The organism is Ekhidna sp., assembly GCF_965228795.1.
Taxonomy (GTDB): domain Bacteria; phylum Bacteroidota; class Bacteroidia; order Cytophagales; family Cyclobacteriaceae; genus Ekhidna.
This window is the reverse complement of record NZ_OZ245839.1, coordinates 519,043-576,713: the sequence shown is the minus strand read 5'-3', so window position 1 is coordinate 576,713 and position 57,671 is coordinate 519,043. Positions and strand designations below refer to the sequence as shown.

56 protein-coding genes (2 of these 56 only partly in view) are annotated in these 57,671 nt (G+C 40.7%); 37 read left to right on the top strand and 19 right to left on the bottom strand.

Annotation, left to right across the window (positions count from 1 at the left end; all coding sequences use genetic code 11):
• The 3 genes from ACQK2H_RS02580 to ACQK2H_RS02570 all read right to left on the bottom strand — a co-directional run.
• On the bottom strand, positions 1 to 609 hold the 5' end (the start) of the coding sequence (locus tag ACQK2H_RS02580) for an aminopeptidase P family protein (RefSeq protein WP_425389914.1). It extends 837 nt beyond the left edge of the window; 609 of the gene's 1,446 nt are visible here — the first part of the coding sequence; it begins with the start codon at positions 607 to 609; the stop codon falls past the left edge of the window.
• Between the two features lie 145 nt (positions 610 to 754).
• Positions 755 to 994: a 50S ribosomal protein L28 gene (gene rpmB, locus ACQK2H_RS02575; protein WP_350219144.1), complete on the bottom strand. Its 240-nt coding sequence runs from the start codon at positions 992 to 994 to the stop codon at positions 755 to 757.
• A gap of 60 nt (positions 995 to 1,054) precedes the next feature.
• Entirely contained in the window at positions 1,055 to 1,315 is a 261-nt protein-coding gene (locus tag ACQK2H_RS02570; RefSeq protein WP_425389913.1) for a DUF5522 domain-containing protein, read from the bottom strand.
• Between ACQK2H_RS02570 and rocD the strand changes: the two genes are divergently transcribed.
• From rocD to ACQK2H_RS02475, 19 genes are all read left to right on the top strand, one after another.
• On the top strand, positions 1,259 to 2,536 hold the full coding sequence (gene rocD / locus ACQK2H_RS02565) for an ornithine--oxo-acid transaminase (protein ID WP_425389912.1): 1,278 nt from the start codon (positions 1,259 to 1,261) through the stop codon (positions 2,534 to 2,536). The genes ACQK2H_RS02570 and rocD overlap by 57 nt on opposite strands.
• Positions 2,537 to 3,140: 604 nt before the next feature.
• Positions 3,141 to 5,117: a tetratricopeptide repeat-containing sensor histidine kinase gene (locus ACQK2H_RS02560; RefSeq protein ID WP_425389911.1), complete on the top strand. Its 1,977-nt coding sequence runs from the start codon at positions 3,141 to 3,143 to the stop codon at positions 5,115 to 5,117.
• 90 nt (positions 5,118 to 5,207) lie between these two features.
• Entirely contained in the window at positions 5,208 to 6,992 is a 1,785-nt protein-coding gene (locus ACQK2H_RS02555) for a tetratricopeptide repeat-containing sensor histidine kinase (protein ID WP_425389910.1), read from the top strand.
• A 103-nt stretch (positions 6,993 to 7,095) separates the two neighbouring features.
• On the top strand, positions 7,096 to 7,713 hold the full coding sequence (locus ACQK2H_RS02550; RefSeq protein WP_425389909.1) for a response regulator: 618 nt from the start codon (positions 7,096 to 7,098) through the stop codon (positions 7,711 to 7,713).
• A 198-nt stretch (positions 7,714 to 7,911) separates the two neighbouring features.
• Positions 7,912 to 9,825, top strand: coding sequence for a PQQ-binding-like beta-propeller repeat protein (locus ACQK2H_RS02545; protein WP_425389908.1), 1,914 nt, complete (start codon positions 7,912 to 7,914; stop codon positions 9,823 to 9,825).
• 73 nt (positions 9,826 to 9,898) lie between these two features.
• Positions 9,899 to 13,081, top strand: coding sequence for a caspase family protein (locus ACQK2H_RS02540; protein WP_425389907.1), 3,183 nt, complete (start codon positions 9,899 to 9,901; stop codon positions 13,079 to 13,081).
• A gap of 2 nt (positions 13,082 to 13,083) precedes the next feature.
• Positions 13,084 to 13,848, top strand: a complete 765-nt coding sequence (locus ACQK2H_RS02535; RefSeq protein ID WP_425389906.1) for a hypothetical protein — start codon at positions 13,084 to 13,086, stop codon at positions 13,846 to 13,848.
• A 5-nt stretch (positions 13,849 to 13,853) separates the two neighbouring features.
• A complete protein-coding gene (locus tag ACQK2H_RS02530) occupies positions 13,854 to 15,029 on the top strand; it encodes a CHASE2 domain-containing protein (protein ID WP_425389905.1) in 1,176 nt (391 codons plus the stop codon).
• Between the two features lie 144 nt (positions 15,030 to 15,173).
• Positions 15,174 to 15,662 carry a hypothetical protein gene (locus tag ACQK2H_RS02525; protein WP_425389904.1) on the top strand — a complete coding sequence of 163 codons (489 nt, stop codon included), beginning with the start codon at positions 15,174 to 15,176 and terminating at the stop codon, positions 15,660 to 15,662.
• Between the two features lie 110 nt (positions 15,663 to 15,772).
• Positions 15,773 to 16,762 carry a biotin synthase BioB gene (bioB, locus tag ACQK2H_RS02520; RefSeq protein ID WP_425389903.1) on the top strand — a complete coding sequence of 330 codons (990 nt, stop codon included), beginning with the start codon at positions 15,773 to 15,775 and terminating at the stop codon, positions 16,760 to 16,762.
• Positions 16,763 to 16,798: 36 nt separating this feature from the next.
• Positions 16,799 to 17,908, top strand: coding sequence for an aminotransferase class I/II-fold pyridoxal phosphate-dependent enzyme (locus ACQK2H_RS02515; RefSeq protein WP_425389902.1), 1,110 nt, complete (start codon positions 16,799 to 16,801; stop codon positions 17,906 to 17,908).
• Positions 17,909 to 17,990: 82 nt separating this feature from the next.
• Positions 17,991 to 18,365, top strand: coding sequence for a hypothetical protein (locus ACQK2H_RS02510; protein WP_425389432.1), 375 nt, complete (start codon positions 17,991 to 17,993; stop codon positions 18,363 to 18,365).
• Positions 18,362 to 19,297, top strand: coding sequence for an IS3 family transposase (locus ACQK2H_RS02505; RefSeq protein WP_425389433.1), 936 nt, complete (start codon positions 18,362 to 18,364; stop codon positions 19,295 to 19,297). Before ACQK2H_RS02510 ends, ACQK2H_RS02505 begins: the two co-directional genes overlap by 4 nt.
• 84 nt (positions 19,298 to 19,381) lie before the next feature.
• Entirely contained in the window at positions 19,382 to 19,990 is a 609-nt protein-coding gene (gene bioD, locus ACQK2H_RS02500) for a dethiobiotin synthase (protein WP_425389901.1), read from the top strand.
• 35 nt (positions 19,991 to 20,025) lie between these two features.
• Positions 20,026 to 20,292 carry a DUF6364 family protein gene (locus ACQK2H_RS02495; protein ID WP_425389900.1) on the top strand — a complete coding sequence of 89 codons (267 nt, stop codon included), beginning with the start codon at positions 20,026 to 20,028 and terminating at the stop codon, positions 20,290 to 20,292.
• Complete coding sequence (locus tag ACQK2H_RS02490) at positions 20,285 to 20,713, top strand: PIN domain-containing protein (RefSeq protein WP_425389899.1); 429 nt, start codon at positions 20,285 to 20,287, stop codon at positions 20,711 to 20,713. The genes ACQK2H_RS02495 and ACQK2H_RS02490 overlap by 8 nt, the downstream gene beginning before the upstream one ends.
• Positions 20,710 to 21,984 (top strand): adenosylmethionine--8-amino-7-oxononanoate transaminase, encoded by a 1,275-nt coding sequence (bioA, locus tag ACQK2H_RS02485; RefSeq protein WP_425389898.1) that lies wholly within the window; start codon positions 20,710 to 20,712, stop codon positions 21,982 to 21,984. The genes ACQK2H_RS02490 and bioA overlap by 4 nt, the downstream gene beginning before the upstream one ends.
• Positions 21,985 to 22,082: 98 nt before the next feature.
• A complete protein-coding gene (locus tag ACQK2H_RS02480; RefSeq protein ID WP_425389897.1) occupies positions 22,083 to 22,634 on the top strand; it encodes a hypothetical protein in 552 nt (183 codons plus the stop codon).
• A gap of 124 nt (positions 22,635 to 22,758) precedes the next feature.
• Positions 22,759 to 24,237 carry a hypothetical protein gene (locus tag ACQK2H_RS02475; RefSeq protein WP_425389896.1) on the top strand — a complete coding sequence of 493 codons (1,479 nt, stop codon included), beginning with the start codon at positions 22,759 to 22,761 and terminating at the stop codon, positions 24,235 to 24,237.
• Here ACQK2H_RS02475 and ACQK2H_RS02470 read toward each other — a convergent pair.
• Positions 24,205 to 25,302, bottom strand: coding sequence for an aminotransferase class V-fold PLP-dependent enzyme (locus tag ACQK2H_RS02470; protein WP_425389895.1), 1,098 nt, complete (start codon positions 25,300 to 25,302; stop codon positions 24,205 to 24,207). The genes ACQK2H_RS02475 and ACQK2H_RS02470 overlap by 33 nt on opposite strands.
• Positions 25,303 to 25,398: 96 nt before the next feature.
• On the opposite strand from ACQK2H_RS02470, the gene ACQK2H_RS02465 reads away from it, so the two are divergent.
• Together ACQK2H_RS02465 and ACQK2H_RS02460 are read left to right on the top strand one after the other, a co-directional pair.
• The gene (locus tag ACQK2H_RS02465; protein ID WP_425389894.1) at positions 25,399 to 25,755 is read left to right on the top strand and encodes a hypothetical protein; all 357 of its coding nucleotides are present in this window, start codon (positions 25,399 to 25,401) and stop codon (positions 25,753 to 25,755) included.
• 10 nt (positions 25,756 to 25,765) lie between these two features.
• On the top strand, positions 25,766 to 26,554 hold the full coding sequence (locus ACQK2H_RS02460) for a prohibitin family protein (protein WP_425389893.1): 789 nt from the start codon (positions 25,766 to 25,768) through the stop codon (positions 26,552 to 26,554).
• 29 nt (positions 26,555 to 26,583) lie between these two features.
• Here the strand turns inward: ACQK2H_RS02460 and ACQK2H_RS02455 are convergent, their stop codons facing one another.
• On the bottom strand, positions 26,584 to 27,987 hold the full coding sequence (locus ACQK2H_RS02455) for a DUF4403 family protein (RefSeq protein ID WP_425389892.1): 1,404 nt from the start codon (positions 27,985 to 27,987) through the stop codon (positions 26,584 to 26,586).
• Between the two features lie 136 nt (positions 27,988 to 28,123).
• Between ACQK2H_RS02455 and ACQK2H_RS02450 the strand changes: the two genes are divergently transcribed.
• Together ACQK2H_RS02450 and ACQK2H_RS02445 are read left to right on the top strand one after the other, a co-directional pair.
• Positions 28,124 to 31,351 carry a S41 family peptidase gene (locus tag ACQK2H_RS02450; RefSeq protein WP_425389891.1) on the top strand — a complete coding sequence of 1,076 codons (3,228 nt, stop codon included), beginning with the start codon at positions 28,124 to 28,126 and terminating at the stop codon, positions 31,349 to 31,351.
• Between the two features lie 70 nt (positions 31,352 to 31,421).
• Positions 31,422 to 31,751 (top strand): hypothetical protein, encoded by a 330-nt coding sequence (locus ACQK2H_RS02445; RefSeq protein ID WP_425389890.1) that lies wholly within the window; start codon positions 31,422 to 31,424, stop codon positions 31,749 to 31,751.
• Between the two features lie 59 nt (positions 31,752 to 31,810).
• Here ACQK2H_RS02445 and ACQK2H_RS02440 read toward each other — a convergent pair whose 3' ends face one another.
• Positions 31,811 to 32,302, bottom strand: coding sequence for a fasciclin domain-containing protein (locus ACQK2H_RS02440; protein ID WP_425389889.1), 492 nt, complete (start codon positions 32,300 to 32,302; stop codon positions 31,811 to 31,813).
• A gap of 148 nt (positions 32,303 to 32,450) precedes the next feature.
• Positions 32,451 to 33,638 carry a VOC family protein gene (locus ACQK2H_RS02435; RefSeq protein WP_425389888.1) on the bottom strand — a complete coding sequence of 396 codons (1,188 nt, stop codon included), beginning with the start codon at positions 33,636 to 33,638 and terminating at the stop codon, positions 32,451 to 32,453.
• A gap of 102 nt (positions 33,639 to 33,740) precedes the next feature.
• On the opposite strand from ACQK2H_RS02435, the gene ACQK2H_RS02430 reads away from it, so the two are divergent.
• Positions 33,741 to 34,451, top strand: a complete 711-nt coding sequence (locus ACQK2H_RS02430) for a DUF6090 family protein (RefSeq protein WP_425389887.1) — start codon at positions 33,741 to 33,743, stop codon at positions 34,449 to 34,451.
• Between the two features lie 32 nt (positions 34,452 to 34,483).
• Positions 34,484 to 34,903, top strand: coding sequence for a cupin domain-containing protein (locus ACQK2H_RS02425; protein ID WP_425389886.1), 420 nt, complete (start codon positions 34,484 to 34,486; stop codon positions 34,901 to 34,903).
• Positions 34,904 to 34,906: 3 nt separating this feature from the next.
• On the opposite strand, the gene ACQK2H_RS02420 is transcribed toward ACQK2H_RS02425, so the two are convergent.
• Both ACQK2H_RS02420 and ACQK2H_RS02415 read right to left on the bottom strand, forming a co-directional pair.
• The gene (locus ACQK2H_RS02420) at positions 34,907 to 35,296 is read right to left on the bottom strand and encodes a RidA family protein (protein WP_425389885.1); all 390 of its coding nucleotides are present in this window, start codon (positions 35,294 to 35,296) and stop codon (positions 34,907 to 34,909) included.
• A 117-nt stretch (positions 35,297 to 35,413) separates the two neighbouring features.
• Complete coding sequence (locus tag ACQK2H_RS02415) at positions 35,414 to 38,710, bottom strand: VPS10 domain-containing protein (protein ID WP_425389884.1); 3,297 nt, start codon at positions 38,708 to 38,710, stop codon at positions 35,414 to 35,416.
• A gap of 298 nt (positions 38,711 to 39,008) precedes the next feature.
• Here ACQK2H_RS02415 and ACQK2H_RS02410 point away from each other — a divergent pair, with 298 nt between their 5' ends.
• The 6 genes from ACQK2H_RS02410 (at position 39,009) to ACQK2H_RS02385 (ending at position 43,185) form a co-directional block, all read left to right on the top strand.
• A complete protein-coding gene (locus ACQK2H_RS02410) occupies positions 39,009 to 39,485 on the top strand; it encodes a hypothetical protein (protein ID WP_349565809.1) in 477 nt (158 codons plus the stop codon).
• Positions 39,486 to 39,490: 5 nt separating this feature from the next.
• Entirely contained in the window at positions 39,491 to 40,189 is a 699-nt protein-coding gene (locus tag ACQK2H_RS02405) for a DUF6090 family protein (protein WP_425389883.1), read from the top strand.
• The gene (locus ACQK2H_RS02400) at positions 40,186 to 40,887 is read left to right on the top strand and encodes a hypothetical protein (RefSeq protein WP_425389882.1); all 702 of its coding nucleotides are present in this window, start codon (positions 40,186 to 40,188) and stop codon (positions 40,885 to 40,887) included. The genes ACQK2H_RS02405 and ACQK2H_RS02400 overlap by 4 nt, the downstream gene beginning before the upstream one ends.
• Positions 40,884 to 41,618 (top strand): DUF6090 family protein, encoded by a 735-nt coding sequence (locus tag ACQK2H_RS02395; RefSeq protein ID WP_425389881.1) that lies wholly within the window; start codon positions 40,884 to 40,886, stop codon positions 41,616 to 41,618. Before ACQK2H_RS02400 ends, ACQK2H_RS02395 begins: the two co-directional genes overlap by 4 nt.
• 78 nt (positions 41,619 to 41,696) lie before the next feature.
• Positions 41,697 to 42,455: a hypothetical protein gene (locus tag ACQK2H_RS02390; RefSeq protein ID WP_425389880.1), complete on the top strand. Its 759-nt coding sequence runs from the start codon at positions 41,697 to 41,699 to the stop codon at positions 42,453 to 42,455.
• A gap of 1 nt (position 42,456) precedes the next feature.
• Positions 42,457 to 43,185, top strand: a complete 729-nt coding sequence (locus ACQK2H_RS02385; RefSeq protein WP_425389879.1) for a hypothetical protein — start codon at positions 42,457 to 42,459, stop codon at positions 43,183 to 43,185.
• A gap of 46 nt (positions 43,186 to 43,231) precedes the next feature.
• On the opposite strand, the gene ACQK2H_RS02380 is transcribed toward ACQK2H_RS02385, so the two are convergent.
• From ACQK2H_RS02380 to ACQK2H_RS02365, 4 genes are all read right to left on the bottom strand, one after another.
• Positions 43,232 to 43,471, bottom strand: a complete 240-nt coding sequence (locus ACQK2H_RS02380) for a hypothetical protein (RefSeq protein WP_425389878.1) — start codon at positions 43,469 to 43,471, stop codon at positions 43,232 to 43,234.
• 82 nt (positions 43,472 to 43,553) lie between these two features.
• On the bottom strand, positions 43,554 to 44,369 hold the full coding sequence (locus ACQK2H_RS02375; protein ID WP_425389877.1) for an anti-sigma factor: 816 nt from the start codon (positions 44,367 to 44,369) through the stop codon (positions 43,554 to 43,556).
• Positions 44,366 to 44,920 (bottom strand): RNA polymerase sigma factor, encoded by a 555-nt coding sequence (locus ACQK2H_RS02370; RefSeq protein ID WP_425389876.1) that lies wholly within the window; start codon positions 44,918 to 44,920, stop codon positions 44,366 to 44,368. Before ACQK2H_RS02370 ends, ACQK2H_RS02375 begins: the two co-directional genes overlap by 4 nt.
• A 65-nt stretch (positions 44,921 to 44,985) precedes the next feature.
• The gene (locus ACQK2H_RS02365) at positions 44,986 to 46,257 is read right to left on the bottom strand and encodes a hypothetical protein (protein ID WP_425389875.1); all 1,272 of its coding nucleotides are present in this window, start codon (positions 46,255 to 46,257) and stop codon (positions 44,986 to 44,988) included.
• Positions 46,258 to 46,275: 18 nt separating this feature from the next.
• Here ACQK2H_RS02365 and ACQK2H_RS02360 point away from each other — a divergent pair, with 18 nt between their 5' ends.
• From ACQK2H_RS02360 to chrA, 6 genes are read left to right on the top strand one after another with little or no spacing between them, the layout of a single operon-like run.
• Entirely contained in the window at positions 46,276 to 46,596 is a 321-nt protein-coding gene (locus ACQK2H_RS02360; RefSeq protein WP_425389874.1) for a 2Fe-2S iron-sulfur cluster-binding protein, read from the top strand.
• Positions 46,596 to 47,183 carry a thymidine kinase gene (locus ACQK2H_RS02355; RefSeq protein ID WP_425389873.1) on the top strand — a complete coding sequence of 196 codons (588 nt, stop codon included), beginning with the start codon at positions 46,596 to 46,598 and terminating at the stop codon, positions 47,181 to 47,183. The genes ACQK2H_RS02360 and ACQK2H_RS02355 overlap by 1 nt, the downstream gene beginning before the upstream one ends.
• Positions 47,134 to 49,299 carry a hypothetical protein gene (locus tag ACQK2H_RS02350; RefSeq protein ID WP_425389872.1) on the top strand — a complete coding sequence of 722 codons (2,166 nt, stop codon included), beginning with the start codon at positions 47,134 to 47,136 and terminating at the stop codon, positions 49,297 to 49,299. The genes ACQK2H_RS02355 and ACQK2H_RS02350 overlap by 50 nt, the downstream gene beginning before the upstream one ends.
• The gene (gene recO, locus ACQK2H_RS02345; RefSeq protein ID WP_425389871.1) at positions 49,299 to 49,976 is read left to right on the top strand and encodes a DNA repair protein RecO; all 678 of its coding nucleotides are present in this window, start codon (positions 49,299 to 49,301) and stop codon (positions 49,974 to 49,976) included. The genes ACQK2H_RS02350 and recO overlap by 1 nt, the downstream gene beginning before the upstream one ends.
• Before the next feature lie 50 nt (positions 49,977 to 50,026).
• Positions 50,027 to 50,989, top strand: coding sequence for an isopenicillin N synthase family dioxygenase (locus ACQK2H_RS02340; RefSeq protein WP_425389870.1), 963 nt, complete (start codon positions 50,027 to 50,029; stop codon positions 50,987 to 50,989).
• A 3-nt stretch (positions 50,990 to 50,992) separates the two neighbouring features.
• On the top strand, positions 50,993 to 52,174 hold the full coding sequence (gene chrA / locus ACQK2H_RS02335; protein ID WP_425389869.1) for a chromate efflux transporter: 1,182 nt from the start codon (positions 50,993 to 50,995) through the stop codon (positions 52,172 to 52,174).
• Positions 52,175 to 52,224: 50 nt separating this feature from the next.
• On the opposite strand, the gene ACQK2H_RS02330 is transcribed toward chrA, so the two are convergent.
• The 6 genes from ACQK2H_RS02330 to ACQK2H_RS02305 all read right to left on the bottom strand — a co-directional run.
• The gene (locus ACQK2H_RS02330) at positions 52,225 to 52,752 is read right to left on the bottom strand and encodes an OmpH family outer membrane protein (protein ID WP_425389868.1); all 528 of its coding nucleotides are present in this window, start codon (positions 52,750 to 52,752) and stop codon (positions 52,225 to 52,227) included.
• 72 nt (positions 52,753 to 52,824) lie between these two features.
• Complete coding sequence (locus ACQK2H_RS02325; protein WP_425389867.1) at positions 52,825 to 53,358, bottom strand: OmpH family outer membrane protein; 534 nt, start codon at positions 53,356 to 53,358, stop codon at positions 52,825 to 52,827.
• Positions 53,359 to 53,382: 24 nt separating this feature from the next.
• Positions 53,383 to 56,037 carry a BamA/OMP85 family outer membrane protein gene (locus tag ACQK2H_RS02320; protein ID WP_425389866.1) on the bottom strand — a complete coding sequence of 885 codons (2,655 nt, stop codon included), beginning with the start codon at positions 56,035 to 56,037 and terminating at the stop codon, positions 53,383 to 53,385.
• Positions 56,034 to 56,768 (bottom strand): isoprenyl transferase, encoded by a 735-nt coding sequence (locus ACQK2H_RS02315; protein WP_425389865.1) that lies wholly within the window; start codon positions 56,766 to 56,768, stop codon positions 56,034 to 56,036. The genes ACQK2H_RS02320 and ACQK2H_RS02315 overlap by 4 nt, the downstream gene beginning before the upstream one ends.
• 69 nt (positions 56,769 to 56,837) lie before the next feature.
• On the bottom strand, positions 56,838 to 57,527 hold the full coding sequence (locus tag ACQK2H_RS02310) for a DUF6089 family protein (protein WP_425389864.1): 690 nt from the start codon (positions 57,525 to 57,527) through the stop codon (positions 56,838 to 56,840).
• Positions 57,528 to 57,530: 3 nt separating this feature from the next.
• Positions 57,531 to 57,671 carry the final stretch of a hypothetical protein gene (locus tag ACQK2H_RS02305; protein ID WP_425389863.1) on the bottom strand. 948 nt of this gene lie beyond the right edge of the window, so only the last 141 of its 1,089 coding nucleotides appear in the window; its start codon lies beyond the right edge, outside the window; the stop codon is at positions 57,531 to 57,533.

Here is a 57,671-nt window from a genome sequence, read left to right as displayed (position 1 = left end):
TGTTTCCATATCAAGATTATTGGCGGAAGATTCAATCGTCAAATCGCCCTCCGTTGGGTATCCTGCTTTTGTCTTGAATGAAGCAATTAAATCGTAAAGGTCACCTTCCGTTTTTGTATCCCTCACATCATCGAAGAAGTCATAGAATAGTACCTTATCGAACTTTGAAAAATCAATATTGTAGTCTTCAAAATCAGTGTTATTGAACACTTGGTTGAATGCTAGCTTTTCCTTTACGCCACCAATTCCCATTCTTCTACCCGTCCACATCTCAGCCATTGCATTTCTTGGCTGAATAAAGATGATTTCATCGTAGGTTCCGTCGGGACCATCCTGCTCTTCTTTGAAAATCATTAAAACGGCATGTGGCTCTTTATAGCCTGTCAGGTAATAGAAGTTTGGATCCTGGTGGTATACATAGTCAACATCATTCGCTCGATTACGCACCGGATTGGCAAAAAACACTGCCACTGAGTTTTTGGGCATTTTTTCTCTAACCAGACCTCTTCTCTCCTGATGAAATTCACTTGACAAAAAGTCATCCGGCATGTCTTGTGCCATGGATGAAAAGGAAATAGAAATAAATGCGATCGCTAAAAACTTCTTCATCGTTCGTTAAATTTTAGTTAGCGAATATAGACACAGACAGATCTATTGGCGCAATGTCTGTCCAATACTGGTGGTTAGGAAGGATAAAAGGCAATAAAAAAACCCTGACGTTTCCATCAGGGTCTAATATCTTTTTTGGATCAACTTATTTGATCACCATCCCGTTGGCACGTGCTTTTTTAAGCACAGATGTGATGCCATTCTTATTAATGGTTCTTAGCGCTGAAGTAGAAACCTTCAACGTGATCCACTTATCTTCCTCTGGAAGGTAGAAACGCTTCTTTTGAAGATTCGGATTGAATCTTCGCTTCGTTTTATTGTTAGCGTGAGAAACGTTGTTCCCTACTTGTGGTCTTTTACCGGTTATATCGCAAACTTTTGACATCTTTCTCGTCCGTTTTCAAAAATGGAGTGCAAATATCGGGATTTCAACACAATATGCAAACTATTGTCCCACATTTTCATGATTATATGGACAATGTAAGCATGCGTTACCACAGCAGTATCCCCTCTTTCTGTGATATTGCTCAGTGAACACCATCAGGCCATTTTTGTTAATATAGTAGTCCTTTGGGTCTAATTCCACTTTAAATTGTGCCTCAGCGGTTAAATCGTTAATCTTGTAGAACCAATAATAAACGGCAAAACTATGATAGAAAATAAGACAATGAATAGTGAAGAACTTATAAAGTTGGAAGACAAACATGGTGCGCACAATTATCACCCTTTACCGGTGGTCCTTTCGAAAGGAGATGGCGTCTATGTATGGGATGTAGAAGGTGAAAAGTATTATGATTTTCTATCTGCCTATTCTGCAGTTAATCAAGGGCATTGCCACCCGGCAATCGTTGGGGCAATGACCAAACAAGCAGAAACGCTTACGCTTACATCAAGAGCTTTTTATAACGATGTGCTAGGTCCTTATGAAAAATTCATCACAGAGTACTTTGGTTTTGACAAAGTGCTGCCAATGAATACAGGTGCAGAGGCTGTTGAAACGGCTATAAAATTATGCCGAAAATGGGCGTATGAGAAAAAAGGTATTGATGAAAATAAAGCACAAATCATCGTTTGCGATAACAACTTCCATGGGCGAACCACAACCATTGTTTCATTCTCGAACGATCCTGTCGCAAACAAAAACTTTGGTCCGTATACTCCAGGCTTCATTCGAATCCCATATAATGACCTAAACGAATTAGAAAGAGTTATAAAAGGAGAAAACATCGCCGGTTTCCTTGTTGAGCCTATCCAGGGGGAAGCAGGAGTAATGGTGCCAGATGAAGGATATGTGCGTAAGGCAAAAGAAATCTGTGAGGAAAACGGTGTACTATTTATCGCCGATGAAGTTCAAACCGGAATAGGTAGAACAGGAGCATTATTGAGAGTATGTGGCGATTGTTCTTGCGAAGGTCATTGCGAAAAGCAAGAAACGTATACGCAACCGGATATCTTAATCTTAGGAAAGGCACTTTCAGGAGGAGCTTATCCTGTATCAGCTGTGCTAGCTAATGATGAAGTTATGGAGGTTATCAAGCCCGGTCAGCATGGATCTACGTTTGGTGGAAACCCTGTAGCTGGGGCTGTAGGAGTAGCTGCACTGAATGTTATCCGTGATGAAAAGCTAACTCAAAATGCTCGACGATTGGGAGACGTTTTCAGAGATCGAATGAATCAAATGATTGAGAAAACAGATCTTGTAAAACTTGTGAGAGGCAAAGGGCTATTAAATGCAATTGTGATTAATGACGATGAGGATAGCTCAACCGCTTGGGACATTTGCGTGAAGCTAAAAGAGAATGGTCTGCTTGCTAAGCCAACACATGGTAACATCATTCGTTTCGCACCCCCACTAGTGATGACAGAAGATCAATTGCACGAGTGTTGTGATATCATTGAAAAGACAATTATTGAGTTTGAGGTATAAATAGAATTTGCTCAGCGAAAGCCCAGTCAAAACAATTTTTCTGGGCTTTCGTGTAAAACGTAATTAATTACCTAAAAAACATAAGATGACGTTACGATTCTCTGTTAAAAGTTTATGGATTGCTGCAATTCAAATTGCATTTGTTTTATTTCTTACAATTACAATCAAATCACTGTTCACATCACTTCCTGAATTTTATCTCTCTTTAATATGGTTGTCAAGTTGGGCGTTCTCTTTAATTTTTTTAGAAGGTGAGGAGAAAACATCAATTCTTACGGCTGTTTTGATAAATAGCATGGCTATTACCTTCCTGATGTCAGTTAGTCCAGCCCAAGGGCTTGTTTTGTTGATTGCATCCTTTGCAATCCCATTTCTACATCTACTTATTAGAAAAACTAACAACTCTTCAATTGTATATTTGACTGGTCCTGCTATAATTTTTACACTGATTTATCTCTCGGAGAAATTTTTAATCTGATTCTATCCAAATTAGAAAAAATAGGTTTTGAGAAGTAAAAACTTCTCATTTATCGAAAACACCGAAAGCGGATGTCTGAATAAGGCCTCCGCTTTTTTATTTTAGTCGGCTCTAACCAACCTAATCATGAAATTCATTGTTTTCTTATCTTATCTATTAGCTGCTTTTATAAGCCATGCCCAACCTAGCATTATCGATAGTTTAAAGACCGAAATCGGGAATGCAAATGCCGACTCCAGCAAAGTAAAACTCTATTTGAAACTTCATGACGAATTAAGACTTTCCAATTTCAATGAAGCCGCCAAAATTGCCAGACTCTCATATAACCTATCTCAGAAAATAAATTGGGATAAAGGGATTGCATCAACCGGAAGAAATTTTGGAATAGCCTTAAACCTATTAGGGAAGTATGACTCTGCTGAATTGATCCTAAATGAAGCGATTAAAAGCTCAGAAGAAATAAATGATGTTTCCAACATCGGATATTGTTATATGACTTTGGGGAACATTCAGTATGACCAGACCAATTATGACGAAGCACTTAAGTTTTATTTTAAATCACTGGAGACCTATGAGCCAATTGAAAACTATGTAGGAATGTCTTCTGCTTTAATCTGGATAGGCATCATCTATCAGTATGCCAAGTCGGATTATGAATCTGCTATTGCTACCTATATGGATGCACTTAAGTACAGCGATCTTGGCAATTCCTCACTGAACAAGAGCTATATCTACAGTAATCTGGCAACTATCTATTACAATGAGTACGAATACGACTCAGCATTAACCTATTATCAGAGGTCACACGAAATAAAGAAACGATTCAATGACCAAAGAGGTATTGGTAATGACTACAATAATATTGGCAATGTGTGGTATGAGCTTAAAAAGTATGATAGCGCGCTCTTCAATTATGAAAAAAGTCTGAGCATCAGGAGGGAAATGAATGACCAAACAGGGGTTGCCTCTGCATTGATAAACATGGGAAAAGTCTACTCGGATCTGGAATTAAATCAAGAAGCTGGAAAAAAATTGACTGAGGGTTACAACGTCGCAAAAAAGGTTGAGTATAAAGAAGCCTGGCAACAAGCCTCACTATTACTGAGCATGCTCTATGAAAAGCAAGGTCAATTCAAGAATGCTTTGAAATACCATAAGGAATACAAATCAATCAGTGATTCAATATTCAATATAGCAAGCGATCGATCCATTGCGGAACTTCAAACCCAATACGAAACAGAGAAAAAAGAACAGCAAATTGAACTGCAAGAAGCTCAACTGGCTGAACAGGAAGCCACCATTTCCAGAAATAGAATCGCATTAATTGCTGCCATAACTGCTCTTGCGCTTTTAATCATTATCGGAGCACTTTGGAGAAATCGTATCCGCAAAAAGCAGCAGCTAAAATTGCAACAAACAAAACTTCAAGCCAGAGAAGCAGAAATCAAAGCCACCATCTCGTCACAGGAAAAAGAGCGGGCACGGTACGCCAGGGACCTTCATGATGGATTTGGGCAAATGATATCTGTTTTAAACATGAACCTTAAAAATCTGAACGGCAATGCTAAGCCTGATGAGCGACATAAAGTTTTTGAGACTTCATCAAAAGTGATTGATGAAATGTATGTCGAACTTAAAAACATATGCTTTGACCTGATGCCTCAAACACTAATCAAGCATGGCCTGGAAAGCGCACTAAAAGAATTTTCAGATCGAATTAATCAGACAGGTAACATCACCATCGAATTAAATGTCTTTGGATTAAATGAACGACTGGAAGAGGTCCAGGAGATCTCTATCTATCGAATATGTCAGGAATGGATAAATAATATTTTGAAATATGCTGATGCTGATAAAGTCACGCTTCAAATTACTAGAGATGAGGGTGAAATCACATTACTTATTGAGGACAATGGAAGTGGCTTTGATAAAAATCTACTCGTTTCTGGAAAAGGGAACGGCTGGAAGAATCTACTCACAAGAACCAACCTTATCCATGGAAACCTGGAACTTGAAACAGAACCAGGGAAAAAAGGTAATGTGCTGATTGTCAATGCACCGAGTGAAATAAAACAGACAGAGCAGGAAAAGGTGATGGTCTAAAATGACTCAGTAGTCTCTAAATACGCATATTTGGACGAAAAGGCCTGTTTGGAAGTTCATTTCCGCTATTAAATTTCTCAACTTAGGAATATGAAACCATCCGCCTTATTCACCTTTTTGGTTTTATCATCGTCGCTTTTTGCGCAGGAAATAGACCAAAACCTTCTAACCAAAATTGCTGAGGTAAGGAAAGCGGACTGTGACAGTGCTCTTTCTCTACTTCCTCAAAAACAGCTTGAAACACTACCTCCTGATGGGATTAAAGCCCAGGCTTTTCTCGAACTAGGATATACTCATTACTGCCTTGGTAATTTTGATAGTGCATTAAAAAGTTATCAGCAGTCGCTTGACTTGTTTATCAGCCTGGATTCAAAATCCAAGCCTTCTGAGATTCTGAATCTGATCGGTACCCTCCAGAAAAAGCAAGGTGACTTTAATCTGGCTAAACAATATTTCGATGAGGGCCTTGACTATGCGATAAGCAAAAACGATTCGCTAGGCATTGGCAACAGCTTAAATAATATTGGAGTACTCTTATTTCAGCAAGAAAAATTTGAGGAATCACTCTCATACTACCTCAGATCCACTCAGGTAAAATCTTCAATAGGAGACACGATAGGACTTAGCTACAATTATGATAATCTTGGGATGAACTATTCCAAGCTAAAAAAATACGATAGTGCCCAATTCTATTTCGATTTAGCATCAAAATATAAGCTGCTTATCGGTGACAGGGTTGGATATGGGATTGTAAAAAACAACACCGGTGAAATGCTTCTGGAGCTCGGTAAGCTAGATGAAGCGGAGAATTATTTTACAGAGGCGTTGCTCATCGCACGTGAAGTTTCATTTGCAGATTTCGAAAAGCATGTGCTAAGTATGATCTCTCTGGTAAATGAAAAGAGAGGAGATTTTCAAGAGGCTCTGAGCTATTATAAAGATCACATTCAGGTAAAAGATAGTCTGTTCAACGAGCGAAAGAGCCAACAAGTGGCGGAGCTGGAAACTCAATATCAAACAGAGAAAAAAGAGGCTGAAATTCAGGTTCAAAAAGCTGAAATTCAGCAAAAAAACATCTTGCTTTATAGCTCTTCTGGCATTATCCTTCTTCTGATCTTCTTGTTTGTTCAAAACAGGAAAAAATCAAAGTTAAAAGCGGAAAAGCTTCTTGAGGAGCATAAGCGAAAAGAACGAGAAGCTGAGATAAAAGCAGCAATAGCCTCTCAGGAAAAAGAGCGATCGAGATACGCCAGAGACCTTCATGATGGCTTTGGTCAGATGATCTCTATTCTCAATATGAATCTCAAAAACTTAAAGGAAGGAGCAAAACCAAATGTGAGACAACAGGTATTTGAAGAGTCTTCAAAAGTGATCGATGAAATGTATGATGAGCTCAAAAATATTTGTTTTGACCTGATGCCTCAGACACTTATTAAAAACGGGTTAGAAAGTGCACTAAAAGAATTTGCAGATAGAGTTAATCATACTAGAAAAATCAGTGTTGAACTGAATGTGTTTGGGCTGAATCAGCGGCTAACCGATTTACAAGAAATATCACTTTATCGCATTACTCAAGAGTGGATAAATAACATCATGAAATACTCTGACGCTAAGAAAGTAACGATCCAAATAACCAAAGACGAGAATGAAATAACACTACTTATTGAAGACGATGGAGCCGGTTTTGACCAATCACTTTTGGTTAGCGGTACGGGTAACGGATGGAAAAATTTAAACTCCAGGACCAACTTAATCAAGGGCACAATGGAACTGGAGACACATAAAGGAGTACGAGGAAATACACTGATATTAAATGCCCCGGCTAAAATGGAAACGCCTGAAGTCGTAGATCAAAATACCATGAAGCTGGTATAGCATCCTTCCTTTTCCTTCTTCTACTTTGATCACACAAAGAATGGAGTAAGTGGGAAAAAGAATGAATTTGCTATCTTTCCTTGGCAGAGAAAAAACTGCTAAGATGAAAATATTTCTGACCGACGATCACGCAGTTCTATTAGGAGGACTGATAAAAATTCTTTCAGCTGAGGATGACATGGAAGTAGCTGGCTCTGCCGGCACAGTTCAGGAGACTTTGGATCAGCTCACACGCAAAAGCATTGACCTTCTAATAACCGACTATAATCTCCCTGATGATGACGGTCTGGCACTTGTAAGAAGAGTAAAGCAGAAATATGATAACATCAAGATCATCGTACTGAGTATGCATGACGAAGCTCATTTAATCAAGGAAATACTGAAAGAAGGTGTAGATGGCTACATTCTTAAAAAAGATTCTCATGAAGAACTAGTGAGTGCTGTTAGAGCAGTGAAAAACGGGAAAGTTTATTTAAGCTCAGACGTGAATGCCATGCTCATGAAAGGGCTGAATGGAACAGAAGAACAACGTCTGCTCACCGATAGAGAGCGTGAGATTTTGAAATTGATTGCCAAGGAATACACCAACAGGCAAATGGCTGAAGAGCTCTTCATCAGCGAACGAACTGTAGAAACTCATCGCAAAAATATTTTCCGCAAAACCGGCACCAACAACCTGGTTGGCCTGATCAAATTTGCTTACGCAAACAACCTTATTTAGAGTGGTTTAATCTGACCGAATTCCCTTGGGTAGGCTATTTCAGTAGCCCATATCATGGCATACTCTTTTTGATTTAATTATTTATCCATCTACGGGATTCACGGTATATAAATATCCCCTCTGTAGTGGATTTTATGGATCAATTAATTCGCGAAAATTTGAATTACAAAAAATTAACCGCGAATTAAACAATCCGACATGAAAAATTTATTCAAATTAATTCTCAGCCTGTTGCTGATTACAGCATTTAGTCAGGCAAAATCGCAAGATGCCCTATGGCAGCTGGATTTTGATAAAGAAATCGAATGGACCAGTGTGACCGATAATGGAATACTGCTCGTAGGAACAAAAGATTGGAACTTACATGGCATAGATACTCGGGATGGAAATCTCCTTTGGAGTACCGAAGCATTTGAGATGGCTAAGAAAATGAAAGGTCCTGACGGCAAGAAAGTAGAACCTAAATACGCATTTGAAAACTATATCAGAGTACTTTCAGATGAAGATGTGCCTGAGGTTTCAGACTATATAGAAATTAGATTCTCAGACAATGTACAGTTTAAGCAGTATGCAATCATAAACATCCAAACGGGTAAAGAGGTAATCAGCCCAAAAATTGCAGATATGCCGATTCAGAAATTACCTCTCCTAGGAGAATTTGCAACGTTCAACTATAACGGAACAGGATATCTTCCTTCGTTGAGGATGGTAATAATATCTACTTCATACATCGACTACAACACGAAAGGTCAGCCAGTTGTGACCATAACTAAAATGGTTGATTTGTTATCACAAAAAGTTATCTGGACCAATGAAGAAATTGCTTCTGAAAACTTTCCGGCAGTTCTCAGCGATGGTGATATTGTACTTCCGGGCACAACACAGATCGCTAAAATCGATCCCAAAACAGGTAACGTAAAATGGAAATACAATACCGAGCATAGAAAGCAGGTATTCGAAAGCTTCGACTTAAGTCTGGATCTTAAGAATGGATATTTTTTTGAAAGAAAGAAAAACAACGGTGCTTTAGTGGCATTGGATATGAGTTCGGGTAAAAAATTATGGGAGCTTGAGTTAAAACTTAAAAACCCTCCTTCAATGACCGCTATGGGATATGGTGTGGTAGTGGCCGATGATAAAAACTTCAAGCTCTATGACCTAAAGGATGGAAGCGAAAAGTGGACCGCAAAGAAAATTGATGGATATGTTGTGGACCTTGGCGACAAAGGAATCTTAGCTACCTCAAAAGGAAAGTTCTTACAATTGATGAATAAAGAAACGGGTGAGATAATCTGGGATCAAAAGATTAAAGGAATTTCAATTGATCAGATCGCGGCGACAGGAGTAATGTACACGGATGCAAAGGGCAGGCTAGGCTACATCCAATTTGATGGAGAATTGATTTGGAACAAAAAAGGAATGCTGGAAGTACCATCGCTTAGATATAAGCCGGAGCTTACAAAAGAAATTATGCTCATTGATGGTGACCTATATGAAGTAGATCTATTAACAGGAGACTATAGTGTTCTTTACAAAGGGCTGACCAAAGAATTTGAGGGTGACGATGCAGCTCCGAACAGTGTTGAGCTTGTTGATGGAGGGTATCTATTCTCTGATGCTCAAAACATGGTGATGTTGGAGCAAAACGGAGACCTTAGATGGAAGCAGTATTGGTCTGCACCAGGATTAAGTATGGCTGCCAAAATAGCATTGAGAGTTGGTCAAGCTGCTGTAATAGCAATGGCAGCAGCAAACCAGGCACAATCAAGCCAGATAGCCGCTTACTCCAGATACGGCAGCAATGATTATTACAGCAAACTTTATGCTCAGCAGGCTGAAAATCTATTCAGAGCTTCCGGACAGATGGGCGCAGAGGTAAAAAAGCAGTTTAAAGCTTCAGTAACAAAAGGAAACATTCGAATGATTCTGACTAAAGTGGGTGAGGGTGGACAAGACAAAAGCTCCGGCCTGGTCAAAGTGGATCGAAGAACAGGTGAAGAACTGGGAACACTTCAGCTTGGAGATAAAAAACCAATTTATGATTACGATCTAGTCTCAGGTCAGGTCTTCTTCAAAGCTGACAAAAAGCAAATCATAAGCTACAGCTTTTAGTGAAGCATTTACTTGCCTGGCGATCAACCGAAATCGGTTGATCGCCTTTTTATTCAACTCTAATCTCCCCCATATGCGATCAATTTCAATACTATTTCTGACAATACTCTTTTTCAATGCCTTTGCACAAGGTGAGCTCATCATCAGGCAAGGACATACTGCAGCTATTAATATGGTAAAGTATTCACCAAGTGGTAAGTACATCTACTCTGCAAGTGATGATAAGACTATCAAAATGTGGGATGTGTTTTCCGGGATTGATATTAACACGTTTAATGCTCATGAAGCTGAGGTGCTTTCCATCGATCTTTCAGAAAATGGTTCAAAGCTCATTTCGGGAGATGCAGAAGGGTATGTGATCGTTTGGGACGCCTTAACTGGCGAAATGAAACAGAAAATAAAAGCCCATGATGGAGCCGCCAATACAGCAAAATTTTCCTCCGATACTAAAATGTATCTCACAGGTGGCGATGATGCGATATTAAAGCTTTGGGATTCCAACGGAGATACTATCAAAACAATCCAAGGGTTTAAGGCTCCAATCAAAAATTTAGCAATCTCGCCTAGTGGCGACAGGATAGTGACAGGGGGAGGAAAAAACAACGGGGTAGAAGTAAAACTGATAGATCCGGAAAAAGGTAAAATACTAGCAGATGCCCTGGACAATGTAAAAGGATCAGGCGCAGCACTGGCGTACACCAAAGTCTTAATGACAGGGTTTGCTGTTATCGGAAATGCTGCGGCTGGTAGAAAAGGCAAAGATTTAACAACCATATTTGTGATCACCTATCCAAATATTGAATTCACCAATGACGGCAAAAAGGTGCTTTTTTCATCTAATATCTATATACCATTTACTACTGAAAAAGGAGAAGAGGAAGACAATGGAAGCAGTAGTGTGCAGATCATTGACATTGCTGAAGACAGAAACAATTTCGGACAGGTTTCTCGCCCTAATATGTGGACCATTCCTCACTCACGCGGAGTAGGCGTGTTCAATAAAGAACAAACAAAAGTTATCGTAAATGAAAAAACCGCCATTAAGGTATACGATGTAGAAAATGCTGATTTCCCGGAACCAGGCACGAAGGATGCCAGGCAATATGTACCGCCTGTAGTACAAGAGATTAAAAACATTCCTTCTAACACCAATTGGCTGGGTTTATCACCTAATTACAGAACAATAGTCACATCTGATGATAACAGACAATTAAAACTATGGGACTACAAAACAGGGCGTAAGATTAAGAATCTCGAAGGGTATGTTCAACCCGCCACCTCGGTAGACGTTTTGCCTGATGGTAAGCATATCTTAGTAGGCTCCAAGAATAGAAATATGACCCTGTGGGACTACACCAGCGGGCAGCTAGTCAAGGTTTTTGATAGGTCTGAAAACATCACCTCGATTGATGTGTCTAAAGATGGAAGATATTTTGCCACAACTAATGGAAGCACCTATTCAAAAGTCTGGAACTTCAAATCAGGTCGTCAGCTGAGATCATTCAAAGAAAAAAATGACAACACTGTCTGGATCAAATTTGATGAAGATGATAAGGACAAAGTGTATGTTCAGCAGGAAGATGGACAGATCAACGAATGGTCGATTCAGGATATTAAATCCAAAAAATCTAAAATTACCAGAGAGGAAATTGAAACAAAATACGACCAAAACGGATATAGCATTTCTTTTGATGGTCTTGATCTATCAATCAAGAAAGGTGGTCAGGAAGTCATCTCTGATAAACAGCAAGGTCTTATAACAGACGCGGTACTTTCTGTAGACGGAAAATTTGTCATCACTACAAACGAATCTGGTGAAATAGCACTTTATAGCTTGGAAGAACGAAAGAAAAAAGCAAGCATGACACTGGTAGGAGAAAGTGGGTTTATTACCTACACTCCTGATTTCTATTACATGTCTTCAAAGAGTGCTGCCAAAGCAATAGCATTTAAATCAGGCAATAAAGTTCTCCCTGTAGAGCAACTTGAATTAAAATACAACCGACCGGATAAAGTATCTGCTGCTATTGGCTATTCATCACAGCGGTTGATCGATTCCTACAAAGCAGCATTTAAAAAACGCCTGGCAAGGTTGGGATATACTGAGGCAGATCTGGCGGGAAACAATGAGCTCCCGGTTGTGGAAGTAGATTATTTAGAATTGCCTCTGGAAACCAAGCAACGATCGCTCACTATACCAGTTAAAGCTTCGGATAATCAATCGACCATTCATCGATTACAGGTATATATTAATGATGTCCCTGTCTACGGATCTAACGGCAAGAAGATTACACCTTCTCAAAAGGTGGATCAAAGTTTGACATTTGATCTTTCATCAGGCCTGAATGAGATAAAAATCACGGCAATCAATGCAAAAGGTGCTGAGTCAATTCCTTCCACATTTGAAGTAAAATATACCGCTGATTTTGATAGACCGAACCTTTATATCGTTTCCATTGGCGTATCCAAATATCAGCAATCTGATTACAACCTCGCTTTCGCAGCAAAAGATGCAGCTGACCTGGTCGAAACATTAAAAGCATCTTCAGCCTACTCTAATGTGTATGACAAAATCATTACGAACGAGCATGCGACAGATACTAATATTTTGGCAGCTAAAGAATTTATTAAGCAGGCCAAAGTAGATGATATCGTCATTGTATTCATAGCCGGACACGGGGTTTTAGATGACGAATACAACTATTATTTTGGTACGCACAACATGGACTTCACCAATCCTTCAAGCGGTGGTTTGTCTTATGCTTCTCTACAATCGCTAATTGATGAAATACCGTCAAGAAATAAATTGCTAATGATGGACACTTGTCATTCAGGGGAATTAGATGAAGAAGATGTGGAAGAGGCCAATGAAGAAATTTCCAGTGCAGGATCAGTAGCGTTTAGAGCTGCTGGAAAATTGATCAAGATAAAGGAAAATAGTTTCGGCTTAGAAAACACATTGGAACTGTCAAAATCACTATTTGGCGACATGAAAAAAGGAACGGGGGCAACTGTAGTATCAGCCGCCGGTGGTACAGAGTTTGCCGCAGAAGGAGTCAATTCACAGAATGGACTTTTTACGGGTTGCCTGATTCAGGGGTTAACCAATCGAAGAGCTGATTTGAATCGTGACCGATCGTATACCGTGTCTGAAATCCGTGACTATGTAAGTGAGCAGGTGATTAGGCTAAGCCGAGGAAAACAGGTGCCTACCTCCAGAGAAGAAAATATCAAAAACGATTTCAGAATTTATTAGCCATGAGATTCTTATCCATAATACTCCTCATGATTGCCTTTGAAAGTCAATCGCAATCATACACCGTCATACATATCATTGGAAAAATCTATGACACACAATCCGGCAGCTATCTCGCCAAAGGGTCGAAAGTCAGTGAAAGTGCAAATCTGAAGTTTGAGACAGGTGGAGCTCGTGCTGCCGTGCTTGGGGCATCCAGAGGAAGGTTTGTCATTCAGGAAAACAGTTCTTCCACTTCACAAAGTGATGCCATTTATGCACTCAGTTCAGTAATAAGTCCAGTACGGGGTAGACTAAGCACACGGGCAGGAGCAATCAATAATGCACTGGATTTTCAGAAGCATTTCAATGAATCACCGGTTGCGTTGGTTGGGGATCAATATTCAGTGAAGGTATCTTCGGAATCTTACCCGATCACTGATCAACAATTTTTCTTTGCACAGTATCAATTGGGCGAAGAAAACATTAATAAAAAATTAGGAGGTGCAAACGGTAAACTTCAAATTGACATCAATGACTTTTTCTCCGTTGATGGAAAAGCAATAGATCCTTCCAAAGTAAGCAATGTCAAGCTTCACTACTATGATGCAGGTGCAGGAACATCTACCTTCATTACAGACATGAACCTGAGCTATATTTCTGATGAAGAACTTGAAAGTCTGACTCAGCAATTCCCGGATGACAATACCGCACTTTTGGAAGTGATAAATGCCATGTACGGTAAATGTTCTGAAGCACAACTTAATGAAGCATTAGGAGGACTTTAGCAGATTTGAAAAAGCCGGCACTGATAGCGCTAATTGTTTTAAATACCACCTTTATGATGGCGCTTACTTTTTATTTCATGAAGCTGCCCTGGCTTGCAAGTGATGAGAAATTTCTGATATGGGGAACGACTGCATTAAGCTTTGCAAATCGAGAAATTACCGATTCGGAAGATTTCGCACTCATAAATACTTCCTATGATTTACAATTAATTGATCGGTACGATGAGTTTGGCTTTCCGGTTGGAAATCAGGCCATTACAGATCGGCAGAAATTAACTCAACTTTTGCAGGTCATTAATCAAGCTGCGAAAAAGCCGAAGTACGTCATCATTGATATCCACTTTGTTGATTCAACATCTCAGGATGACCAACTCCTGGCCGAATTGCAACAACTGGACAATGTGATTCTATCCGCTCACATCAATGACGCTGGAGAATTAGAGAAGCCCCTATTTGAGGGAATCAACTTTGGAATCTCTGACTATTTGATAGGGAGTGCATTTGACGGTATTTATAAATACCAGCTTATTTATCAAGACACATTGAAACTTTTACCCTTAAAAGTACATGAGGCAATCAATGAGATAGAAAGCCAAAAAATGGGTCCCTTTATCAAAATGGAATCTGGCTGGACGATGAATAATTTCATCATGAACTATCGCGTGTTACAAAAAGACATTTACGATTTAGAAGCTGGCTTTAATCCTGTAAGCCTTGGTGAATTATTGTTTCTCACCAATGAGGATATTCAGGATTTCATCGCTGATAAAATCGTTGTGATCGGGGATTTTTTTGAAAACGACATGCATGAAACCATATTGGAAATCACCGCAGGTCCTTTGATCTTATTGAATGCACTGCTCACCATTCAGCATGGCGACACAGCAGTTAATATCTGGTTTTTCATTTTAATGACAGCAGCGTTTGCTTTACTTAGCTACCTGGTCTTTGTAGAGGGTGATATCATCGAGCGCTACATAAATAAGCTTCCGGTGAAAAAACTTACTAAATACCTGGTTGGGTTTGCCAGCTATTTCATTATGCTGACGGCACTGTCATTAATCACCTATTGGTTATTCAATATTCATTTAAACGTCTTTTTCATTGCACTAGCATTTTATTTTCTGGATCGTTTAGTAGGTTACATTTTTTATGCTAATACAGTGAAGAAAGAATCATGAATTTTGGTGAGACTAATTCATGACTGATGCCCCGGTGATCTTTCATCGGGGTTTTCATTTTATTACCATCAGGCACTGATAACAAATACCATATACATGGGATTGAAATGCCAGTCATATGATTAGATCTTTGAAATAAAAATCATGAACTGGAAAGCTGTTATACTTATTGGGTGTTCTTTATTCTTTAGCTGTGGTGAGGATGACTCTTGTGGAGAAAAAGGGAATGCAAATGGAGAGTGTTTAGATGTCTCCATAGATTATGATGTTTTCGATTTAAGTGGAAGTAGAGCCACACCAACAACCTCAGAATATATGCTGGTGACATATCAGTTTGGACCTGGAAGCCCACGATTTAGTTTTGCATTATGGGCAAATCAATACGATGATGAAATATTAGATGAAGAAGGTGAGAATTATTTATTTGAACGAAATAAAGGGTACAATGCAGCTACAATGACTTTTAACGGTGACTTCAATACAACCGGAAAAGTGACCACTATTTTTTCTAAAATTGATAGAGAAAATGGACTTGTTTCAGGATCATTTACTTGGGCTCAAGATGAAAATGATTTTGTTGATGCTGATTCTTTCTCCGGCACATTTACAGATGTTGAAGTTAGCTTCGAGTAAACAATTCGCTTTTAAATATTAACGCAACCCTCTTCATACATTGAAGAGGGTTTTTTATTGGCTCCAGCGTTTTTGAAGTATAATTGCAGCTATATACTAATCGTAGATTTATGGCAGACGTAAGACACAACTGGACACTGGAGGAAATCTCAGAAATTTATCATAAACCACTGATGGAACTGGTATTCGAGGCAGCTACTATGCATCGGAAATATCACGATCCTAAAGAGGTTCAGGTGAGTAGCTTGATTTCTATAAAAACCGGTGGATGTCCGGAAGATTGTGCGTACTGTCCACAGGCAGCTCGCTATCACACAGACGTGAAAGTGCATAAGCTGATGGAGGTAGAAGAAGTAAGGGCGCAGGCAGAAAGTGCCAAAGCAAATGGAGCTTCAAGAATGTGCCTTGGTGCTGCATGGAGAGAGGTGAGAGATAACCGTGATTTTGATAAAGTGCTGAACATGGTAAAAACCGTGAATAGCATGGATATGGAAGTGTGCTGTACGCTCGGGATGGTATCCGAAGAGCAAGCAAAAAAATTAGCAGATGCAGGGCTTTATGCTTACAATCACAACATTGATACTTCAGAAGCTTACTATGACGACATCATTTCTACCAGAGAATATGATGATCGTTTGAAGACCATTGATAATGTGCGAAAAGCGAAAATCAGTGTATGCTCAGGCGGTATCATCGGTATGGGTGAATCAGCCGAAGACAGAATGGGAATGCTGTTGACCCTTGCTAACATGGATCAGCACCCAGAATCTGTTCCGGTGAATGCATTGGTTCCTGTAGAAGGAACGCCACTTGCTGAGCAGCCGAGAGTTGCGGCTCATGAATTGATCCGCATGATCGCGACAGCCAGATTGGTAATGCCGGCATCAGTCGTTCGCTTATCAGCAGGGCGGGAAGGAATGAGCCTAACCGAGCAAGCACTTTGCTTTATGGCCGGAGCTAATTCTATTTTTGCGGGTGATAAGTTGCTCACCACGCCCAACCCGGATTTCAACGACGACAAGGAAATGTTCGATCTTTTGGGCCTACAGCCAAGAGAAGCATTTAAAGAAGTAAAGAAAGAGACAGAAGTCGAGGCTTAGAAAACTTTCCCCCTTTGGAGGGGGTTAGGGGGAGGAATGAACATCTACCAAAAAGCACTCGAAGAACGAAAACAGCAACACCTGTTGCGTACACTTCCTCTTCCTCCGGAAGGAGTTGATTTTTATTCCAATGACTATCTGGGCCTAGCTCAATCTCAAAACCTAAGCTTAGTCATCGAAGAAGAATGCAGAAATGCACCAAAACTCAATGGCGCAACAGGATCACGTTTGCTAAGCGGCAATAGCGAATACGCCGAAGAAGTCGAAAATGAAATCGCCAAATTTCACAAGGCAGAAAGTGCATTGATCTACGCTTCGGGATATATGGCTAATCTTGGATTAATCTCAAGCCTAGCCCTCAAAGACACCACTCTTCTGTGTGACGAATTAATGCACGCAAGCCTGATTGACGGTGTGCGGCTGGGGCATGCAAAGAAGGTGAGATTCAAACACAATGATTTAGATGATTTCACAGAAAAGCTAAAAAAAGCAGATGGCCAGGTAATTGTACTTGTAGAATCCGTTTACAGCATGGACGGAGATATCTGCCCAATTGAAGAGATGGCAGCACTATGCAATGATCATGAAGCACTACTCATTGTGGATGAAGCACACGCTTTCGGGCTTTATGGAGAAAATGGAGAGGGACTGGTTCAGAGCTTGCTACTAGAAGATCAGGTTTTCGCACGAATAGTGACTTATGGAAAAGCTCCGGGCATTCACGGTGCAGCGGTGGTGGGTCCATCGTGGCTGAAAGAATATCAGGTAAATTTTTCACGTTCTATGATTTTTTCTACTGCCCCAGCTAATCATCACTTTTCCAGTATTGCCGCGATGTACAATCATCTATCCAAGTGTGGGCCTGACCGAAATCTGTTAAAAGAAAACATTGCGTATTTCGTAGGTAAAAGAAAAGAGTCAGGTGGTCAATGGCTTGATTCCGAAACACACATTCAATCCTTAATCGTACCTGGTAATAAAGAAGTGGTTGAACTGGCTGAAAAATTGAAAGAAGCCGAAATCAATGCACTTCCTATCCGAAAACCCAGCGTGGCTGAGGGGAAAGAACGAATAAGATTCTGCCTTCATTCCTATAATACCGTGGAAGAAATAGATTTGTTGTTTAGAGTTCTTACATCCCCCTAACCCCCTTCAAAGGGGGACTTCTTCAATTTTAAGAGGGTCGAATGTCTTGTCCTGAAATAGGTTTACACAATTTAAGTGTAAAATGAGAATAAAAACAGGAAGCCGTATTTATCGGAGTGATTCAGAGAAACTACGAATAATACAAGAAGTACTATCAGGTAAACTAAGTAAGGAAGCAGCTCAGCGCAAGTATGGAATTAGAGGTCATAGCGCCATCACCAACTGGATGCGTAGTTTTGGGATGAAGGAGCCATTAAAAGCCCGTGTCTATATGTCCAAACCAAATAAGAAACAGGAGCATCCTGAAGATTTATCTGCAAGAATTAAGGAACTAGAAGAAGCGCTGAAGTTAGCTGAGCTAAAGTCAGAAGCTTATTCAAAGATGATTGACATAGCCGAGGAGAAGTTTTCATTGAAGATCAGAAAAAAGTTGTCCACCAAACAGTCAAAATCATGAAACAAGTCTATCCATCAGTGGGGCTGGATTGTATTTGTGGACTGTTTGGTATGAGTAGGCAATCCTACTATCAATACCAGGCAAGAAGCAGATCATTGGAATCCACTCACCAGCAGATACTTCAGTTAGTTTTAGAGCAACGGGCATTACACCCACATTTGGGAGGTAGGAAGCTCTTTCATATGCTCCAGTCGGATTTTGATCGATTAGGTATCCGCATAGGCAGAGATGCTTTTTTTGATCTACTTTCCAGCCATCACTTGCTGATTAAGCGAAAAAAACGTCGAGTATCGACGACCAACTCCAGGCACTGGTTTAGGAAGTATCCTAACTTGATTAAAGGACTGGATATTCAAAGCGTTAATCAGGTATGGGTCAGTGATATTACCTATTGGAAGTGGAGAGATCGCTTCCATTACATCTGCCTCATCACCGATGCTTACAGTCGAAAAATAGTAGGTTATGAGTTATCTGATAATCTGGAAGCCATCAATAACCAGCGAGCATTACACATGGCAATCGAAAGCCAACCTGAACCTTTAAGAGGCTTAATCCACCATTCAGATCGAGGAATCCAGTACTGCAGTCAAGAATATGTGGACATGTTATCCGCTAGAGGTATACTTATCAGCATGACTGAAAATGGAGATCCATTAGAAAATGCCATTGCTGAACGAATCAATGGAATACTCAAAGAAGAATATCTTAACCATTATGAAGTGGAAAACATGGCTCAAGCCAGAGAACTTTTAAGCTGTGTAGTGAACCGCTACAATCAAGGAAGACCTCATCTAAGCTGTGGTATGAAGACTCCAGATCAGGTTCACTCTACAAATAGTAAGCCCAAACCTCTCTGGAAGAATTATTGGAAAAATACAACTGTCAACATAAAACAGGACTACAATCAAACTGTCAACATATGTCAGGATTAACTATGTTTAACTGTAAACTTATTTTAGGACGATACAGAATGTCCCCTTGAGGGGACTATAGGGGTGTTTAATAAAAAATTTAAAATGAATCAAAAAATCATCGTCGCAGGCATTGACACAGACACTGGAAAAACAGTGGCTTCAGCCATTCTGTGCCAGGCACTAAAAGCAGACTATTGGAAACCGGTACAAGCTGGTGATCTTGAAAATACCGACTCACACAAGGTGAAGCGCTGGTCACCGGAAACAATGATACATCCGGAAGCTTATCGACTTTCAGAACCCATGTCGCCACATGCGGCAGCTACTATTGACAACATCTCAATTGAAGAATCCAAACTTCAAATCCCAACAACTGACAATAGCCTTATCATTGAACTAGCTGGTGGGCTCATGGTACCAATGAGAGAAGACTATCTCAACATCGATTGGGTGGCCAGCACCGGACTGCCGGTTGTATTGGTATCCAATTATTACCTGGGAAGTATCAATCACACACTGCTTTCACTTTATGCCTTGAAAAGCAGAAATATTCCTTTAATGGGCATCATTTTCAATGGTGATAAGAATCCCTCTACTTTTGACGTGATCATGAAACGATCCAATGCAAAATGTCTTGCGGAGATTGAGAAAGAAGAAGAAATCAGTGAAGATGTAGTAAATAAGTATGCAAAACAGCTAACCCTTCATTAAATTACACGTGTAATTATTCAAAAGACACGTATAATATGGATGCCAAGTCCAAAAAAACAAAGCTTACACTAACTATCCGCAAGGATTTAATAGAAAAAGCCAAGAGTAGCGCAAAAGCAAAAGGCATATCCGTCTCTAAACTTTTTGAGGAGGCATTTGAGAAAGAAGATCCTGAAAATTTAAAAGAACAAAAAGCAGCTAGTCGCTTGCTTGAACATCTGGAAAAATCTAAGCCTGTAGAGACGCTTCCGGAAAGTGACAAAGAATTGTGGCACAAGCATTTAGATGAGAAATATGGATAATATTTTTCTCGACACAGATGTTTGTTTGGATATTCTGACACGCAGAAAACCTCATTATCAACAATCAATTGAATTGTTAAGGCTTAGAGAATCCACACAGAAAGTTAGACTATGTATTTCGGAGAGCTGCATACCCAACTTAATTTATTTTACCACTTATAAATACAAAGTTGAGGACTCTAACATAAGGCTTTTAGATTGGATTGAAACTTGTAATTTGTTTTCGATAGAAGCAAAACAATCTATAATAGAAGCGCTGAATTCAGATTTTAGTGATAAGGAAGATGCAATTCAATATCATACAGCGATTAAGGGTAAAGCAGATTATTTCATTACCCGAAACAAAAAGGATTACGATCCCTATGTCTCCGCCATACCTGTATACACTCCTTCTGAATTTTTAGAGCTTTATGCTAAATGATCAATAAAGAAGACCTTTCCTTTGACCAAAACCGTATTTGGCACCCTTACACCTCTCTCTCCAATCCACTGCCGACCTACCCTGTAGCGTCTGCTGATGGAGTAAGGTTAAAGCTTGCCGATGGAAAAGAACTCATCGATGGCATGAGTAGCTGGTGGACAACTATCCATGGCTATAATGTCCCCGAACTGAATCAAGCTGCAAAAGACCAACTGAAAAAAATGGCCCATGTGATGTTTGGTGGTATCACACACGAGCCGGCCATAAAACTTTGCCAAAAACTGGTTAAGATCACCCCTGAAGGACTGGAGAAAGTCTTCCTGGCAGATTCAGGTTCTGTTTCCGTAGAGGTAGCTATGAAAATGGCCATTCAGTATCAGCATGCAAAAGGTCAGTCACAGAAAAGTAAATTTATGACCATCAGGAATGGTTACCATGGAGACACCACAGGTGCCATGTCTGTGTGCGATCCGGAAGGAGGCATGCATCATTTGTTTGCTGAATTTTTACCCAAGCACTTCTTCGTTGACCAACCACAAAAAAGGTTTGAGGAGTCGTATGAAAATGAAGAGTTGGCTCAGCTTGAGCAGTTTTTCAGGCTCAACTCTGATAAGTGTGCCGCATTCATTTTGGAACCAGTCGTGCAGGGGGCCGGAGGCATGTGGTTTTATTCACCCGACTATTTGAAAAAAATCAGACAACTCTGTGATGCGCACGATATACTCCTAATTGCTGATGAAATTGCCACCGGATTTGGACGAACAGGAAAACTATTTGCCTGTGAACATGCCGAAGTAACTCCTGATATCATGTGTGTAGGCAAAGCATTAACCGGTGGATACATGACCCTAGCTGCGACGCTAACCACCCAGCATGTAGCAGAAACCGTGTGCAATGGAGAAGCCGGGGTTTTCATGCATGGACCTACCTTTATGGGTAACCCACTTGCATGTGCAATAGCGAATAAAAGCCTGGAGCTACTTTTTACATCGAATTGGCAAGACAAAGTTTCTGCCATAGAAAAACAGCTTAAGCAAGAATTGATTCCTCTCGCCAATTCACTTTCTGTAAAAGATGTCCGAGTACTTGGAGCTATAGGTGTAGTGGAAATGAAGGGTACAGTGGATGTTCCAAAAGCACAGAAATTCTTCGTAGAAAAAGGTGTTTGGATTCGACCGTTTCGAAATTTGATCTATATAATGCCTCCTTACATAATTGAAAAGGGGGATCTTCATCGAATTACTACCGCAATCACTAATTACATCGTTTAGATTTTCGACCCACTTTGATCGCATTTATTAAATTTAAATTTTTGATTTAATCGAAGATCACCGCCAGGATTTTTCATCAACCTAACCTAAGCATTACCATGGAAGTAAGAGGATCTGTAATCAGCAATATCAAAGCCTACGTAGAAAACAAGCACCCTGAAAAATTTGAAGAATGGCACAGTTCATTGTCAGCAAAATCCCAGGAACTGATGGAGCGTCCAGGTACTTCTAAGTGGTACCCCATCAACGAAGGCATCCTTGAGCCAACGGAAAAAATGTGTGAGCTTTTTTACCTCAATGCTAAAGAGGGAGCATGGAAATCTGGTCGGTTCAGTGCGGAAGAAGCACTCACAGGAATTTACAAAGTCTTTGTTGTGGTTAGCACACCCTTGTTTTTGATCAAACGAGCATCCCGTATTATGGGCACATTTTACAGGCCCACAGAAGTACATGTGGTAGACAATGATGACAAATCGATGGTGGTCCATTTTACTAAGTTGCCTACTCAGAGCCGATACCTGGAATACCGGATAGCCGGATGGATGGAAAAAGCGTTGGAGATTTGTGGATGCAAAGAACTCTCCGTGAAAATCCCGAAATCCATTGCTAACGGAGATGATGTTTTTGAAGTGGATATATCTTGGAAGTAAATAAGAAAATATTCTTTTTTTCTAGAAAAATGAGTTAAAAAAATGCTTCCTTATTTCAAACAAGACATTTGATTGATGGTTTACATCACGGCGTTAAGAAAAATTGTTTCTAAATTTAGTCGTAGTGTCGTGTAGACTCAGTATATCACTTCTCTTACTTTCAATGGTTCATTTTCTTAATGCTCAGGAATATGGAAGTGCCTTTGATGAAAAAATCGTAGATGCTATTCTTTTTGAAGATCCTGAGAAAGTTGGCCTTCCTGAAAATAAAATTCAGCGAAATCTGCTTTTATCAATCACATTCAGAAATTCATCTCCTGAAGAATCTGCCGAAAAGCTAATTGCTGCGAAAGAAGCAATTTTAGTTGGTAAACGAATCAGCTATTACCCTGTACTTGATCTGGTAGAAGGCTATTTCTACATGTTTGAGGATGTCACCAAAGCTGAAGGTCTATTCCTAAAGGCCGTTGAGGGATTTGAAAAGCAGGGAAATCAATCAATGAGCCTTTTGACTCAATATTTATTGGTCAGAGTAATAGCAGTCTCCGATCAATGGTTTGCTGCCCTCGAAGCATATGAGAAGCATCAGAAATCCGGTGAAAATGCGCTTATAAAAAATGCGCTATTAAGTAAAAAAATCGATCTCCTTGGTAAAAACCTCAATGGCAGCATTCTTACTGCTGTATCCAACCTGGATTCTGCTTTTATACCAAAGGCAAAGACCTTTTTAAATGAATTGATCGATGAGTCAGAGAGTATTAACGCTGATGGTGTGATGTATAATGCCATTGGAAATCTTGCCTACATCTATTTTCTAAAAAAAGATTTTAAGAAAATGATTCCGCTTGCTCTTCAGGATCTGAAATTTTCCAAGGAAAATGGAAGAATTGAAAGTGCATGTGGATTACATATCACTTTAAGTTCTGCCTACTCAGAAATAGGAGATTTCGAAAACGCCAGGTATCACTTTCGAGAGGCCGAGCAGTTAATACATCGGGTAGATGGACTTTTCACGATTCGGGAGTTTATTAAGAACGCTAAGAAATTTTATGACCCAAAAGACTCAGATAAACTATTTGAGTTACTCGGTTTTGTTCAAAATGTTTTAATAACGAGATCTAACTCTTCTCCGACTGTCAATTATGAATACCTGAAGGCAGAAAATAAACTTCTGGAAGCAGAAAATCAGATCAAGTTCCTAATGGAAAAAAACAAGCTTACCTCACGGAATAACTTGCTCCTGGGACTTCTTCTAATTGCCGTTTTGTTAATCCTATTTTTCTTTTATCGACTCTTACGCAACCAAAGAAAATTCAGAAGAAAACTTGAAATCATCAACCGTAATTTGGAAAATGAAGTCAAAAACAGAACAAAAAAAGTATATGAGCAGAATAAGAAAATTCAACAATTCTCTTACCGAAACTCGCATATGACCCGAGCTCCTGTCGCACGTCTAATAGGGCTAGCAGATTTGTTGTCAGACGATCCTGAATCGAACAAGGAATTACTGAAAGAGATAAAAGCATCCACTATTGAAGTGGATAAGATTATACGTGAAATCAATGAAATGTTATCGGATGATCCTCCGAATACCATGAAGTAATACCTCAACCTCCTCCTCAGTATTCAATGGTCCCACACTAAACCGTAACGTCCCCATCTCACTTGTGCCCAATGCCTCATGTGCAAGGGGTGCACACTGAAAGCCCAAACTTCCGGTGATATTAGATTTCTTCAATTTTTCTTTGACTTGCTGAAGCGGAATATCGTGACTTTGAATAGATACAGCTCCGGTGTATCTTCCGTGCATCTTACTCCCTACTATTTCGATTCCATCCATTTCTTTCATCCCACCCCTCATCATTTCTGTCAGTCTTGCCCGATGGGCTTCTAATTTATCCCAGCCACTTTGTTCCAGCCACTTAATTCCGGCGGTTAATCCGGCAATGTTCATCATTGGGGCTGAACCTGTATCGCAGTAGGTCGGAAAAATCGATGGTTTCTCCCCAGGAATGATCTCACAAGTCGCACTCGGACAATCCATGGATATTCGATTGGAAATATACAATCCACCAATCCCCTGTGGACCCATTGGTCCTTTATGTCCGGCAAAAACAAAAATGTCTGGATCTAATTCAGAAATATTAATGGGGATAACCCCGGCCGTTTGCGCACCATCCAGCAAGCACACCGAACCATATTTCTTAGATAGCTTAGTGATCTCCTCGAACGGAAGAATCTCTCCTGTAACATTGCTCGCCATGGAAACAGCAACCATTCGAGCTCCTTTTTTCAGTTCATCTTCGAAAACATTCAGATCAAACGGGCCGTCGTTTGTGCGTGGAATGATAACACCTTCCACTCCTCGTTCCTTTTGCAATTTGTAATACCACCTCGAAAGCGCATGATGCTCCATATTGCTTATAATCAGTCGATCCCACTGCTCCCAGGGAAAATCACTAAATGCTGTAGCCAACGCCTGTGTACAACTTTGAGTAAATAGAAAACGATCCGGATTAGAGATGCCAAAAAAGGAGGCGATCGTTTGAATTCCGTTCTCAAACACATCCATCCACTGACCTGGCGACAGCTTATTAAATCGATCAATAGCTTCGTTTACTGATGCTGGCTTAGGCCAGGTTGTTCCGGCTTGATTAAGGTAGATCATGAAGCTAAACTATTAATCGGATTACTGAATCAGTAGACAAACCAAATGAATTTGGTTTGGTATTTGCTTTTTAGTTAACTACCAACTTACAATACTTTGATTAAATCAATTCTTAAACAGCTTGTGCAACTACTCCTTTTAGCTATTATTTCCTATGCTGGAAGTTTTATAGTTGTTGAAGAATACTCCGAAAAAACTGAAAAGACCGAAAGATCAGAAGAGGCACTTCATTATCATTTCCACTCCAAAAGATTTGGCCGAGTTGTTAAACAAAACACTAAAAAGCTGACATATCAGGAATTAACAGCTACTGAACATTTTTATACTTATTCCACCAAAGATGGTCAGCACACTTTCAACATTGACCATATGTATTTTACCAGTCACTTAAAACAGAGATTTAGATTCAATACTAGCCAACCACAGCTATCACACATTAGTCTTAACATCTAAATAAAATCAAATGAAAACGTTAAAATATATATTAGTAAGTACATCAATCGTACTTATAATGAGTGCCTGTGCCGTTGTAAGGCAAGGCGAGGTAGGAGTAAAAAGAAAAATGGGTAAGCTTAGCTCAAAAACTATTGAGTCAGGTTCACAAGTATATAACCCATTTACTTCTGTCATTATTAAGCTCCCAATACGAACAGTTAATGTGGAGATTCTTAGCAATCTTCCTTCAAAAGAAGGACTCAACGTCCAGTCGATTATTTCAATTTTGTACCATATAAGAAAAGAAGAAGCATCGAACATTATTGAAAATATTGGTACCAACTATGAAGAAGTGGTAATTAAAAGTGTTTTCAGATCTGCATCAGCTGATGTGTGTTCACGCTTTTTTGCCAAGGATATGCATACTGTAAAGCGTGCTGAGATTGAGGAAGAAATCAAAACCAGAATGCAGGAATTATTATCCAATCGAGGTTTTGAAATTGAAGCGGTTTTATTAAAAACTATTCAGCTTCCTCCAGGCCTGTATATGGCTGTGGAAGATAAGCTGGAAGCAGAACAAGAAGCTCAGCGTATGGAGTTTGTACTTCAGAGAGAACGATTAGAGGCACAAAGAAGAAAAGTTGAAGCAGAAGGTATTCGTGATGCTCAAAAAATACTCCAAGAAGGAATCAGCCCTCAGATTATTCAGTGGCAAAGCATTGAGGCATTTAAAGAATTGGCAAACGCTCCAGGGTCTCGTGTTATTATTACTGATGGAAAAGCTCCATTCTTAATTCAGCCGGATAGTGGCCAATAACTAATTCAAAAGCCAGGCTAGTCCTGGCTTTATCTTTCTTGTTTATTAATTATTTCCTTAGTCAGGAAAGCATGCGCATTTCCCTTCACATCAAAAAACCATTGTAACCCTTCCCTTGTAAAGACTAGGGTATCAGATTCTATTTTGTCAAATGATATTTCCAAATCCACCTTTCGACCAAGGTTCGATTTATTTAATGCTTTGATGATTTTAGCATCCAATGAGTCCAGTGTTTTGGATAATGAGATTTTCGAATTTGATTTTAAGAATTCTGTTAGCTTGTCACTAGCTATCCATTCAGCCAAATAAACCAGGCTGCTTTCACTTTGAATATTGTATTCAATGCTATCAATGATCAGGTTCTTTTCTGCATCTAAAAACGGATATGCATAGGCATCAATGGTAGCAGACACGTCACCAACAACATCAAACGTCAAATGCAGCTTGCCTTCCTTGGTGTTGGTGCTAAAATTGGTGAGAAGTATAGAGGCTCCTTCATAGCTAAAGGTCGTACTGTCCAGGCGATCTTTTATAACCTCCTCCATTTTCTCATAAGGAATGTAAACATCCACCGAAATATTCAAGGCATTGTCTTCTTCCGTTTCCACAAATGCATTTACAGGCATTGGCCTTTCCTCATATTCAAGGCCCTCTAAAGGAGTAATAAATATTTCCGACTTGGTGTGGATAATGACCCGAAGTGTATCAACCACATCTTTTGAGAAGTGTGCCGAAAAGAAACTGGGATTGCTGGTTAGCCAAATATCAATTGGTTTCTTTCCAATTCGATGAGCACTGCTAATAATGGTCCAGATTTTTTCTACCTGCTCTTTCAATGGAACTAACCCCTGCAATGCATGACAAATTTTCGTTTCAATATCATCAGATTTCTCGAGCAGCTTCTTGTCAATCTTGTTTTGTAAGTTGACTTTAATGCCAAACACTTCTAACACCGGAGGCTCTATCCAGTGGATTTTTTGAATGGTGCATTTGGTGCCAAGATTCCAATCTTCCTCAATGAACAATTGCGTATTCATATCCACTCTTACCTCAAAATCGATGGATTGATGGGTCTTGATACCAATCAACCTCTTTTCGATTGCTGCAGTTACCTTCATCGGAATCGAAGCGTCCAGGTTATTCCCATAGGAAGCCAACAGCATCTGACCAATTGGTTCAATCTTTATTTTAATGAATTCATCTTCCTTTTTTAGCTGTAAGGTATCATCCACTAAAACCTCAGGAAGCACTTCATTGAAGAGTTTTGAAAGCTCTGATAATGGAAAATCAAGCGGAAAGGTCAACTCTGAAGTTTTGATCCGATTAATCTTTTGAACTTCAGTATCTACGACTACTTCTGCAGATTGCTCAGTACGCTTTTTTTGGCACGACCAAAGAACAAAAAGACATAATACAAACAACCAGTTTTTCATCTCCATTTGATCTAAGTTCTAAATTACTTGAAATTTAGCCCAATGAATAGAAGCGAATTCAGACCTCCTATCAAACTGTGATTGGTAACCGTTTTGGTTTTGATTATCTTGAGATTACACTAACCTATTAGAAGTCATGCAAAAAAATCTCACCTCATTCTTTTTGGGCATTGTCATTTCATTTTCAATGCTGGCACAAGGTACTCAGCTACTTCGCCAACCCACCGTATCTTCCACTGATATCGTGTTCGTATATGCCAACGACCTTTGGAAAGTGAGCAGAGATGGAGGGGATGCCATTCGAATGACTACCAACGAAGGGTACGAATCCATGCCCCATTTTTCACCTGATGAAAAATGGATCGCTTTTTCTGCAGAATATGATGGAAATACCGATGCGTATGTGATCCCTGCAGATGGAGGGTCACCAAAAAGGCTAAGCTACCACCCAAGTGCAGATATTGTACAAGGGTGGACACCAGACGGGAAAGTCATTTTCAGATCCACCAGAGAGGCCTATCCTACCCGATTAAACCGATGGTATATGGTAGGCATGGATGGCGGCTTACCGGAGCAGTTTGAAATCCCGAGAATAGCTAGTGGTGAGCTTTCTCCAGATGGAGCATATGTGGCTTACGAACCCATTACTTACTGGGATCCGGAATGGAGAAATTATCGAGGAGGTCAGGCGCAACCTATCTGGATCGTAAACATGGAAACAAAAGATCTCATCCGAACGCCAAGAACCGATGGTGAGCGACATCTTAATCCTGTTTGGTTTGATGGAAAGGTGTTTTATCTATCAGAAAGGGATTTTTTAAGCAATATCTGGTCATTTGATCCACAGACGAAAGAGGAAAAGCAAATCACTTTTCACAAGAAATTCGATATTAAGTCACTGGATGCTACTGAAGATGCCATTGTATATGAGATGGGTGGATACCTTCACTTACTCAATCCAAACTCCGGTATTTCTGAGCAGTTAGTTATTAATGTTTCCGGTGACATGAATTTTGCTCGTCCGAGATGGGATGAAGTTAACGGACGAAATCTTAGCAACCCCAATGTATCTCCGAATGGCAAACGAGCCATTTTTGAATATCGAGGAGAAATATTCACTTTTCCAAAGGAAAAAGGAAGCTGGCGAAACATCACCAACACACCGGGAGTGGCTGATCGCTCTCCGATCTGGTCACCAAAAGGAGATCAGGTAGCCTGGTTCTCCGATGCAAGTGGCGAGTATCAATTGATGGTGGCTAACCAATTTGGTGATAACCCAAAGGTATTTCCACTTAAAAACCCTACGTTTTATTTCGAACCGGACTGGTCTCCGGATGGAAAACACATCGCCTACACGGATACCGATTATAACATCTGGTCCATCGAACTCTCATCGGGAAAAGTAACCAAAATTGATACTGACCGCTATGCACATCCTAATCGTGCCATGAATCCCGTATGGTCTCCGGATAGTAAATGGATCACGTATGCAAAGCAGCTAGACAGCCACTTCAAGGCAGTTTTTGTTCACAATGTAGCAACAGGTGAAAAAATTCAATTGACGGACGGTATGGCTGATGCCATTACACCGGTTTGGGATCAGAATGGAAAGTATCTCTACTTCCTTGCGAGTACCAATTATGGTCTGAACTCCGGATGGTTGGATATGAGCTCCTATGACCCACAGGTTACCAGAAGCCTGTATTGCCTGATTCTTTCGGAAGACACACCATCTCCAACGATGGCTAAAAGCGATGAAGAAGAGTCGAAGGAAGACGATGAAAAAGAGGACGATGATGATACTTCCGAAGATGTAGTCATCACCAGAAATGGAATAGCCGACCGGATCATTGCACTTGATATGCCTAACCGCAATTACGTAGGACTGACGGCAAGTAAAGAAAATGCGGTATTGGTAGCAGAGGCTATTCCTAATGAAAGTGGCGTGAAAGTCCATCAGTTTGATATGGAAAAAATGGAAGCTTCTGAATTTGCTTCCGGAATCAATGAGGTCGTAAGCTCTTCAAATGGTGAGTATGTTCTCCACCGAAGCGGCAGTAGCTGGTCGATCTCCAGCACGAAGGGAACCGCTTCAGGGGATGACAAAATCAGCACCAGTGCACAAATTAAAATTGATCCACAAGCAGAGTATAAGCAGATCTTCCGTGAGGGATGGCGATACATGCGCGACTTCCTGTATGTGGATAATGTACATGGAGCACCCTGGGATCAGGTGTATGATTGGTATGCCCCCTGGGTTAAAGATGTTCGTCACCGCACCGACCTGAATTACATGGTTGATATCTTAAGTGGTGAAGTAGCGGTTGGCCACAGCTACGTTTCAGGAGGAGACCTGCCAGACATTGATCGTGTACCAGTGGGCTTGTTAGGATGTGATTTCCTTCTGGAAAATGGGTATTACCGAATCAGTAAAATCTATGATGGTGAAAACTGGAACCCCGGAATCAATGGCCCCCTCAGCACTCCGGGATTAGGCGTGAATGAAGGCGATTACATTACTGCCATCAATGGTCAGGCACTCACTGCATCTGACAATATTTATCAACTACTGGAACAAACAGCCGGAAGAGTTACCCGCTTGACGGTGAATACTCAGCCCGCTTCAGGAGGAAAGGATGTCTTTGTGGAACCGATTCGAAGTGAGTATCAGCTACGAACTGCAGACTGGATTGAAAGTAATCGAAAGAAAGTTTCTGAGATGTCCAATGGCAAACTGGCCTATGTGTACATTCCAAATACCGGAGGTGGTGGCTTCACCAATTTCAATCGATACTATTTTGCACAGCAGGATAAGAAAGGCGTCATCCTGGATGAACGTAACAATGGCGGTGGCTCTGCAGCAGACTACATGATTGATGTGATGGCCAGAGAGCTTTTCGGATACTTTAATAGTAAGACCAATGATAACCGTCCCTGGACAACTCCTATGGCTGGTATTTGGGGGCCAAAAGTGATGATCATCAATGAGCGGGCCGGTTCCGGTGGGGACTTGCTCCCATACATGTTCAGAGAAAAAAATCTAGGTCCGCTGGTGGGTACATTGACCTGGGGTGGTTTGGTCGGAACCTGGGATACTCCTCGTTTCATTGACGGGGGTCGTATGGTAGCACCACGCGGGGGCTTCTATGATGCAGAAGGCAACTGGGCCGTAGAAGGTGAGGGTGTCGCTCCGGATATTGAGGTCATTCAAACCCCGAAGGAGGTGATGGCCGGAAAAGACCCACAGCTTGAACGTGCTATTCAGGAAGCAATGAAATTATTAGAAACACAAGAGTTTCAGATGAAACCTGAACCGCCAGCTCCTGTCAGATGGAAGCGCCCGGAAGGATGGGATAAAAATTAATTCAAAAAGCTCCGCAAGGAGCTTTTATTTTTGGTCTACTGTTTACGATATTAAGAAAAATTTATCGCCTATGCCTAAACTGAAATTGGTTTCAATCACCTGCATGCAAACCGATGAAACCGACAAAGACGAAATCTACCTCAAGGTTAACGACAAAAAGATTTGGCCTGTTAAATCAAAGTTTTATCCGATTGATACAGATGAAGTAGCAGACATCAATTTGGGCTTCAATGTCACTCCCGGTAAGGTTACCATTGACCTATGGGAGTTTGATTTTCTGGACAGTAATGAACTATTGGGTTCATTTATTTTTAAAATAGATCAACCCGGGAGCTATTCAGAAATGATGAGTAACCTGAAAGGGGATGCTTCCTATATTCTGAATTACGAAGTGGCATAAGTCCAAAATAGAAAAAGCCCTTCGAAAATGAAGGGCTTTCAAAAATAGTCTTCAGTCTATTACAGCTTCAATGATGGAGGCAGAATCACTTTGTCTATTACGTGTACTACTCCGTTAGATGCTTTGATGTCAGCTGCTGCTACATTAGCATCGTTGATTTTTGCACCGTTTTTTAGGCTTACCGTAATTTTATCTCCTTGCACTGTTCCGGCTTTCATGCCTTCTTTAAGGTCCGTAGACATTACTTTGGCAGCCACCACATGATAGGTTAATACAGCTGTTAGCTTGTCTTTGTTCTCCGGCTTCAATAAAGACTCCAATACGCCATCAGGTAAATTATTGAACGCTTCATTTGTAGGTGCGAATACTGTAAATGGGCCTTCTCCACTCAATGTCTCAACTAATCCTGCTGCCTTAACTGCAGTTACCAATGTAGATAATGACTCAGTTCCTACAGCCAGCTCCACTATGTTTTTGTCCTGCGCTTGTGTGCTGAAAATTACTGCTGTAAATAATGCAGCACTTGCGACTAATGATTTTAAGTTTTTCATAATTCTTCGTTTAATTTGGGAGTGGAAGCTGATTCATGATGCTTTTGTTTGCATCATTAACAGAAACTTAACATTGCGACTTGCTCGTCAATTTTTAAGACCGCCTGTGCTATTTTATTGAACAATAGCAGTGTTTTTCAACTGTAAACTACCTGAGTAAATAGTGATAATTTTCCGGACCTTCGAGGGAATACTTTTCAGTATTCCAGAAATCTGTCTGGTCAAAATAAGTGTGTGCTGCGCCTTTATCATTTAGAACCCACTGGATTTCTACCGCTTTTTCATCAGCATAATCCATCATGCCCCTTCTTTCGTCAACCAAACCAATAAATCCACTAGCAGAAGTTTGATAAATCTTCGTCCAACCCTGGTCTGCTACCAACTCAAACCCCAAAACTTTCTCATAGAATTGCTGCATCTCAAGCAGGTCATTGTGGTAGGTCCAGGTGATGGAGCCAAAGAAATTGAGTGAATCAATCGTTGTTGAAACTCTTGTGGTACTTTCTAAATAGGCCATGAAAAGTTCATTTTCAGGATGTTGTTTAAACTGCTCAAACTCCAACAGGTATCCTCCCGGATCGATGGCTACAAACCCATCATGTGGCCCGCCTTCTCGCGGCTTGTAGGTGTATTTGATTGGGACTTCCTGGGTTTGAACATGGGCATACCACTGTGGCAGTTGGTTAGTCAACAAAGCAATAGCGGTAGATTTTGCCTGATCCGGAGTATGTTCTTCGTTAAATTCATTGAGTTGTATCAAAGCCTCAGCGCCAATTACAAATTGATTTGAGTCGGCGGGTTTCAAACCAAGTATCTCCTGATAAAAAAACTTTGCCTCGGATACATCTTCATAATAGAGGTGTGTAATCTGTTTATCTACTCCAAAGCTTTGCACCGTCCTGAAGTCCAAATTTTTCATTAACAGCTCGTTGACTCCTTGTGAGCTATATCCTAAAAGTCTGCCGAATCTTCTTGCAGCATCCTCCGGATCAATTATTCCAAGATCTGCTTTGAGTTGCTGATATTGTACAAGGTGTGGTTCTTTATAAATGACAGCAACTTCCTTCCCATCAGTTACCTCGGCGGGAAATAATGGTGTAACAGGGAATTCGGACTCTCTGTAAACTAAAACGTTCCATTTTTCAGCAATCTCTTCGAATGTGCTCCATTGTGCATTCATTTCTTCGGTTGACATAGGCTCGGATAGTGCAATGGGTTTGGCATCATTCGCTACCATTTCGCAGTAGGTATTGAAAGCAATTAGTGTTGCATTTTCTTGATTGCTGCATGAAATTGTAATGGCTGCTAAGCAAAGAATGACGAGGATATTTCGCATATCAGTAAATATAAACCACAGCATTTCCTCTAAGGAATTTATTGATCAAAAGGCATATATTTAGTAATGCTTTTCCTCCTCCGAACAATCCGACGAAAACTTATGCAGAAAAATAAAGTCACTACCTACCTCTTATACGCAGTTGGAGAAATTGTTCTCGTAGTGATTGGGATATTAATTGCTGTGACTATTAATCAGAGAGTTGCTTTTCAAAAGGAACGGCAAGAGGAAGTAGAAATTCTAAAAGAAATCCGAGCGAACCTCGATAATGACCTTTACGAAATTAATCAGGATTTGTGGGCAATAGGTATTGTTAATGAAGCATGTGATTTTGTTTCTGATCATCTAAGTACAAAAGAACATCCAACTCAGGAATTTGGAAGGGAAGTATTTAAAATGAGGATCACGGCTCATTTCAAACGCAACCTTAGTGGGTATGAATTGCTTACCTCTAGAGGCATCAAAATCATTCAGAAAGACAGTCTTCGGCGAGCCATTTCAAATCTGTTTGAGACTGAGTACGCTTACTACAACCGGTATGAACTTGAACGAATTGATTTCAAGAGCCGACATCTGGATCCATTTCTTAATAGGTACTTTCTTTACATAGAAGAGCCAGAAAATGAATTTTTGGGATACTATCATGTAACACAAGAAGATTATGATCAACTATTACAAGACGACCGCTTTTTAAAATTGGCAACTTCTGTGAAAAGAGAGAATCTCCTGGTAGAAAACAGAGCTAAGCGAGTAAAGACTAATATTATTGCATTGTCCTCCTTTTTAGACCAAGAGTTGAACAGTTTTGATTGAAACTTCATTGATCAATTCCTTAATTAGTCATCATGAAATATTACTTCAAGACTTGTATTGAAATGCCGAAGATGCAGCTTAGATTATGCTTGACAATAGTTATGGCTTTCTTTTTCGGTTGTGCTAAAAATTCTGGAAATGAATTGCAACTCCCCGATCCATTAGAAGCAGGCTGGAAAGGTGAGGCTGTTTGTGAGGTATTAGAGGAAAATGAAAAAGTAAGGGTGTTACAGTGCACCTTCCCTCCCGGGGTTGGGCACGAACGTCATTACCATCCCGAGCATTTTGGCTACACACTGGCTGGAAGCAACTTCAGAATAAAGGATACCACAGGAGTTAGGGAAGTAAATGTTCCAAGTGGATATTCATTTTATAATGAGAAAATTGAATGGCATGAAGTATTGAATATCGGTACAGATACTGCTGTATTTCTGATCATGGAGCCGAAGTAATTCCTACTTTTCTATAACCGCAACCGCATCAATTTCTATCAGCCATTCAGGGAGTGCCAATGATGTTACACCAACCAACGTACTTGCTGGAGTAATCTGATCTGTGAATACCTCTTTTCTTAGATTACGAAATGTCACTAAATCTTCCGGTTGATAATCGACGATATAAGAGTTTATTTTTATCAAGTTCTCATATCCTCCACCTTCTGATTCCAGCAAAACCAATAGCTTATCCAGCACATCACGCATTTGAGTCTCCAGATCTTCGCCTTCCCCGATTTGACCGGAGATGTGTAGTGTCTTCATGCCATTTTGTTCGATGACGATCATCTGGGCATACCCATTGGTGGGCTGTATGATTCGTTTGCTAAACGATCCTGTACTGCAACTCATGAATAGTAGGATTGAAAAAAGGCTGATTAGTCTCATACATTCAACTTATAAATCATAAGGTGGGCTATCTCATATTTGACCCACCTTTAGCTTTCTTCCAGATGAAAAGAAGTATTTTTAATCCTTTATCTCAACAACTCTACCTGGCGTCCATGGTGCCTGATTGGCGTCCAGTTCTGCATTGATCGCCGGAACGTCCTCGCTCATGATTGTTTTCAAACTAGCAATTACAGGTTCCAGGTACTTCTCGGCAATGTTTTTTACCTGCCTAGAGGTTTCCGTAGGGTTTGACAAACTAGAAGTACCTGTCCATATAGCTGTGTTAACTCTACTCGCCAGTGATGGTGCCTGATCTATTTCCAACTGCCGCTTGATCGGATCACCGAACATGATGGTCTGAATTTCTTCAAGCTTTTCTTCTAGCGCATCCAGCTTTTCATCCAATGAAGGGCTGTCTACAACCCGCGCTGCTGCCCTATAGTATTTCAATGCATCTTGTAATTGATTATATGCACTCCTTGCACCGTTTGCTGATTTAGATAGCTTCATTAGCTGCTGATGAAAGGCCAACATAGCGGCGGGATCAGAAAGTGGGACGGTTTGATTATTCAGTGTTTTCACGTCAAACGAAACCGGCTCCACCAGTTGCGTCACTTCCCCATTAATGCTTTTGGATAACTCAACCGTATACGTGCCCGGCAGCACCATAATGCCTGAAGAAAGGTTTTTCGTTGGGTCAGCTAAGTTGGTTTTTACTTCATCTATCGATGGGTATTTCAAATCCCAGTGCACTCGATTAATTCCTTCTGAAGCACTTTGCCTTATTTCATTTACAAATTCACCATTCGCATCTCTTATGGTAAAAATCAGGAAGGGCTTTTCTTCTTCCTTCTCAGCTTGAAGCTGCTCATAGCTTGGGTAGTAAACTGTCTCCCCGTCTTTTCTTTTCTCACTTTCCTCTTTTTCTCGTTTGCTTTCAAGTGTCTCGTATTTTTCTTTCAGATAGTAAGTAAATGCAGCCCCAAACGGAGGATTCTCACCAAGGTAATAAGTCTCTCCCTGGAACCCTTTTGGTCCTAACCAGGAGATGGTTTTACTTGCAGCTATCGGGCTGTATGGATCGTACTGCAGGGCTTCTGAAACCGGGAAGATGTTTGCTTCTTTTTCCAATAACTCATTGGATAGCTCTCGCAGAGCAGAGTAGTCATCCATGATGTAGAAGCCACGTCCGAAAGTGCCAAGCACCAAATCCTTTTCCCGTTTCTGAATATTTATATCACGAACAGCAATGGTTGGCAACCCTTTAGATAATTCTTTCCAGTATGCTCCACCATCCAGCGTCACATAGCAACCAAACTCTGTCCCTACAAACAGCAGGTTTCGAGCCTCCGGATCTTCAGCAATCGCGTAAACCGACCCTCTTTCGGGCAGATTGGCATTGATAGAGGTCCAGCTACCTCCAAGATTGGTACTTTTCAATAGATACGGCTTAAAATCACCTCGCTTGTGATTATTGAAGGCGACATAGACGGTGTTCTTGTCATGTGCTGAAGCAATGATTTCATTCACATACGTCATATCAGGTACTCCCGGAAATGAACTATATCGCGTCCAATTCTCTCCTCCATCCGTAGAGATATGTACTAGCCCATCATCCGTACCAGCAAAAAGAAGGTTTTCATCCAATGGAGACTCGGCAATAGCAACGATATTCCCAAATTGGGTGGTAGAAGCATTTTTTGCTACGGCATCCATTGGCCATACTTTGCCCATGACAGGAAGCTTGTTTCGATCAATCTGCCTCGTCAGATCGCCACTCACTTCTTTCCAGCTTTGTCCCCGATCATCACTTCTGTGTACCCGGTCAGAAGCATAATAAAGTCTTTTGTTATCATGGCTGCTGATCAGTAAGGGTGCATCCCAGTTCCAGTTGTAGGAATAATCTCCATCCGGCGGTTGAGGCACAATATTCTGAGTCTGTCCTGTTTTCCGGTCGAAGCGTGACAGATTTCCATACTGAGACTGACTATAAATGATATCGGGATTTTCAGGGTCCACATGAGGCTCAAAACCATCACCTAAGGTCGTTACAAACCAATTTCGATTGGTGATGCCGGTGGTCTCCGTTGTTTGAGAAGGGCCTCCTATCGTGAAATTATCCTGAGTACCTCCGTATACATAGTAAAACGGGTAATCCGTACTTACGCCCAGCTTATAAAACTGAGTTACTGGAAGATTCGGGAAGAAACGCCAGGTTTTTCCCTGATCCCAGGATTCGTAGACGCCACCATCATTTCCATTGAGGAGGTAGTTATTGTTACTTGGATCAATCCACAAAGCATGATTGTCAATGTGCTTGTTTTTCTCTCCAACATTACTGAAGGTTTTGCCCCCATCATCCGAAACGCCGGCAAACGTATTCATCACATACACACGATCTACATCCACCGGATCAGCGATAACTTCCTGATAGTAGTTTCCACTGGAGGAATAGTCGCTACGACGTTCCCAAGATTCTCCCAAATCCGTAGAACGATAGAACCCACCTTTATCCTCTTGTGCTTCCACCACTGCATAGATCACATCCGGATTGGCAAGCGAGATGTCCAGCCCAATTCTACCCAGATCACCGCCTGGAAGGCCTTTGCTGATTTTCCTGAAATTCTCACCTCCATCCATCGACTTATAGACCGCCGATTCCGGACCACCACTGATGTAAGTGAACACATGACGTCTTCGTTGATGTGCTACTGCATAAATCACCTTTGGATTTCTAGGGTCGAGATGCACCTCGTGAATCCCGGTATGTTCGCTGATATCCAGAATTTTCTCCCAGCTGTCACCACCATTGGTGGTTTTATACAGCCCACGATCCCCACCGGCACTCCATACCGGTCCGGTTGCAGCTACATAGACCACATCCGAATTGGTTGGATCAATGGCGATCATGCCAATGTGTTCCGAATTTTTCAATCCCTTGTGCTCCCAGCTTTTTCCACCATCGACACTCTTATAAATACCATCTCCATAAGAGACACTTCGCTGGTTGTTATTTTCACCGGTACCTACCCAGACCACATTGTGATTATTTGGGTCCATCTCTACTACGCCTATGGAGTAGGAACCCTGGTCATCAAAGACTGGGTCGAAGTTGAGCCCGCGGTTGGTGGTTTTCCATACTCCGCCCGCTGCAGTAGCTACATAAAACTCACTTGGATTATCCGGGTTGACAGCAAAGTCTGCTATCCGTCCGGAGGTAAAAGCCGGGCCTATGGAACGGAAGGATAAACTGTTCCAGGCCACATCATAGACAGGTGGTTTCTTTTCTTCGTCTTTTTTCTGAGCCTGAATGCTAACAGCTGACAAGCACAGAATAAACAATAGTGCAGGGTAAAAAATCGATATTTTTAACATAGGAATACTTCTAATTGATAGGATCAAGAAAGTTAGAGAAAAACAGAGAAAGTAACAGACCTGCTTACATGAATGGCAAAATCACAGTAGCATTCATGATGGAGTAATAATAGAGTTATGAAATCTCATTAAATTAGAACACTAACCTGACTTAAATTCCGGCATTCTTACACTTTGAAAACCGGAATGACGTACCGCCTATGAAACGCATCTTATCCACCCTCTCACAAAAGTGGCCTGAATATCTGCTCGAGATACTCGTGATTGTCATAGGTAGAACGATTAGAAAATTAATAGCATGAAATTTGAAAAAATAGCCAACTCCATAGGGACAATCGGTTTAATCATATCTCTGGTATTTCTTGGGTATGAGACCCATGTGAACACTCAGACCGTACGAGCAACATCTAATGATGTGATTAACAATACCAACATTGAGTTCATTCGGATGCTCGCAGAAAACGAAGAGCTTGGGAAGCTGTTTGAGGAAGCTTCGGAATCCTGGAATGAGCTAGACGAGACTGGGAAACGCACTTCCAACTACCTTTTTATTCAATACTTCCGACAAAATGAAAATATGTTTTATCAGAACAGGATTGGTGTTTTTGATGATGACTTGTGGTTAAGTCATAAAGTCATTGTAACCTCTTATTTTCATAAAAATGGTGTCCAGGAGTGGTGGGCGGTACGAAGAGGAGCTTTCTCTGAGGATTTCAGAAATTTCCTTGAGTCATCCACTAAAAGTGCTGGCTTAAAAACCATTAAAGATCTGTAGTCAATATGAAACGCATCCTAACCACACTTTCCCAAAAATGGCCTGAGTATTTACTTGAGGTTCTGGTTATCACCTTTGGTATTCTTGGGGCTTTTGCATTGAATAATTGGAATGAAAACCGGATACATGCTAAAAAAGAACTTGATTACTTATCCGAGTTGAGAAAGGATTTGAAAGAAGACATTATAGACTTGAACTTCAATTATGATTTTACGAGAGACAAACTGAATTCCAACGAAGTTGTCCTCGATTACATCAAAAACAAAAAGCCACTTACTGATTCAATAGAATACCACCTAAGCAATCTGCTTCTACCGGTCCACTTTGTGTCAAATACAAGTGCTTATGAGTCTATTAAAAACCAGGGAATTGATATCATAACCAATGATTCGGTGAGGCGCCAGATCGTTTTTTTGTACGATTGGTATGATAAACACCTACAGTATTTTGAAACAAATGATGATCACCTTGTACAGTATCAAGTACTCATGGAGATGTATCTAAAAAAAATTAAAGTACACGAAATTTTTCGTAAAGCGGAACCGATCGATAAAGTCAATATTTACACAGACGCTGATTTTTACAATGTACTCACGATGAACAGTTTTTACAGAAACTACATGCTATCTAATTATAAGCAAGCCTGTGAGTTGGCCAGTCAACTTCTAGCGTCCATTGATCAATTAATATTAGCTAACAAATGAAACGCATCTTCACCACCCTCGCTCAGAAATGGCCTGAATATCTCCTCGAAATCCTGGTGATTACCATAGGTATTCTCGGTGCTTTCAGCTTGAACAGTTGGAACGAAAATCGGGTATCCCGAGAAGTTGAACAAACGCTATTGATAGATCTGAGATCCGATCTGGAAAAAACGATTACTAACTTCCGACATGATACGGTAATTAATTCAAGCTATTTACGAAACATAGAAACGATACAGCGATTCATCGATGAAGACCTACCTTATACTGAACTACTAGATAGCTGTTTTGGAAGCTTAGCCGGTTGGAGAAGTCCATATATTACCTCTACCGCCTATGAAACATTAAAATCCAGAGGAATTGAAATTATTCAGGATAGAAATTTAAGAAACGCAATTGTCAATTTATTTGAAGGCGAATTGACGTTCATCACTTCTGATTATGATCGGGCCGAATGGGTTTTGTATGAATCTGATATGATCCCTTTCCATACCAAAAACATAAGGCGACTAGATGATCCTGCCAACAAACTGGCTCGTCCCAATGATTTTGAATCCTTAAAAAAGAATGTTGAATTCATAAACCTACTCTCTATGTCGGCACGGCTTAGGAAAATTGGGATTGGTCATTATCAAAAAAGCCTCGAATCCTTGATAGAGGTCTTAGCTCAAATTGATCAACAACTACACGAATCATGAAACGCATCCTATCCACACTCTCTCAAAAATGGCCGGAATACCTCCTCGAAGTACTTGTGATCACCATTGGTATTTTGGGGGCTTTTGCATTGAATAATTGGAATGAGAATAGAAAGACAAGAAAACAAGAAATAGAACTACTGACCAATCTAAGAAGCGACTTTGAAACACGTGTTGAGGAGATAAAAACCATTCAGGAAGTAAGGTCAAACATCCTGCAAGTCATTGATACACTCTATCTGAGAATTGAAAATAAAGAATATGAGAATCGAAATAACGAACTGGATAGTCTATTGAGTTACCTCTATATTTCATATCGTTTCAATAATGAATTTAGTAGTCTGGATATGCTCTTTAGTTCCGGAGGAATCATTAATCTTTCGAATAGTGACCTCAAAGAAACTTTGATAAAATGGCCATGGCTGGTGGCCGAAATGCTGGAAGAGCAAGACCGAATTGAAAACCAAATGTCACTTACAACAGAAGTTCTTTCCGAGTACGTCCTGGCCAATAACCTCTACAAAAACTGGGTTTTCAGTAAAATTCATGGAAAACTATCAGATGATTACTTTCCGAGTAATTATAAAGGACTTTTTACCGATCGGCGCTTCCTTGATGTGCTGGCACATCGAAAAGCGAATCTTGCTTTTAATGTAAGGGATGGAAAAGCAATCATTGAGCTGGGAAATAAGATTATCAAAACGATTGAACAAGAAATTTCAAATCAATGAAGCGAATATTCCAAACCCTCTCCCAAATCTCGATAGTCCCGATGGTTATCGGGAGGAGGCCCGAACAAATGATCTATTATGAAAAAAATAATTGAACACCTTCATGCTGAATGGTACAAGTACCTTCTCGAAATTCTCGTGATTACCATTGGTATTCTCGGAGCTTTTGCTTTGAACAATTGGAATGAAAATCGAAAAGTAAATGATCAAAAGAATCAGTTATTTAAGGAGCTTCATAGTCGCATTCGCTCGGATACTACGAATATGAAATGGAACCTGAAGAATTTAGAAAAAGCAAAAAATAGTGCCGAGTTATTGAAAATGATCGTCAAAAATGATGAGCCCTACACTCAGGGGTTAGATACAGCTTTAGCCCAATTGGATCTTGTGTCCTCTATGGAATCCGATTATACGGCATTCGACCGCCTGAATAGTGTGGGAATTGAAATCATAGATGACGATTCGCTAAAAAACGAAATTATTCACTATTATCAGGATTCGAAATCTTTTGTAGATATCCCCATATCCTTAAATGACCTGTTAGGTGAACTGTACCCAAAGTATTTCACTAGTTATCATTACGCACAAAACGCAAAACCTGCTGATTTTGAGCAATTAAAAAACCTAAATGAATTCAGAATTGCTCTGGATTATACCGTAGGTATTTCATCCTTTCTTATTCAAAGGACGAATCACCGAAAGGTTGTGGGTGCCGGTATCCTTAAAATGATTGAAAATGAAAGTAATATTGACTTTGACGCTATAAAATCACCGTACCAAAAATCGGCAGCAAATGATTCCACTATTCTTAATCGTTTAAATCTCATGGAGGATTAACATGAAACGAATCCTATCCACCCTCGCTCAGAAATGGCCTGAATACCTCCTCGAAATCCTGGTGATTACCATTGGTATTTTGGGCGCTTTTATTCTCAACAACTGGAACGAGAATCGAAAGCTCGAAAATACAGCACAAGTCCATAAGGAAGTTTTAATTCAAGACATGAAAGCTGACTTGGCGGATTTAAAAGAACTGAACAGCCAAATGGAGGCAAACATCAACTCCTGTATGCGACTCTTCCGACAATTCAAAACATTAGATCCGATAGATTCCAATACAAGCAATTACATCGTTTCACTGATTCTCGAATACAACTTTTCTCCGAAGCAAACAGGCTTTAACGCATTGGATAACTCAGGAGGTCTCTCGCTTTTTTCAAACAACACTCAGCAAAACATTCGAGAGTATTACGCACTCACGGATAAAATCATAGCTAGGGAAAACATTTCCAACAACTTCATACGTGATAAATATGAGCCATTGATTTTTGATAAATACGCCTACTTATGGAGCCAATCCAATACCTTCAGCTTTTCCAGTGAGCAATATCGGGATGACCCCAGGCCCATACCTTCGCTTGACACAAAATCCTTACTTGCAGACCGGCCGCTTGAGACATTAATCATTGCTCGTCAATACCAATCCCAAACGCAAAAGGGTTTGTATGCAGAGGCTATAGCTTCCCTTAATGTGGTCCTTAAACAATTAGAAGATCATTCGTTTTAAGAGAGGAATCATAAAAATTTCATGCTATCATGATAACCGGTCTGATTCAGACCTTCTTCACCTTTTGATTGCCGGTAATTGCGTCAATCATTTTGACGTAGCTTACTTTTTTGCCTGTTTCTATAGATACATAAAAGAACTGCAAGCCCTCCAGTTCTACTTTGCACCTACCAAGCTCATACCGATGTGACATCACCTCATCACCTTCCTGAATGAGCTGTCCATCAATATCCATTAACTGTGGGGGTAATTTTTCTTTGGGTTTCTTCTTAAAGAGTCCGAACATGGGCTGGGTTAACTTGTCAGTCTGCAATACTAATAAACTGAAGTGCCTGTCTGATGTTTACTTATAAAATTCTCTTCTGCCGTTAGACATTTCCTACCACCTGCATGGTCTCCAGCGAAGGGTTTTCACTACCACCACGTGGCTCTATCGTTACGGCAAAGGCAGCTGCACCGGTGGTGATATTTTTCATTTGGACTAAGAAGTTACTATTGGAAGGGTCAAATACTCCGGCATCTACCGGCTTTCCATCTATAATGGCCCAGAGTTGGTATTGCTGATCTTGCGAAAGTGCTTTTAAGTTTTGGATGCTTAGATAAACATTAGCAGTAGCTTCGTTCCAGTATACGGTGGCCTGAGCTCCTGGCGCATTATCCGTTCCATTCATTACTACCCGCTTATACGCCGTATTGTTCATGATGGCAACTGCATTTTGAATATCATCGAGCTGTTGATTTACCTGATTGTAATTGTCAGCAAATTGTTGATTCTGAGCAATCAGGTCGGAAAGCTGGCTTTCTGCCGATCGCCATTTGTTCCAGTAGTTGAAAGCCATAAACGCAGAACCCAAAGCAATCACAATAGAGGCTGCTGCAGCATATCTCCAAACACTCAGACTTTGTTGTTGGCCCATTGGCACCACCGGGGTTTCCTTTTCTTGCTCAGTCTCATTGGTATTGGTATCAATCTGAGACATCAGCTTCTCTTTTATACCTAAGGGTGGCTTCACAGCGCTCGCAAAAGCAAGTGACTCCATAGATAGCTCTATCAGCTCAAGCTCCTCTTTAAGTTCAGGATGCTTGGCAAGGGCCTGCTCCACCTCTGTGCGCTCAGCTGGTGAAAGCTGATCCATCACATAGGCTTCCAGTATGCCTGACGATATGTATTCTTCTATGTTCACTCTACTTGCAAAACTTTTCTCATGTTTTTCAACCCCATTCTCAGGCGCGTTTTTACTGTGCCGAGAGGAATATCAAATTCATCTGAAATTTCTGATTGGGTATACCCTTTAAAATACACCATCTCCAAAATGAATCTTTCTTCATCACGAAGGGAGGTAAGCGTTTCCTTTAGACCAATGCTGTCTACCTGCATGTGGTTTAGTTTGTCACGCTCAATACCAGTTACGTAAGTTTCTATATTATCGGTTTTCCCAACCTTCTTCATTTCTTTTGATCGAAGCTTATCGATCGCAAGATTTCGGCTGATATTCACCATCCAGGTGAAAAAACGGCCCTTTGAAGAATCATACTGATCAATCTTATCCCAAAATTTCATGAAGGCATCCTGTAGTACTTCAGTTGCTACATCTTCATCCTTAATGATTCGGGTGATGGATCCGTAAATCGCTGCAGAATAATTATCGTACAAATAGCTGAATGCATCAGACTGCTTCGCCCGGAGCTGGGCGACCAATTGATCCTGATCGATTTGTTGGTTGGTCTGAGGCATTCTTGTCAAACCTAAAAATAGGAATTAATTATGAGGTTTGATTAAATAAAATGAGATTGATCTGATTACCTAAATCTCCTAAACAAGACTTTCAAAAACTCCTTCACTTCATCCGACTGCATGTCCCATTCATTTTGCTTGGCATAGCCTTGTACCAGGAACTCCACAGAGTCATCAAAGGTGTCGTAATCTTCCAATTCAATCAATGCCTTTTCGAATTCTTCTTTATCATTTCGGAAAAGCTCTTTGATAAACATGTAGCGGTGATTGAGAGAAATCAAGCTTAAAATACTCCCTTCTTTGGGTGCTTTTTCGTGATGCTCTGCCAATGACTCCTCCTCTTTCTCAAATTGCTTATTGATGGTTTCTTCAGGAAAGTCGTCTTCCTTGTCTTCATCCTCCAGCATTACCGGTGGACGTACAGACTTTTTAGGTTCCTCTTCTTCCTCTTCCGGAGTTGCTTCCTCAGCAGGAGCTTCGGCTACTTTTGAAGCCTCTTGTTTTTCTTCAATGATGGCTTTAGCACCCTCAGATGGTGAATCCTGATCCATGTCTCCATCAGCCATCGCATCATCTTCCGCATCCATCTCTACACCCTCACTCTCTTGCTCTACCTTCGGTGGATCAGTAGGTTGCTTGCTTTTTGGACGCTCGTCAATAAGATCTTCCTCTCCTGGCTCAAACAAATCATCATCATCAAAATCATCCATGTCAGGATCATCCGAAAACACCTTATCAAGGTTGATTTCCAGCACCTGAGTTAGTAGCTCGCATTCAGCTTTTACAGCTTCCGTGGTATCAAAATCATCAAATTCATCAGGCAGCTCATCAATGACATCATCCACAGTCAACCCTTTCATATCTGAAAGGAAATTGTGGATTTCCTTCTTGTGGATCTTAAGGTACTTAACCGTCCCCTCTATAGACTTTTCTTTGATTTGCTCCACACCCCGGCTGTCCAGGTCTATTTCCACATAAGCTTGTGGCATGGCTGCCAGGTAAATTGTATCCTTTACCGCATGATTGAGCAACGTCTCAAACTTCTCTTTGTTGATTTCAATGTGCTGAGATAACACATTCATAAATTGGATCATCGCCTGACGAACTTCTTCATGCTTATAATTGAAGAATGGGCTCTCCAGCTTTTTGGTCTCTTCCTGCCAGTACCTAAAAAGCAACTTGATGACAAAAAAATTGACTTGTTTGGAGGGGGTCACCTTCAGAATTTCCTTTCCGGTGATTACATCTTTGCCGTCTTTGAAAAAATCGGCAGTCACTTTGGATGCAAATTTCTCGCAATAGCTGTCTATAAAGTCTTCGTTTAGTTTCTTTTGCATTCTTGAAATTTGATACGGATGCCTAATGTTATTATAGCTAACCTACAAAGTAAAACTATTCATTGTGAGGATAAAAGGGAAAGTTTGCTGGATATTTTGCTTTCAGCAACCGACTGGATGCACGCTTGCGGTGGAAAGGGACGGTGCACCTCGTGCAAAGCTCGGATTCTTACAGGATCTGAGCATTTGTCGGGAAAAACAAGACCAGAAGACCAGTATGCTAAATTGAATAAATTGCGAAGTGATGAGCGCCTCACCTGCCAGACCTATATTTCCGGAGATGTGACGGTGGAGGTACCAAAAGAAACACAGTTACCACATTTGAATTATTCAGAATAATGTTTGTAGAACCGCATATCGGTAAAGGAACGCTCCGTAGAGGGGGCTGGATTGAAGTGGTTTGCGGGTCCATGTTTTCCGGTAAGACCGAGGAGCTAATCCGACGGTTAAACCGGGCCATGCTGGCCAATCAGCATGTGGAAATTTTTAAACCTGCTGTAGATAAACGATACGATAAGGTGAAGATCGTTTCCCATAAGGACTCAAGCATCCCGTCTACTCCGGTCAATTTTTCCAATGACATCCTTTTACGTGCTGGTGATTGTGAAGTAGTCGGTATTGATGAGGCACAGTTCTTCGATGATGACATTGTGAGCGTCGCTGATCAGCTGGCTAATCAGGGGAAACGAGTGATTGTGGCAGGGCTGGATATGGATTTTAAAGGAAGACCGTTTAAACCTATGGACTCTCTGATGGCCATAGCCGAGTACATTACTAAGGTGCATGCAGTGTGTATGCAGTGTGGAAATGTAGCTTCTTATTCCCATCGACGTACTAAATCCAAGAAAACAATAGTTTTAGGTGAAAAGGATATTTATGAGGCACTTTGCAGATCATGCTTCCATGAGGCAATGGGTGCTAAATAGCTTGTTTGCGCTATTGGCAAGCAGCCTTTTGGCCCAAAATATTGCGATCGGAACATGGAGAACACACTTTAGCTACTCCAATGCAAAGCATTTGGTCAATACCGCTGACAAATTATTTTGTGCATCACAAAATGGCCTGTTCTCTCGCGTGATTTCTACTGGTGAAACACGTAAACTTTCCAAGATTGATGGACTTTCCGATGTAGGCATTTCAGCTCTCAACTATAACAGCTCTCAAAATATACTAGTCATCGGATATCGATCCGGTTTTATTGATTTTGTATTTGAGGATCAAATTCTTTCCATCGCTGACCTGGCCAATACCAATCTGGATGTCAACAAAACAATAAATGCGGCCACTTATGGTAATGACCTCACCTATCTGGCAACAGATATTGGTATTATCGTTGTAAAAACCTTAACAGCAGAAATCAAGGAAAACTATGTCAATATTGGATCCGGAGGTAATCAGGTAGCTGTTTTGGATATTTATCTTCGAAACGACTCACTATTTATCCAAACAGACGAAGGGATCCAATCAGGGAGTCTCAATAAAAACCTGCTGGACTTCAGTAATTGGAGACGGTATCCGGGAAGTAGCTCCTATACCAATCTGGTTAAAGTAGGGAATGAGATTTATGCCAAGTCAGGGATCAACCTTCTTAAATTATCATCTAACTGGAACGATACAGGCATTGATCTGCCAAGTGGTGCAAGCAAATTGTTTGCTGTTGATGACGCGTTAATGACAGCTGAATCAGGAAACATTTATGCACTTAATACTAACACTTTTGAGTTAGTCTCTACAGTAGAAGAGTCAACCATCAACGACATTATAAGCGATGGAAACACGTTGTATTTTGCAACCGAAGAAAATGGCTTAGTCGATCAAAATGGAACTAAATTAAATCCGGATGGACCCATATCAGACAACTTCTCAAATTTCAGAGTCTTAAGCAATGAGATGTTCGGCTTTCATGCTCCTTCTCCCTTTTCTTATGATGGCTCCATACAAGAGTCGGCTTTCTCAGTATTCTCCAATGGCAGTTGGGAAACCCGATCCATAGAGGGGTTTTACAATGTTTCGGATATCGCTGATGCTAATGGTGTTCGGTACTATGCCTCCATTGGTGCCGGCTTATATAATGAAGCTTCCGAAACAATAATAAAAGACATACCGGGGAGTTCACCTACCCCTGACACAGTTGTTACTGCCTTGGCCGGGAATGACTTACTTTGGGTGTCCAGCTTTGGGAGTGACAACCCCATTCATATTTTAGAAGCAGATGATACCTGGACATCACTCACAAGCAACCTGCTTTTTACCAATGAGATTTTAACCATTGACTTATCAGAAACCGGCATTGGCTGGCTAGGGGCATCATCCGGAGCTATAACTGTTTTTGATCCATCTGATCAAAGTGCCGATATACTCAACTCAGCTGACGGCCTTCCTTCATCCTTCATTGACATTGACATTAGTGTAGAGGACAATGCCTGGGTGGCAACACCAAGAGGCCCGGCTGTTTTTCCTGACGCCTCGTTTATTTTCTTTAGTTCTGAAGCTTTAAGACCCACATTCGAAAACCGTGTTCTTTTTGAAGGAGAGGCCATCAATGCGGTAATAACCGATGGTGGAAACCGGGTGTGGTTTGGAACGAATAATGGAATTTGGGTTTATGATGAAAATACATCCGAACAAGTGGCTGTCTTTAACGAAGGCAACAGCCCACTCCCTTCGAATAGAATCATTCAAATGGAGTACAATGCTTCCAACGGAGAAGTATTTATATATACTGACAAAGGAATGGTTTCTTATCGCAGCTCATCCTCAATTGGCTCCAGGGCTCATCGCAATGTGACTATTTTTCCAAACCCTGTAAGGCCGGAATATCAGGGACTAGTGGGATTATCAGGCCTGGCGCAAAACGCAAATGTGAAGGTCACCGATTTAAACGGGAATCTGGTAAAAGAACTAAACGCCAATGGAGGTACTGCCTCATGGGATCTGCGGAATGTAAGGGGCGGAACAGTGAATACCGGCATCTATTTGTTCTTTAGTGCTACCTCGAGTGGGGAAGAGACTTACATTGGAAAAGTAGCTGTCATACGCTAATGGTAGTTAAGTCAAAAGGGATTGTTCTCGGATATATCAAATACGGTGATAACTCTATTATCGTCAGAATTTTTACAGAAGATTTCGGATTTGGATCTTACATAGTTAATTCGATCAGAAGCCAAAAGTCAAAGAAGAGCATCGGTTATTTTCAGCCATTTTCTATATTAGAACTGGTGATGTATGTGAAAGAAAGCCGTGACCTCCAGCGCATATCTGAGTTTAAAAACCATATTCCACTACATCATCTACACAGTGACCCAACAAAAAACGCAGTAACCCTTTTTCTCACAGAGGTTTTTTCAAAATTGCTTCAGTCTGAGCAGTCACCCAATCAACAACTTTTTAATTTTGCTAAGGAATCAATTCAGGCATTTGATACAATCAAGGAAGGAGTTGCCAATTTCCATTTGCAGTTTTTATTGAAGGTGGGGCCTTATTTGGGATACGCAATCGATGAAATTGATCATTTATTCAGTTCTGTGGAACAAACGGCACCTTCATCTGAAGAATTTCAGCGAATAGAAGCATTGATGCAGGAAGACTATGGAGCGAATATTCAAATGAATAGAACTTCCCGAAGCGCAATTCTGGAAGCCATTCTGAATTATTATCAGCACCATGCACATATTCCAAGGCCAAAATCATTGGATGTATTGCGCAGTATTTTGAATTGATTTTCGGTTGATTTTATTCTGAATTAAATTGTAGTACTAATCTAAGAGTCATGGCAGAGATATTATACGATCAGGTTCCCTCACTGGACCTGGCAGATTTTACCAGCGGTTCCCCCGAAAAGAAGCAAGCATTTGTTAGCGCTTTGGGTGAAGCGTATACAAATATTGGGTTCGTGTCAGTCAAGAACCACGGTTTATCAGATGATCTGACTAAAAATCTGTATGCAGCTGTTGAGAAGTTTTTTCGGTTGCCCGACGAGGTTAAAAAGAAATATGAAATCATAGAGCTAGCTGGACAAAGAGGATACATCAGCAAAGGGCGAGAAAAAGCTAAAGGCAGAAATACGGGAGACCTCAAAGAGTTTTTCCATGTGGGGCAGCCTGAGCAGAATCAAAGAGAAGATTATCCTGAAAACATCTGGCCCAATGAAGTTCCTGAGCTGGAGAAGTACACCACAGAAGCATACCTCACTTTATTAAAAGCCGGTATGCAAATGCTACGGGCGATTGCTTTATACCTGGAGCTACCTGAAGATTATTTTGATAAGAAGGTGAAAGAAGGAAACAGCATCCTTCGTCCGATCCATTATTTCCCAATTGATGACCCGGACTCACTACCACCTGATGCGGTTCGTGCTGCTGAACATGGAGATATCAACCTCATTACACTTCTGATGGGAGCCAGTGCCGATGGATTGCAGGTGCTGCGTAGAGACGGAAAGTGGATTCCTATTACTGCCCTGCCGGAGCAAATCGTGGTGAATGTAGGAGATATGCTGGAGCGACATACCAACGGAAAGCTGAAGTCTACCATCCACCGTGTAGTGAATCCTCCGCGTGAACTTATGCACACTTCCCGATTCTCTATTCCATTTTTTATGCATCCGGTTTCAGAAATGGACCTGACATGCCTTGAAAATTGCATTGATGAGGAACACCCGAAAGCATTTGAAGATATCACTGCCGGAGAGTTTTTAGATGAACGATTAAGAGAAATCGGACTCAAGGCATAGGTAATGTCAATCAGACGGGTACGAAATATCATTTTTTTGAAAGATGTCTCTGTGTTGTCTCTCACCGCTTTTGGAGGGCCGCAGGGACATTTTGGCATGTATTTGGACCTGTTAGTTCAAAAAAGGGCCTATCTAACGGAAGAAGATCTAATAGAGCTATATGCATTGTGTCAGATACTTCCAGGCCCTACTTCCACACAGACAATCACTGCTCTGGGATATAAAATAGGTGGGCCTAACCTTGCATATCTGACGCTGCTCGTATGGATGCTCCCTGCGTTTTGTATCATGACATCCCTCGCTATTCTAGTCACCACAGCTCAGGATTTAAATATATCCTTGGATTTTCTACGGTTCATTGAACCGATTGCCGTGGGTATTGTGGCATATTCCTCTTATCGTATTGCAATCAAAGTTGTAAATACAAAGGTCGGAGTTGGCTTAATGATACTTTCTGCTTTTGCCTCTTTTGTTTTTAAATCACCATACGCATTCCCCGTACTGATCATATTTGGTGGGCTCGCGACAACATGGAAATATAAGAGACAACCAATCGAAGAAAAGGAACGAATCAACATAAAATGGGCCAACCTGATTTTATGGATTTCAGTACTGATAGCTGCTGCGATACTAGGGGGAGTAACACAGTATCAACCGATCAAATTATTTGAGAATTTCTACAGGAATGGAAGCTTGATTTTTGGTGGTGGACAAGTGTTGGTTCCTCTACTTTATACAGAGTTTGTTGAGTTTAAGGAATACCTCACAGCTCAGGAATTCATCTCCGGATATGGATTTGTTCAGGCTATTCCCGGTCCTGTCTTTTCATTCAGCGCATATGTAGGTGCAATGAGTTCGCGTGACTTTGGGATAGGAGGGCAGATACTGGGAGCAAGTGCGGCTGCAGCGGGGATTTTCTTGCCAGGCACATTTTTAATCTTCTTCATTATCCGATTTTGGGAGCAGCTGAAGAAATACCGAATAGTAAAAGCTTCCCTTGAGGGAATAACGGCTGTCAGTGCGGGGATGGTAATTGCAGCCGCCTTTCTATTATTCACGCCAATGGAGCAAAAACCAATCAATTTTATTTTGCTCTTTGGTACAGTGGGGATGATGCATTTCACAAAAGTGCCTACTCCGATAATCATTTTGGTCGGATTGATTTTCGGAATCATACTGGCATAAAAAAAGCCTCACCGATGGTTCGATGAGGCTTTGTATCCTGTTTTGTTGGATTAGTTTCCTGCAGGTGGATCAATACCTAGCTTCTTCAATACAAGATTGGTTACGTTATCCTCTTCTCTTGCATAAAGTAGTATGTTGCTACCTCCCGCACTCATGTTAAATACATGCGTATATCCATTCTCTTTTGAGATTTGCTCTATGGCAGTTCCAATTTTTTCGAATACCGGCTGCAGCAATTTATTTCGCTTGCTGATCATTGAGTTTTGTGCATTTTGCTCAAACTCCTGGATAGAGGTCTGAAGGTTCACAATCTCATTTTCTTTATCGGCACGCACTACATCTGTGTAGTTAGCTGCGTTTTGCTGATAATCCGCCACCTTGGCTTGGTAATCAGCGTATTTAGCCTCTAGCTGAGCAGACAACTGCTTGTCATAAGCAGATAGCTCACTTTCAATTTGTTTTGCTTCCGGCATTAGGCTCAAAACGTACTCTACATTTGTATAGCCTACTTTTAACTGCGCCATTACTCCAAAACCGATCACAGCAAGGGCAGTACTTAGTAAAATTCTAGCTTTCATATCAAATTAACTTTATTCGTTTTTATAGTTCGGGCGCTAGCCCTTTTGGTTGTTAAGGTTCAATTATTATGCTCAATTATTTCCGACACTCTGATTTTCTACCAATCCAAGATCTTCAAGTACAAAATCAGTATAATCATGGATGGGATCTGTGTAGATCATCACCAGGTCTCCGGATTTATCAAATACTATTTGAAGGCGATTGTTCTTTGCAACTCGCTCTACCGCTTCGAAAACCTGATCCTGAACTGGTTTGACCAACTCCTTTTTCTTCAAAAAGTATAGTCCGTCAAAACCAAAGATAGACTGCTGATATTCCTTCACCTCTTTCCACTTCCTTTCAATCTCAGCATTGCGTTCCTCCCACATTTCCTTCGTGAGCAATACTTCTTCTGCCTGCAATTCTACTTCCATTGCTTCTACCTGCTGGTATAACTCCTGGATTTCTTTTTCCCATCCCTTGGCTAGTTTTTCAATCTCCGCCTGAGCATCTTTATACTCCGGCATTTTTTCCAAAATATATTGGGTATCTACATACCCAAATTTTTGCGCAAATGTAACAGCAGTAAAAAACAGACCAAAAAGCAGTAATGATATCTTTTTCATAAGTTTCCTATTTAGACACTCACATTAGCGTATCTGTTGGCCAATGGAGAAGTGGAACTGCGGACCGGCATTTTGAAGTGAGCCCGGTACCCGGTCAAATCCGTAAGCCCAGTCAATTCCCATAAGTCCAAACGCTGGCATGAAGATTCTAAGGCCTACACCTGCAGATTTTTTTATGTTATATGGATTAAACTCTGCAAATCTATCCCAGTTGTTACCTCCCTCAACAAAAGTAAGTGCATAAATAGTCGCCGACTGAGCCAATGAAATTGGATATCGAATCTCCATTACATACTTATTGAATAGGGTACCACCTTCGATATTGTTTTCTCTATCAAATGGGGTGATCGAATTGTTTGGGTATCCTCTCAATCCTACCACATCTGTTCCTAACAGGAAGTTTTGTCCAGTCAAACCATCCCCACCAAGCTGGAATCTTTCAAATGGTCCTACATCAGCCTTGCTTGTATATGAGCCAATGTATCCAAAGTGAGCCCTTGCAGCCAATACTAATTTCCCGGCTAATGTTAAGTAATACTTACTATCAAAGTTCCACTTATGATACTCCAGCCACTTAAACCTTTCCTGAGCTGTTGCATTTTCATAGTCCAGGTTTCTCCACAGTGAATATGGAGGCGTAAATGATGCTGCCAATGAAATACTAGAGCCATTTCGCGGGTACATTGGTTGACTCACTGAGCTTCGTCCAATTGAAGTATTGAAAGTCACACTATTTGCATCCCCTGTTTGAAAGCCTAATGATCTACTGTTAAACTGGAACAAATCATATCGCTGATAGGAGATTCCGGTACTTACGGTAAAGAAGTCATCCGGCCACTTCACTCGTCTTCCAAGAGATGAAGAAATACCTGTTACCTTCAACCATCCCAGTGTTTCATTTGTAAACCTGTTGATGGATCGCTGGATGGATTTGCTGTAGCTCAAGCCAAAAGAGTTGGGATTTCTTCCACCCAACCACGGCTCAACGAAACTGAATGAGTAACTCTGGAAGGTTCTACCGTTTGCCTGAAAACGAAGTGACAAGCTTTGACCGTCACCCACAGGTAAGCCTCTCCAATGTTCCGGCTTGGTGATGTTTCTTACTGAGAAATTATTAAACGAAACACCAAAGGTTCCCACAAACCCAAAGGCTCCTCCCCATCCTCCGGAAAGCTCAATTTGATCATTTGACCGTTCAACAAGCTGCCACTCTATGTCAGCAGTTTCGTTCACAGGATTTGGCACCACATTCGGATTTACTTGCTCCGGATCGAAATAACCAAGCTGTGAAAGCTCTCTTTGCGTTCGTATTAAGTCTGCTCTACTGAATTTATCACCAGGACGAGTTCTTAGCTCTCTCAGGATTACATGATCGTTGGTTTTATCATTACCACTTATTAATACTTTATTAATGGTTGCCTGAGCTCCTTCATAGATTCTCATTTCCAGGTCGATAGAATCCTGAGCCACCCCTACTTCAACAGGGGTAATGCTGAAAAAGAGATAACCATCATCCATGTAAAGTGAGCTGATGTCTACCCCAGTTGGATTGAAGTTTAATTTTTTATTTACAAGGTCTAAATCATAGACATCTCCTTTTTCAATCCCAAGAATACGCTGAAGTTGTTCGTCAGAGTAAATGTAATTTCCTGTCCAGGAAATGTCTCTGAAGTAATACTTATCTCCTTCTTCAATAGTCATGTTGATATTCATGAATTTATTAGAGATGTCGTAAATGGTATCGGAGACTATTTCCGCATCGCGATATCCTTTGGAGTTGTAAAAACTTAAAAGAAGGTCTTTATCTGCCTCATAGTCATCCTTCACATATTTCGAAGGCTTAAAGAAATTGAGGTTTACGTGAGTAGCCATGTACTCTCTCATGTCCTCTTTTGATACTTCTTTGGACTCTTTAATGAAATTGATGAGGTTCGGTGGCCAGATGAGTTTGGCAGTGGTCTCGATGATTTCTGTAGGCAGTGAAAACTTAGGCACCATGCCTGTCTTCTTTAGTTTAGATCTGAGTTTGGCTGAAGTAAACTCATCATTGCCGTCGAACTTGATGTTTCTAATCTTTACTTTCTGACCCTGATCGATGACTACTTTTAGATATGCACTATTTCTAAGAATCGTATCATTTTGCTGAAAAACATCGATTTCGGCATTTAAAAAGCCTTTGCTTTCCATGTACTTCTGTACAGCGAGCTCTGTATTCTTTATCACAACATCGGTCAAAACCTTGCCTCTAATAAGACCGATTTTCTCTTCAATCTCTCCCTGTTTGGTTTTATTTACTCCTTCAATGATGTATTTGGTCAATCGTGGACGCTCAGTAAGCTCAATGATCAACCATATTTTATCTCCTTCCACCTTGGAGGCGTAGATAGAAACATTACCAATAATTCCCTGATTCCAAAGCTTTTTAATGGCCGTTGTGATCTCATCTCCCGGCACTTTTATCTTATCACCAACTCGTAAGCCGGACAAAGAGATCAGTGCGTTATTGTCAAGGAATTGTACCCCTCTCACTTCAATATCTGCGATTTCATACTCCTTCGGGCTAGAGTAGTTGATGGAAACACCACCTGTTTGATTAGATTGGTCCCTTCCAAATACTACCTGAGAGTATACTTCACCGATGGCAAACAAAGCCACAACTATAATTAATGCTTTCTTCATGCTTTCACTTGATCACTCGTCTTTCCAAATCTTCGCTCTCTCTTCTGGTAAGAGATAATTGCTTCATGTAAATCTTTTTTTCTAAAATCAGGCCAAAGTACATCAGTAAAATGTAATTCTGAATAAGCAAGTTGCCACAAGAGGAAATTACTTATCCGCATTTCACCACTTGTCCTTATTAACAAATCAGGATCAGGCATCCCCTTAGTAGATAGATGCTCATCTATGTCTGATGGTTCGATGGAGGTCATTCCTTTTTCCAAAATATCATTTACAGCTTGTACAAGATCCCATTTGCCACTGTAGTTAAGCGCCAACACCAATTGCATTCCGGTATTTTCACTTGTTAATTCAACTGCTTCTTCCAATCTGCCTTGAGCGTTTTTCGGAAGACCTGAAATATCACCAATTGAAGCAAGTTTGATATTGTTTTTCTGAAGTGTCGGCAATTCATCTTTAATGGTATTTACCAACAATGACATCAAACCATCCACCTCATATTTAGGTCGATCCCAGTTTTCAGTAGAAAACGCATACAAAGTCAGGTATTCCACGCCAAGCTCTGCACTGCCTTCAGTTGCACTACGTACCGCCTCAATTGCATTTTGGTGGCCAAATATTCGCTTCACCCCCTGCTTTTGAGCCCATCGTCCATTGCCATCCATAATCACCGCGATGTGCTTAGGGATGTTCTCACTCGATATTTGGTTTCTCAGTTCGTCCAACGCCATTTTCAAAAAGGCTACAAAAATGGGCTTTTTTTTACTTAAAGGGAATGGTAACCAATGATTTAACTTCTATTAACGGGAAAGAATTGATTGGTTAGGTCTATATGGGAATGGGCACGGTACATTAAAGAGTGTTATACTAAAGGTAATACCTGTAAAAAAGTACCAGTCATCATCCTTTGGGTTACCGTATTGATAATCTTTTATGGTCTGATCATTGTCTGAAATACCATCTAAATAATCAAAAAATGTCTTCCGTGCTCCCGCCTCTATCCCTATTGTGTATTTCTTTTGAATGAGGTGCTTAAAGCCTACTCCAACAGGTAATACAGGTTGAATCTTGCCTACGCCTTCACTCGTAGGAGCATCAGCAAAATTGATAAATCCGATTCCTCCAAAAATGTATGGAGAGTATTTAATGCGAGCATTCTCAGTTTTAAAGTCCAAAAAGTGATACTCGAATACTGACGATACTTCCAGAATTGTAGAACTAAACGAATGCCCTCTTTCAACTGCAAATGCATCTATCGGCGTTTCTGAGCCTTTAACAGTTCCCACAGTTAAGGCCAGCCTCAGTGTCACTATTTCAGAGAAATTCATTCGATAAAACCCGGTTCCAGCCAGCGAGCTGGTACTAAAGCTATAACCCCTGACCAAGTCTCCGGAATAATTCATAGCACCTACTCCTCCTCCAAACTCAATGAATTGCGAGAATGAGGATAGACTGATTAACAGTAGGGAAAAAGAAAGTGCTTTTCGCAATGCTTACCTGTATTTTGCTCTTCGTCGTGTGGTTCCCCCGAGCACATAACTCAATTTAATTTGAGTCATGAAGAACATATCATCATCATCAGGATTACCTCGACGAGAGCCATCTATTCCTGAACCAACGTTTCCTTCGATGTA

What these genes read in the sequence shown, in the direction of transcription:
- rpmB (WP_350219144.1), bottom strand. Translation starts at nt 994, where the DNA reads ATGTCAAAAGTTTGCGATATAACCGGTAAAAGACCACAAGTAGGGAAC.
- rocD (WP_425389912.1), top strand. Translation starts at nt 1,259, where the DNA reads ATGATAGAAAATAAGACAATGAATAGTGAAGAACTTATAAAGTTGGAA.
- ACQK2H_RS02570 (WP_425389913.1), bottom strand. Translation starts at nt 1,315, where the DNA reads ATGTTTGTCTTCCAACTTTATAAGTTCTTCACTATTCATTGTCTTATT.
- ACQK2H_RS02560 (WP_425389911.1), top strand. Translation starts at nt 3,141, where the DNA reads ATGAAATTCATTGTTTTCTTATCTTATCTATTAGCTGCTTTTATAAGC.
- ACQK2H_RS02555 (WP_425389910.1), top strand. Translation starts at nt 5,208, where the DNA reads ATGAAACCATCCGCCTTATTCACCTTTTTGGTTTTATCATCGTCGCTT.
- ACQK2H_RS02550 (WP_425389909.1), top strand. Translation starts at nt 7,096, where the DNA reads ATGAAAATATTTCTGACCGACGATCACGCAGTTCTATTAGGAGGACTG.
- ACQK2H_RS02545 (WP_425389908.1), top strand. Translation starts at nt 7,912, where the DNA reads ATGAAAAATTTATTCAAATTAATTCTCAGCCTGTTGCTGATTACAGCA.
- ACQK2H_RS02540 (WP_425389907.1), top strand. Translation starts at nt 9,899, where the DNA reads ATGCGATCAATTTCAATACTATTTCTGACAATACTCTTTTTCAATGCC.
- ACQK2H_RS02535 (WP_425389906.1), top strand. Translation starts at nt 13,084, where the DNA reads ATGAGATTCTTATCCATAATACTCCTCATGATTGCCTTTGAAAGTCAA.
- ACQK2H_RS02525 (WP_425389904.1), top strand. Translation starts at nt 15,174, where the DNA reads ATGAACTGGAAAGCTGTTATACTTATTGGGTGTTCTTTATTCTTTAGC.
- bioB (WP_425389903.1), top strand. Translation starts at nt 15,773, where the DNA reads ATGGCAGACGTAAGACACAACTGGACACTGGAGGAAATCTCAGAAATT.
- ACQK2H_RS02515 (WP_425389902.1), top strand. Translation starts at nt 16,799, where the DNA reads ATGAACATCTACCAAAAAGCACTCGAAGAACGAAAACAGCAACACCTG.
- ACQK2H_RS02510 (WP_425389432.1), top strand. Translation starts at nt 17,991, where the DNA reads ATGAGAATAAAAACAGGAAGCCGTATTTATCGGAGTGATTCAGAGAAA.
- ACQK2H_RS02505 (WP_425389433.1), top strand. Translation starts at nt 18,362, where the DNA reads ATGAAACAAGTCTATCCATCAGTGGGGCTGGATTGTATTTGTGGACTG.
- bioD (WP_425389901.1), top strand. Translation starts at nt 19,382, where the DNA reads ATGAATCAAAAAATCATCGTCGCAGGCATTGACACAGACACTGGAAAA.
- ACQK2H_RS02495 (WP_425389900.1), top strand. Translation starts at nt 20,026, where the DNA reads ATGGATGCCAAGTCCAAAAAAACAAAGCTTACACTAACTATCCGCAAG.
- ACQK2H_RS02490 (WP_425389899.1), top strand. Translation starts at nt 20,285, where the DNA reads ATGGATAATATTTTTCTCGACACAGATGTTTGTTTGGATATTCTGACA.
- bioA (WP_425389898.1), top strand. Translation starts at nt 20,710, where the DNA reads ATGATCAATAAAGAAGACCTTTCCTTTGACCAAAACCGTATTTGGCAC.
- ACQK2H_RS02480 (WP_425389897.1), top strand. Translation starts at nt 22,083, where the DNA reads ATGGAAGTAAGAGGATCTGTAATCAGCAATATCAAAGCCTACGTAGAA.
- ACQK2H_RS02470 (WP_425389895.1), bottom strand. Translation starts at nt 25,302, where the DNA reads ATGATCTACCTTAATCAAGCCGGAACAACCTGGCCTAAGCCAGCATCA.
- ACQK2H_RS02460 (WP_425389893.1), top strand. Translation starts at nt 25,766, where the DNA reads ATGAAAACGTTAAAATATATATTAGTAAGTACATCAATCGTACTTATA.
- ACQK2H_RS02455 (WP_425389892.1), bottom strand. Translation starts at nt 27,987, where the DNA reads ATGAAAAACTGGTTGTTTGTATTATGTCTTTTTGTTCTTTGGTCGTGC.
- ACQK2H_RS02450 (WP_425389891.1), top strand. Translation starts at nt 28,124, where the DNA reads ATGCAAAAAAATCTCACCTCATTCTTTTTGGGCATTGTCATTTCATTT.
- ACQK2H_RS02445 (WP_425389890.1), top strand. Translation starts at nt 31,422, where the DNA reads ATGCCTAAACTGAAATTGGTTTCAATCACCTGCATGCAAACCGATGAA.
- ACQK2H_RS02440 (WP_425389889.1), bottom strand. Translation starts at nt 32,302, where the DNA reads ATGAAAAACTTAAAATCATTAGTCGCAAGTGCTGCATTATTTACAGCA.
- ACQK2H_RS02435 (WP_425389888.1), bottom strand. Translation starts at nt 33,638, where the DNA reads ATGCGAAATATCCTCGTCATTCTTTGCTTAGCAGCCATTACAATTTCA.
- ACQK2H_RS02430 (WP_425389887.1), top strand. Translation starts at nt 33,741, where the DNA reads ATGCAGAAAAATAAAGTCACTACCTACCTCTTATACGCAGTTGGAGAA.
- ACQK2H_RS02425 (WP_425389886.1), top strand. Translation starts at nt 34,484, where the DNA reads ATGAAATATTACTTCAAGACTTGTATTGAAATGCCGAAGATGCAGCTT.
- ACQK2H_RS02420 (WP_425389885.1), bottom strand. Translation starts at nt 35,296, where the DNA reads ATGAGTTGCAGTACAGGATCGTTTAGCAAACGAATCATACAGCCCACC.
- ACQK2H_RS02415 (WP_425389884.1), bottom strand. Translation starts at nt 38,710, where the DNA reads ATGTTAAAAATATCGATTTTTTACCCTGCACTATTGTTTATTCTGTGC.
- ACQK2H_RS02410 (WP_349565809.1), top strand. Translation starts at nt 39,009, where the DNA reads ATGAAATTTGAAAAAATAGCCAACTCCATAGGGACAATCGGTTTAATC.
- ACQK2H_RS02405 (WP_425389883.1), top strand. Translation starts at nt 39,491, where the DNA reads ATGAAACGCATCCTAACCACACTTTCCCAAAAATGGCCTGAGTATTTA.
- ACQK2H_RS02400 (WP_425389882.1), top strand. Translation starts at nt 40,186, where the DNA reads ATGAAACGCATCTTCACCACCCTCGCTCAGAAATGGCCTGAATATCTC.
- ACQK2H_RS02395 (WP_425389881.1), top strand. Translation starts at nt 40,884, where the DNA reads ATGAAACGCATCCTATCCACACTCTCTCAAAAATGGCCGGAATACCTC.
- ACQK2H_RS02390 (WP_425389880.1), top strand. Translation starts at nt 41,697, where the DNA reads ATGAAAAAAATAATTGAACACCTTCATGCTGAATGGTACAAGTACCTT.
- ACQK2H_RS02385 (WP_425389879.1), top strand. Translation starts at nt 42,457, where the DNA reads ATGAAACGAATCCTATCCACCCTCGCTCAGAAATGGCCTGAATACCTC.
- ACQK2H_RS02380 (WP_425389878.1), bottom strand. Translation starts at nt 43,471, where the DNA reads ATGTTCGGACTCTTTAAGAAGAAACCCAAAGAAAAATTACCCCCACAG.
- ACQK2H_RS02370 (WP_425389876.1), bottom strand. Translation starts at nt 44,920, where the DNA reads ATGCCTCAGACCAACCAACAAATCGATCAGGATCAATTGGTCGCCCAG.
- ACQK2H_RS02365 (WP_425389875.1), bottom strand. Translation starts at nt 46,257, where the DNA reads ATGCAAAAGAAACTAAACGAAGACTTTATAGACAGCTATTGCGAGAAA.
- ACQK2H_RS02360 (WP_425389874.1), top strand. Translation starts at nt 46,276, where the DNA reads ATGCCTAATGTTATTATAGCTAACCTACAAAGTAAAACTATTCATTGT.
- ACQK2H_RS02355 (WP_425389873.1), top strand. Translation starts at nt 46,596, where the DNA reads ATGTTTGTAGAACCGCATATCGGTAAAGGAACGCTCCGTAGAGGGGGC.
- ACQK2H_RS02350 (WP_425389872.1), top strand. Translation starts at nt 47,134, where the DNA reads ATGAGGCACTTTGCAGATCATGCTTCCATGAGGCAATGGGTGCTAAAT.
- recO (WP_425389871.1), top strand. Translation starts at nt 49,299, where the DNA reads ATGGTAGTTAAGTCAAAAGGGATTGTTCTCGGATATATCAAATACGGT.
- ACQK2H_RS02340 (WP_425389870.1), top strand. Translation starts at nt 50,027, where the DNA reads ATGGCAGAGATATTATACGATCAGGTTCCCTCACTGGACCTGGCAGAT.
- chrA (WP_425389869.1), top strand. Translation starts at nt 50,993, where the DNA reads ATGTCAATCAGACGGGTACGAAATATCATTTTTTTGAAAGATGTCTCT.
- ACQK2H_RS02330 (WP_425389868.1), bottom strand. Translation starts at nt 52,752, where the DNA reads ATGAAAGCTAGAATTTTACTAAGTACTGCCCTTGCTGTGATCGGTTTT.
- ACQK2H_RS02325 (WP_425389867.1), bottom strand. Translation starts at nt 53,358, where the DNA reads ATGAAAAAGATATCATTACTGCTTTTTGGTCTGTTTTTTACTGCTGTT.
- ACQK2H_RS02320 (WP_425389866.1), bottom strand. Translation starts at nt 56,037, where the DNA reads ATGAAGAAAGCATTAATTATAGTTGTGGCTTTGTTTGCCATCGGTGAA.
- ACQK2H_RS02315 (WP_425389865.1), bottom strand. Translation starts at nt 56,768, where the DNA reads ATGGCGTTGGACGAACTGAGAAACCAAATATCGAGTGAGAACATCCCT.